The organism is Vibrio cincinnatiensis (assembly GCF_022113815.1).
GTDB classification, from domain to species: domain Bacteria; phylum Pseudomonadota; class Gammaproteobacteria; order Enterobacterales; family Vibrionaceae; genus Vibrio; species Vibrio cincinnatiensis_A.
In genome coordinates this window covers 346028-403698 of record NZ_SGOM01000002.1, presented here as the reverse complement: position 1 = coordinate 403698, position 57671 = coordinate 346028, and the positions used below count along the sequence as shown (strand labels likewise).

Here is a 57671-nt window from a genome sequence, read left to right as displayed (position 1 = left end):
ATCACCGATCAACCACCGCCAAAAGAGATTGAATCTTTCGCCCAAGAAAATGAGGTTACAATTCAAGTTGCCCTTTAAAAGCTACCCATTTTTATTTTATTGATCAATTTACACACAAAATAGTTACTAAATATTCAACTAAACTTAAATTTAGTAACTATTTCATTATATGAAAATTATTTCGGTATAGTATCAATACACCAGCCCACCCTGACAGACCAAGTTTAATGCAAAAGATTCTTCGCCTTATCCAAGAAAATCAGAGCATCACGACTCATCAACATCTTGAGCAGACCTTACTCCAACTAAATAACCTCATTGATCATGAATATTTCTTATTTGGGCTCTCCCTACAAACCAGCTTAACGAAAAGTGAGACCCTCATTACCGACAATTACCCTTCGTGTTGGCGCCAGCAATATGATGAGTCAGAATTCATGCTCATCGATCCTATCGTGACTTATAGCATGAACCATTTTCTTCCTATTCAATGGTCACAAGTGCGAGCTCAAAATCCACATAGTCGTATTATTTTTGAAGAAGCGAAAATCAATGGACTCAAAGAAGGCTTTTCGATCCCTGTTCATGGGCTAAGAGGTGAATTTGGTATGCTTAGCTTTGCCACTTCAGATACCCATCACTACGCACTGAATGCTCAAGCTATTCAAACTTCTCAGTTGATCATTCCATTGCTTTCACAAAATATTGATAATATTACGCGTTGCCACAAAGATGCCCAACCTAAAGCCAAGCTCACCGAACGAGAGCACCAATGCTTAAGCTGGGCTGCAGAGGGGAAAAGTGCTTGGGAAATCGCCCAGATCATCAATACCTCTGAACGTACGGTAAAATTTCATATTGCCAATGCCTGTAAAAAGCTTGGTGCGACGAATCGCTACCAAGCTATCACTAAAGCCATTTTGGGCGGCTATATTCACCCTTACTTATAGCAATTAAGCCCCTACACTTTCTCGGTATTGAGTATTCATTGGAATAGAAAGAGCAACCGAACGCGTTGTTCCTAAGAGATGGACTTGCTTATCTCCTAACCTCTCACAAGGAATACCTAAACGCTGAATCAGCTTTTCTACCCCCGTCGACGTCACTGTTACGTAGTGGTCGATATCATATTTTTGAGCATGGTAATACAGTGATTGGAACATTTTCATGGTCACGTCACTGACGCCTCCCGCAAGTGCAGAATGCTCCTTATCAACCGCAAACCGACTCAATTCATAAATTTGAGGATGCTTGGGCGCTGCGAGTTCTCCCAATAAATCAGGGAAGGTACTTTCCAACATGTAATGAGAGGTGGTCGGTAAAATTCGCCAACAGCCAATTAAATGGCCACTCGCTTCTTTAGCATAAAGATAATGAGCTTGGGGTACATCATACTCGTCACTTTCTAACTCTTCCTTCACGTTAAGATCCCAGTGCAACCGTTGACAAAACACCTTATAACGCAGTTTTAACAACGCAACATAATCCGACTGAGGCAAATGTGTGAATGAATGGCTATAGATGGTAATACTCATGATATTTCTCCTTTGAGTTAATGGAGAAATCACGCTATACAATCCCACCCCATCGGAAACCTGTCCGATCGAACAGTTACATCATGGCTGTGAATACATTATGATTCACCCCGCTGAATTACTAACAATCAGTTGGCAACGTATTAGGTACACACCTCCAATAATTTATTCGTACCGCTCTTCTAGACCCCTCTCACCCAGAGGGGTTTTTTAGTGCCTTTTTAAAATACCGCTCATCTTTATCGCTTGCATCTACCGCATAGTGAGGTATATCTATACTCTCCCCATGATAAAGGAAGCCTCATGAGTTTTAGAAAACGCGACGTCACTTTGCGCTTTTTAGCCGAACCTGGTGATGTCAATTTTGGTGGGAAAGTTCATGGCGGCGCCGTGATGAAATGGATTGATTTAGCAGCCTACGCCTGTGCGGCAGGGTGGAGTGGCAAATACTGTATTACTGCTTATGCCGGCGGCATCCGCTTTGTTGCTCCGATTCATGTGGGAAATTTAGTTGAAGTGAATGCTAAAGTTATCTACACCGGAAAAACATCCATGCATGTTGCCATTGATGTACAGGCCAGTGATCCGACAGCACTTAAAAATCGCTTAACCACACACTGTATTGTCATCATGGTCGCTGTCGATGAGCAAGGGCAACCCACCGCAGTGCCAGAATGGGTTCCAACATCATTGGAAGAGATTGAACTACGTGATTCTGCGATACGACTGATGAATATGCGCATGCAAATTGGCGAAGAGATGGAAGCGCATGTTAAATATCTCAAAGACCTTGACTAGTTATTGCCTCGTGCTACAGCATTCAATCAACACAAAACGGCAAACGCCGTAATGACATGGCTATAAAAATCTTGTCATGGAAGGTTCATGTTTCTTTGCTGTAATACCAAAATAATCATACAGAGAAACATAGGCATGGCCCTAACACTCAAGTCAATCACGTTAAGTGAAGCAACTCTCACCAATGCTAAAGCCGTGGAATACCAGTGGGTGCGTTCACTCTATGTAGAGGGCTACCAAACCCATGATATTAATCACTATATCAAAGCGTGTTTTGGGGGTGATGACACCTTTGCTGATCTCTTCCGGCGAGTGGCACTTCAGCAAGAAAGTGTTTATGTCCTACTCCAGTATGTTGGGTGTGCTCCCTCCAACCGTGAATTTGAGTCAAATACTCACTGGCTATGATCAATTCGATCTGACTCGCATTCTACTTCGCTTCCTCTTTCTTCTTCGCTACTAACAACTATGCTATGCAGGCTTTTCCTTCCTGTGAAGAAGTAAAGGCCTGTGGCGAACATCATCTGTTCTCATCGACATAAAAAAACCTGAGCAATGCTCAGGTTTTGGTTACAAGGAACTGTTAGCCATTTAGCAAGTAAGGAATAGAACTAACAGCCAGCTATGCGTAACGCCAGAAGCTTGTGCACTCTTAACTGATCGGCGGCCAAACCAAAAGTGTTAAGAGAGAACAAAATAGGCGACCTTGTGGGCCGCCTTTATCGTTATTATCCTTTCACTCCGCCAGCGGTAAGTCCTCCGACAAGCCAACGTTGTGCAAGTAAAAATACGGCAGTGATTGGTAATGCTGACAGCACTGCTGCTGCTGCAAAGTCACCCCACAAATAGTTCTGAGGGTAGAGGTATTGCTGCATACCAACCGCAAGTGTGTACGATTCTACATCAGAAAGTAGTAATGATGCCACCGGAACTTCACCTACCACCATGATAAATGACAAGATAAAGACCACCGCTAAAATTGGCACAGACAGTGGCAACAAAACTAATCTAAATGCTTGCCAAGGTGTAGCTCCATCCAGTGCCGCCGCTTCCTCTAAGGAATTATCAATCGTTTCGAAATAACCTTTGATTGTCCATACGTGCAGAGCAATCCCACCAAGATAAGCAAAGATCAAACCACCGTGAGTATTTAGCCCTAAGAATGGAATATATTGTCCAAGTTTATCAAACAGTGCATAGATGGCGACAAGTGCCAGCACTGCTGGGAACATTTGGAAAATCATCATCGCTTTTAAGATGGTATCTTTGCCTTTAAAACGCATACGTGCAAAAGCATACGCTGATGTCGTTGATAGACACACGATAAAGATGGATGAAATCGAAGCCACTTTCACGGAGTTCCATAACCAAGTCAACACAGGGAATGGAGGTGGTGTGACGGTGCCATCCGCATTCGTGACCGCGATGCCTAATGCCAGTTTCCAGTGTTCCAACGATGGTCTTTCTGGAATCAGGCTGCCTGTTGCAAAGTTACCTTCACGGAAAGAGATAGCAATGACCATTAACAATGGGAAAATAATCAATGCTAAGAATGCCCATAACGCGAGATGTGAAGCCCAAACACGGTATTTGAGCGATTTTCCTTGAACCATAGCCATAATCGTCGCTCCTATTTAGTTCTGAGATACTTTGGTAAAGCGTAAGTTGAGTAGCGCTAATGCTCCCACCAGTAAGAAGATTAAGGTTGCAATCGCACTGGCTAGACCAAAGTCCTGACCACCTGCACCTTCAAACGCAATACGGTATGTGTAGCTAACTAACAAGTCGGTATAACCCGCAGGCTCCGATGTACCAATCATATTTGGGCCACCGCCGGTTAATAGCTGAATCATTACAAAGTTATTGAAGTTAAAAGCAAAACTGGCAATTAATAACGGGGTTAATGGCTTAATCATTAACGGCAGAGTAATACGCGTAAAGTTATGTACAAAGTTGGCACCATCAATGGCGGATGCCTCATACAAATCATCTGGAATCGCTTTGAGTAGCCCCATACATAAAATCATCATATAAGGGAAACCAAGCCAAGTATTGACGATAAGTACCATACATTTCGCTAAGAATGGATCAGAGAACCAAGCTGGGCTAAGGCCAAAGATACCTTGCAGTACCATATTGATTTCACCAAAGCTTTGGTTAAACAAACCTTTAAAGATTAGGATTGATATAAACGCAGGAACCGCATAAGGAAGGATCAGCAGCACACGATAAATAGCCCGACCTTTTAATGCTTCCCACTGAACCACACTGGCCAGTACTAAGCCAATAATTAAAGTAAAAGCAACCGATAGTACAGAGAATACAACCGTCCAGATAAAGATGCTAATAAACGGCTCTTTAATGCCATCATCTTTCCATACACGTTCAAAGTTATGTGCACCAATAGAAACGATAAAACCAGGGGAAACACTGTCACCGACAAACTGACCTTGTTCATTAATCGCTTGATAGAAACCCACGTCCATATTCGGACGAAGCAGTTCGCCCGTTCTATTGTTGAGGAGCGTTTCGCCATCCTCTTGCAAGGCATACAATGGTACAACCGCTGCAAATTGACGCAGTCCACTCATGCGGATATCGGCTCCTGATGGGAAATGAAGATCAATTGCCGATAATGCAGCACGATTTCCAACAATCGTCTTAATCGGTTCAGGCTCACCGATGACGCGATCAACAGGCTCAAGGGCCAGCTCAGAAGGAATATCGTCTGATAAAGAAAAGCTTTCTGTGGTATACAAAATATCGCCATCTTTTATAGCAATGCGATATCCATCTTCAGCACGATGCAGTGTGAATGGATAGCTTTCACCACTTTGATAAGATTGGCTAAGCAATACCGTTTGCGCCCTTTCAAGAGAAAGCTGGTTTTTAGCACTGTAGTTCGTGAATGCTAAGTTAACCGTGTAAGCGAGCGGAAATAGGATAAACAGGATCATTCCTGCCACCCCTGGGTAAATATAACGATGAGCGTAAGTTCTCTTACTACCAAAAATATATAAGGCTAAAACAGTGAGAAGCATCGTAAGCAATGCAAACGCAAGCTCACCGCGTGAATACATTAGAATCGTTGCGTAGCCATTCACGATACCTACTGCGCCTAAAATGGCCCATTTAATAAAAGCACCCTTGCTGACTGGTCGTGTCTTGGCTGAAACTGGCATAGCCTTTGTATCTTGAATTGACTGCATATTACAACCTGCTAGCGAATTGAAAACTGGGAAAGTAAGGAGAGGTTACCCTCTCCTCAAAAAAGTAACACTATATTAGTAACTCGTAATGCTTAGCGAGTCATTTGCTTTTCCGCATCCGCAAGAGCTGCGTCTACGGTTTGACGTCCATCAACAACGTTAATGATTGCACTCTTCGCAGCACCCCAGAATGCGTTCATTTGTGGGATGTTTGGCATGATTTCGCCGTTCATTGCGTTATCCATGGTCGCAGCAATACGTTCATCAGAATCAAGCTCACGTTGGAAAGAGTTTAACGCTACAGCACCTAATGGTTTATCGTTATCCACCATACGTAGGCCGTCATTTGTCAACAGGTAGTTCTCAATAAACTCAACCGCAAGATCTCGGTTTGGTGATGCAGTACTGATACCCGCCGTTAGTACACCAACAAATGGCTTAGATGACTTACCATTAAATTTAGGTAGTGTTGTCACACCATAGTTGATACCTGAACGTTCGATGTTATTCCAAGACCAAGGACCATTGATGGTCATCGCCGTGTTGCCTTTGTTGAATTCAGCTTCAGAAACAGAATAGTCCATATCAGCGGAAATCACGCCTTTATCAACTAATCCTTTCACAAAGTTCATGGCGTCTTTTACGCCTTGTTTCGCAATGCCGGCGTCTTTAATGTCATAACCTGCGCCAGTATATTTAAACGCATAACCACCATCTGCCGCCATGATTGGCCAAGTGAAGTACGGTTCTTTCAGGTTCCACATAATGGCTGACTTGCCATCTTTTTTCAGCTTAGCATCAAGCTCAGCCACTTCTTCCCAGCTTTTTGGTGGGTTTGGTACAAGATCTTTGTTGTAAATCAGTGATAGAGACTCAACCGCAACAGGATAGCCGATCACTTTGCCATTATATTTCACAGCATCCCATGCAAAATCGACAATACCTTCTTGAATACGCTGTGAAGGTTTAATTTCTGCTAACAAGCCTGCTTCTGCATAACCACCAAAACGGTCATGAGCCCAAAACACGATATCTGGACCATCACCTGTTGCTGCGGTTTGTGGGAAACGGTCTTGTAGGCCATCAGGGTGAGCCACTGTCACCTTAATACCAGTCTCCGCTTCAAATTTTTTACCCACTTCAGCAAGACCATTGTAACCTTTGTCACCATTGATCCAGATGGTCAGTTGTCCTTCTTGAATAGCAGCGTTTGCACCAAATGAGCCAAGCGCAACCAAAGTACTTAGCGCGACGGTGCTTAGGGCATTTTTCATATTCATATCCTTTTATTTGTGTTGTAGGGCTCACCGAATCGAGGTTATGCCGTATTTCGCCATATATCATCGGTAAAAAACGGAGTGACCTCATCCTCCTCCTCCCTACGCCCTTGGTATTATGACCTATTTTCGTGATCTACATCCTCTACAGTTGGAGATATAGATCACAAAAAAATCTCTGACTGTGATCGAGTTCAACTTCGCCTTACTCAATAATTTGAACTAGATCTAACTTGGTGTTTTTTAAGCACCTCCTCCTCCTCCTTCGCTACTCCCCCTGCAAAAAAAATGATTAGGAGGATGTGATACTGCTTGGCTTTAGGGAAACTAAGCACATCCAAGAGTGGATGGTAAGAACCCTTTCCAGTATTCAAAACGGTACTGGCTTGCATTGCCAAATTGGTTTGCTGTCATAAATTGAGCGTTCGTGGTAATTATTGTACGGGGGAGACGCTCATTCATGCCGGGGGAGGCAAACTGATTCTTGGCTTTGATGGGTGATGCTTTCTACAGACCTTTTGTTTGTGGACATCACCCTTTCTTTTCTTACTCACAAGTTAAAGGTAACCCGGCATAGCCGCTGAATCACAGACATCACCATGAGAGATGATTCACCTTAACAAAAATTCCTGCTGTTATTGCCTGTGACATAATTCATATAATGATGGGCAGTAATCATTAAAAAATCTTGATCGAGGACGAGCTAGATGGCGAATGTCACGTTAAAAAATGTATGTAAAGCTTATGGCGATGTATTAATTTCTAAAAATGTCGATTTGGAAATTAAAGAAGGCGAATTTGTCGTATTCGTCGGCCCATCAGGCTGCGGTAAATCAACATTGCTACGTTGTATTGCTGGCCTTGAAGACATCACATCCGGTGATCTGTATATCGGTGATAAACGGATGAATGATGTTGAACCGTCCAAACGTGGCGTAGGTATGGTGTTCCAATCTTACGCACTTTATCCACACCTTAACTTACATGACAACATGTCTTTTGGCTTAAAACTGGCCAAAGCAAATAAAGAAGAGATCAGTAAGCGTGTTGAACACGCGGCGGATATTTTACAGCTTAGCCATCTGCTGGATCGTCAACCTAAAGCACTTTCTGGGGGGCAACGTCAACGCGTAGCGATTGGTCGAACCTTAGTCTCCCAACCTAATGTTTTCTTGCTTGATGAACCTTTATCAAACCTTGATGCAGCACTCCGTGTGCAGATGCGTTCAGAAATAACCAAACTACAGCGTAAGCTGGGTTGTACAATGATCTACGTTACACACGACCAAGTCGAAGCCATGACCATGGCCGATAAAATCGTGGTTCTCGACGCTGGGTTTGTGTCACAGATAGGCAAACCTCTGGAGCTGTATCACTACCCACAAAACCGTTTTGTGGCCGGATTTATCGGTTCTCCAAAAATGAACTTCATGAGTGTCACGATTGAAGAAGCCGAGAAAGATCAAGTTAAAGTCAAACTGTCTAATGGATTTACGTTCTGGATTCCCGTCGATGGAACTACAGTAGAAAAAGGCTCACGGATGTCATTAGGCGTTCGCCCTGAGCATTTACTGCAAGCCGAAGAGGGTGATGCACAGATTGAAGGCAAGGTCATGATTGTTGAAAAACTTGGCAATGAAACCCAAGTTTATATGAATGTGAAAGGTTCAGATTCAGACATTATCTACCGCCAACCAGACACTTTAGATATTGAAGTTGGTGATACCTTAACCATCGGTCTGCCTGCTCATCGTTGTCACCTATTCCACAGCGATGGCCGTGCTTGCCAACGTCTACATCAAGAAAAAGGCGTCGTTATTTCTCGCTAAGTGTACCATTTCACTCAAATTTCCATCCCCCTCATTCAAGCAGTGTCAGGGGGATGTTTCATGTTCGCCCACAAAAAATACCATAAACAAAATCGGAGACACCGCTCGCCAAACCCCCTCATCCGCAGTAAAGTAAACTCTCCAAAAAAGAAGAATAGAGGCTTTATGAAACACCAATTAGCGCTTAGAGCTTTAGAGCGCGGCGATTTACGCTTTATCCACAATCTCAACAATAACCGTAATATCATGTCCTACTGGTTTGAAGAACCTTATGAATCATTTGATGAACTAGAGGAACTTTATAACAAGCACATTCATGATAACGCTGAACGACGTTTTGTGGTTGAGAATGCCCAAAAAGAATTGATCGGATTAGTCGAATTAATCGAAATTAACTACATTCACCGTAGCGCAGAATTTCAAATTATCATTACCCCAGAGCACCAAGGCAAAGGCTACGCCCGTACCTTGATTAATCGAGCACTCGATTATTCATTTACTATCCTCAACCTACACAAAATCTATCTACATGTTGCCATCGAAAATGAGAAAGCAGTCCATCTATATGAAATGTGTGGTTTTATTGAAGAAGGCCATCTAGTACAAGAGTTCTTTATTAACGGACGTTACCGCGACGTTAAACGGATGTATATCTTGCAAAATGATTATCTCAACGGTCAGGAATAGCCCAATACCTCACAGCTTTAGGTAAACTGTGACTCATACTAATGTGCAATATCCAGCTTATTTTCCGTCACCCCATTCGTTCTAAACCAGCCTGCAATACTGATACGTTCAGCTTGAGTGGGTAATACTTCATGGGGGAATCGTTCTGATAAAAAGACAACTAAACGACCGGAGATGGGGGCAATGGTTTCCACCCATTGATCATTAAGATCATAAAGTGCTAGCGATCCTCCATCCGCTTCACTCCACTGCTCATTAAGGTAAAGCACCGTCGTTAGCTTACGGCTTTCATTGCCTCTAAATGCATCAAGGTGTTTTCTATAAAAATCCCCCGCTTCATATTTGGCAAAATGCGCTTCATATTCAAATAATCCCAAGAAAAATACTTGATTCACTTGCTGACGTATCTGCTCCATTCGTTCTAAATAACCTTGCACAGATAAGCCCATCCCAGGATACAGCCAGTGAATCTTATCACTACGAATATCAACAACATGCTGAGCTTCTTCTTGACGACCAATTCGAGCACGCTGCCAAGCCCTAGGCAGACAAGATTTTAAGTCACGAACCTGATCTGACGTAAGAAAATCTTCCCAAACATACCAGCCTTGCTCAGCAATCGCGTCAAGTAACGAATCTAATGTCATGGTGTTCACTTATTGATGTAAAGGAAGTGGGTTATAGCGGGGTAAGAGGTAATAAACAAATCCAAATGTTAATCAACAAGAGTAATAATTCTTATCGATAAAATACACACATAAAATAACCAATCAATAACATTACATTAACCATACTAAATCCGCTAAAATTGGCGATTTAAGATTGTTCCTCGCCTTAATGATGGATCTACCTATGATTCATATTGTCTCAAATTATATAAACTGGCATGAAATATGCCCTTATAGATGGGAACAAATAGTCGATTTATCTCGCTATGTATGCTTGATAATTGGACGAAGAAGGAAAAAGTATGGGTCATCTCTACAAAATTGAATCTTATAGCGAAGAAGCGGTCAGCTCTATTGCACAATTTATCCGAGCGAAAGGGGGGCGTTGCTGTGTTGCAGGATTTGCTGTAATCACTAATCATCCCTTTAAAGAGCAAGAAGCGTGGCGCTTACTCCCTTTGGTTGGGAAAATTACGGATAACTTAACGGAATGGGATAAAAGTTGTTTTGAAAGTAGCTCAAACCAACGTACTTATTCAACACCTTTTCCATAATAGAGAAGGTAGCCTGCTGTTGGCTACCTTCTCTATTATGCATTGCGAAATGCTATTCGTTACTTTATTGCCAATCCAATATCACTTTACCAGAAGCTCCACTGCGCATAGCATCGAAGCCTTTTTGGAAGTCGTCTACTTTGAAGTGATGGGTGATGATTGGCGTTAAATCTAGGCCAGATTGAATCAAGCTTGCCATCTTGTACCAAGTTTCGAACATTTCACGGCCATAAATGCCTTTGATCACTAATCCTTTAAAAATCACTTGGTTCCAGTCTATCGCCATATCAGAAGGTGGAATGCCTAATAATGCAATACGTCCACCGTGGTTCATGGTTTTGAGCATAGAACGAAACGCATTAGGTACACCCGACATTTCTAGGCCAACATCGAAACCTTCTGCCATGTCTAATTCATCCATGATCGATTCTAAACTCTGCTCCGCGACATTAACCGCACGGGTCACTCCCATTTGACGAGCTAAATCTAAGCGGTATTCGTTCACATCGGTGATGACAACGTGACGAGCTCCAACATGCTTTGCTACTGCAGCGGCCATTATCCCGATAGGGCCAGCTCCAGTGATCAAGACATCTTCCCCGACTAAATCAAATGATAAGGCCGTGTGAACGGCATTACCAAATGGGTCAAAAATGGCCGCCAGATCATCAGAAATATCCGCTGGAATTTTAAAAGCATTAAAAGCAGGAATCACTAAATATTCTGAAAACGCCCCAGTACGATTCACACCGACACCGATCGTATTACGGCATAGATGCGTTCGCCCACCACGGCAATTACGGCAATGTCCACAAGTAATGTGTCCTTCACCAGAAACGCGATCACCGATTGAGAAGCCTCGTACCTCTTGCCCCATCCCAACAACTTCTCCGACATATTCATGCCCAACGACCATCGGCACTGGAATGGTTTTCTGAGACCATTCATCCCAATTATAGATATGTACATCTGTACCACAAATTGCAGTTTTCTTAATTTTGATCAGCAGATCGTTATGACCAAGTTCTGGCATTTCTACCTCGGTCATCCAGATACCTGGCTCTGATGTTAATTTCGAGAGTGCTTTAATTTTCATTGGATTAGCCCCATCTCTTGCCCAACTTCAATAAATACATCAATCGCTTGATCAAGTTGTTCTCGGCTATGGGCCGCTGACATTTGCGTACGAATACGTGCCTGCCCTTTCGGTACCACAGGGAATGAAAAACCAACCACATAAATACCTTTTGCTAATGCTCGCTCAGCAAATTCTGCGGCGACTTTTGCCTCTCCCAACATAATAGGAATAATGGCATGATCAGCCCCTGCTAACGTAAATCCGGCCGCTGCCATACGAGTACGGAAATGCGCGACGTTATCCCACAAATGGGTACGTAATTCACGACTTTCTTGTAAGAGATCAAGTACCTGAAGCGAAGCGGCAACGATCGCAGGAGCAACCGAATTCGAAAACAAATATGGCCGAGAGCGTTGACGTAGCCAATCAATCACCTCCTTTTTACCTGCCGTATAACCGCCCGATGCCCCTCCCATCGCTTTACCCAGCGTGCCGGTAATAATATCAATGCGATCAATCACATTGTGATATTCATGAGTACCGCGACCATTTTCCCCCATAAAACCGACGGCGTGCGAATCATCCACCATGACCAATGCATTGTATTGATCGGCTAAATCACAAATCTCAGGTAAATTGGCCACCACGCCATCCATTGAGAATACGCCATCAGTCACAATCAGCTTGTGGCGGGCTCCCGCTTTATCCGCATCAATCAATCTCTGTTCGAGTTCTTGCATGTTGTTATTGTTATAACGAAAACGCATTGCTTTACACAAACGAACACCATCGATGATCGAAGCATGATTCAGAGCATCAGAAATGATGGCATCTTCTTTCTCTAATAAGGTTTCAAACAGTCCAGTATTGGCATCAAAACAGGAAGTGTAAAGAATGGTGTCTTCTTTACCTAAAAAGGCAGACAGTTTTTGTTCCAACTGTTTATGGATATCTTGTGTTCCACAAATAAAACGGACCGATGCCATACCAAACCCATGCTCATCCATCCCACTCTTTGCAGCCTCAATCAGTTGTGGGTGGTTGGCAAGCCCTAAATAATTGTTGGCACAAAAGTTAAGCACTTCTTCACCGGTAGAAATCCTCACTGCAGCCTGCTGCTGTGACGTAATCACACGTTCAGCTTTATATAATCCTTCCGCTTTTACTTCAGCAAGCTGCTGACGTATCTGCTGATAAAAATCACAAGACATTGCTCTTTCCTTCTTCATCTTCTTGTTCGTTCGCGGTATAAAACCAGTAACGTAAACGGCCCATTTACACTGTAAAACTCGCTACTTCATTAGCTCAGAATGATGGGATCATTAATCAGTGTAATTGAAGTGTAGTCAGAGAATTATCGTGGGTTACGGAAAATCATTTGTGAATTTAAATCACAGATATATTTATTTATCGAATAAAAAAGAAAAGATAAAAAATGAGCCTGAAGCATAAAATAGGTAAAGAAAATAGGAAGAAACGTTATTGATTGATTCACGAATCTCTAAACTGTTTCTTTAATCACAGAATATTTTTTATTTATATTAATAGGGCACTTAGCCATAAATAATTCAAATTAATTATCCTTGGCACAGATCACAAAAGTGAATATTAAAAATGATACACAGAGACTGATTGGTTATTAATCTGCCAAAATAACACTCTTTTGTCGTATTAACCGCATGACTTACGATAAAATACAAAAAGAGATCGCCCATATAATCCTGTTTCTCAACAAAGAAAACGTGGCGACACGCTAAAAGCAAAGCCCCATTGATGAGAAAGATGATTACTCGGTAATACAACTTACCTATCAATGGATTTTCATAAACTCCTATTGGCAATTAATAAGAGTAAGCACAACCATTATGCTTAACACCAAACTCATCAGCCTACTCCCAGACTTAGCCACTTTTATTTTAGTGGTCAATGAAGGCAGTTTTACTGCCGCGGCACATAAACTTGGAGTCACACCATCGGCTTTAAGCAAATTAATTACACGCCTTGAGCTGGCGCTTTCGGTGAAGCTATTTGAAAGAACAACTCGAAAACTCGTGATTACTCAAGCAGGACAACGGGTTTATGATCAATGCTTAGTCATGGTCAATGCGGCTCAACAAGCCTTTGAACTTTCCAATGCGGATCACACCGAACCGGCCGGATCTTTAACCGTTGCTGCACCAGAAGCATTCCTTAACTCCGTATTGCAGCCGTTCGTTATTCCCTTTCTTAAACAATATCCTCAAATCCAACTCAAATTACGGGTTGTAGATGGGGAAATTGATCTGTTCCGCCATAATATAGACGTAGCTTTTAAACTCACCGATAAGCCTGATGAGAATTTAGTACTACGAGAACTGTGTAAAACGAATTTAGTCCTGTGCGCTAGCCCTGCATATATAAAAGAACGGGGCATGCCTCACCACCCGACGGAATTGATTCACCACGATTGCTTATATCTGGCAGAAACTGAACGTGATCATATCTGGGATTTTCTGAAAGAAGATGAATTTCATACCGTGCCCGTTACTGGCCGCTATGCTGTCAATCATTCTCAAATGCGTTTAAATGCGGTAAAAAGCGGTTTAGGGATTGGTATTTTCCATGACTTTGTCGTGCAAGATGCCTTAGCAGAAGGGAAAGTCGTCCAACTGCTGCAAGATTGGACGATTAAAAGTAATTACCACGGTGCCATTGCGATGCAATATGCTCAAACCAAATATATGCCTACTCGATTACGCGTCTTTATTGATTTCATTTTGCAGCATCTCAAACCGAAATTAGAGGCCCGGCCAATGTAGTCAACCATGCCCAAGAGCAACTTGGGCATCAATCGGAATCCCTTAATTATCAATTAACCAAAGAGACGCTGCCAAAGACTTGGCTTTTTCTTCTCATGGTATTCAATGCGCAGTTCATCCACCTCTTTGAGTGTGAGTTTGGCTGCGTCAAACTCACCACTTGCCAACTCATTCGTCGCTTTATTTAGTGTCACTGTCAGCTTATTAAAACCTTCTTGGTAAATATCCGCTCTTTCTGGTGGATATGGTGCCTGTTTGGCTTGAGCAACCAACCAACTCAACTGTGTAATAGGCTCTTGCATCGCCTCGACACTTTGAGCTTCTGCTGCACTCTTAAATTCCAGCTTCATCTGCTGCATCAGCTGTTTCATATCCATATCTGCGGCGAATCCCTGCCCGACAGCAAATAATAATCCGGCACTCAGCAATAAACGTTTTTTCATTGTATGGCTTCCTTTTGTGGTGTTGTTATTATCCTAATATTCTCATTGGGGATGGGGAGAAAATACAATGCTGGCTATCCACCCTACGATATAGATTGATATTCAAAAATCGGCTGACGCCCTCTTAATGCAAGAAACGCCAAAAATTGCTGCGGGCTATGAGTGATCACTCGGAATGGCTCAGCCCCCACTTTATCTAATAACTCACTCGCCAGAGTTAAATTACCCACATCTTGGCAAAAATGAGCATCACTCCCTGTCGTTATCCAGGCTCCGGCCGCTTTCGCAACTTCAGCAATTTGATAGCAGCGTTCGACACTGCCCACTCGGCTGTGCCCTTTTAGAGTGCTGTTATTAATTTCGATTGCGACATTATGCTCCGCCGCACAACCGACCACAGTATCAAAATCAAAATCAAAGTTGGGGTTACCTAAATGCCCTAATGCATCCACTCGGCCACTTTCTATCGTGTTGATGAGTGCTTGAGTATGCTCGGCTTTCGTACTCGGTGAAAAAACAGGCTCATGAAAACTGGCGATAATCCAATCTAAATGTTGATCAACAGAAGGGTGAAGGTCGACCTCGCCTTGCGTATTAAGAATGTTTGATTCAACGCCTCGGATGACTGCAACATTGTGCAAAAAGCGAGGTAAAATTCTCTGATTCGCAAAAAACCAATAATGAGGGGCGCCAGGCATAGACTCAGCGTGATCGGTCGTACAAAACATAGCTAACCCGTTATCATTTGCTGCTTTAGCATTTTCAATCAACGTACTATAGGCATGGCCACTCGCATAAGTATGCGTGTGAGTATCAACAGTAAGCCTCATTTTCCTCTCCTCTGTACAAACAGCGCTCAGTTTACCAGCCGCACCATAAGGTTACCAATACAGGATTACGTTCAAGCAAGTTAAAATCATTGGTATAACCAATGCTTCTTCATTTTTCATAGCCAAAACCGAAACGATTTTGCAGTAAATACTTTGTTAACTCACACAATTTACTAATTTTTTTGCAAGTTACTCATGATGAACAATACTTAATTTACCGCATGGCTAAGGATAAGTTTATGATTAGGCGTTACTACCCGTTGAGCATTCAAATTAGTACCTTATTTTTGGTTCTGGTGACGTTTATTGGTGTCGCCCTTATTGCTATCAGTTATCAGCATTCACAACGTTTGCTAACGACAAGTGCAAAATCAATCAGCCATGAAAATAGCAAAAAATTAGAAAATGCCTTTCAACAAAATAGCGCCCCAATTCTCGCCACTTTAGATTTTCTTGCCTACAGCCGATTTATTGATAACCCAAGCCCAGCAAGCGAAGATGCTCGCTGGTTAGCCTCATTACAATTGGTATTTGAACGAAACCAAGATTTAGTCGCGCTTTATTACGGCAGTGATAATGGCGATTTCACACAGATTCGCCCGCTTTTTACGGAGGAAGCTAAACATCGCTTTCAGGCACCCGATCACGCCATATTGTATGTGAACGATACACATATTGATGGAAGAAGTAAGGTGAGCTTCCTTAATGAAAAACTACAAGTAATTGATTTTAAAGAAACACAGGATAATACTTTTGACCCCCGTATTCGGCCTTGGTATGAAAGCGCTCAGCCAGATGGAAAAATTCGTTTAACTGACCCTTATTTTTTCTATTTTTTACACACTCACGGTATTACGCTTTCTCGTCGCTCCGCCGATGGAACAAAAGTCGTTGGGGCTGACTTTACTTTAGATTCACTCTCTCAGCAGTTATCTCGAATAGGGTTTTCGGATAACACCAAACTGGCTCTCTTCGATCAAAAATTTCGCCTATTGGCACAGCACAATACCACCTTGCATCTAGACGATGATCAAGCCACCATCAACGAAAAGTTGAAAAAAGGCATCTTTGCCTCAGTCGCTCATCGAATAAGCCATCAAACACTGTATGAAACTCTCCAATCAGCAAATCAAGATTGGTCCATCACCCTAACCCCTGTGGCTCTCAACCCTCACACTCATCTCTTTTTAGCAGAAGCGACACCACAAAACGATATTCTTGCCACCCTACTTTCAATGCGAGACAGGCAAGTGTCCGTTGCCTTATTGCTGTTAGGAGTATGCTTTATCATCGTTTGGCTCGTCGCTGAGCGGTTAGCAAGACCACTGACCACTTTGGTCGTGCAAACAGACAATATCTCCCGCTTTGATTTTCAAAAAACACGTTACCCCAAAAGTGCGATCAAAGAAGTGGCCGATTTAACAAAGTCCATCGAATTGATGGAACATACGCTGCATGATTTACTACGTTTATTACGAGATACCGCCTCAAACCAAGACTTTGATGCACTCGCTAAGATCATTACCCACCAAAGTTATCTCGTGACTCGGGCAGAAACCATCTTGCTTTATACTTATTCAAATGAAACTCAGTGCTTCACTACGGCCGCAAACCACGCCATTATTCCATTCAAAATTGACATCAATCGCTTGATCCAAGAAACCCCTTGGTTACTTGCTCAGTTACGTCAAGGCGAAACGGTTCATCTCACTCGTCAAGATAACCTACTGCATGCTTATCGAGAACAACTCTACAATAGTGACATTTATCTATTCCCCCTCCTAAACCAAGCGCGCCAGCTTATTGGTGTACTCAATTTAGGCTATGAACGAGCCATCACAAAAGCTCAAGCAGACAAGCACGCTTTTTTACGAGAAGTACTCAGCTTTGCAGAAATTGCTAAAGATAATATTGATAAAATGCAGCAACAAAAAGAGATGTTGAATGCCTTTATCACTCTTATCGCGTCAGCCATTGATACGAAGTCACCGTATACGGGCGGACACTGCCAGCGAGTGCCAGAGTTAACCCGCCTGCTGGCTGAGGCCACCAGTCAAGACAACCAGTATTTCCCAAACTTTTCTTTATCGTCTAAACAGTGGGAAGAGCTGATGCTCGCCGCTTGGATGCACGATTGCGGTAAAGTCACAACCCCCGAATACGTCGTCGATAAAGCCACCAAACTTGAAACCATTTATGATCGAATCCACGAAATACGGATGCGATTTGAATTATTAAAATGCCAAGCGGAAGCTGATTACTGGCAAGGTATTGCTCAAGGAGGAGACCCCATCGCCTTAGAAACACAGCGAGTTAACGAACAACAGAGCCTCGATGATGATTTTGCTTTTGTCGCACAATGTAACATTGGCTCTGAATGTATGAATGATGAAGCGATCATTCGCTTAAAACAGATCGCTCAGCGCCAATGGAAGCGTACGCTGGATGATCAACTGGGGATTTCATGGTTAGAAGCCAAACGCCATACGGACACCCCCTCTCTCCCCGTCATGGAAAATTTACTGGCCGATAAAGCGGTTCATCAAATTCAATGGGAAAAGGGCCAAGCCCCTCAAGATGTTTGGCCTGAAAAATTTGTGCTACAACCGGGTGCGCTACGATATAACCGGGGTGAGCTATACAACCTATGCATCCGCCGAGGTACGCTCAATGATGAAGAACGTTTTATGATTAATGACCATATTGTCCAAACCATCCTCATGCTCAAGCGCCTCCCCTATCCAGAACATCTCAAACATGTGCCCGATATTGCAGGTGGGCATCATGAGCGTATGGATGGGAAAGGCTATCCTCGAGGCTTAAATGAACAACAATTGTCCATCCCAGCCCGTATCATGGCTATCGCTGATGTTTTTGAAGCCCTGACATCCAGCGATCGGCCTTACAAAAAAGCCAAAACCCTCGCCGAATCCATCGATATTATGACAAACATGGCGACCAGCGGTCATATCGATCCGAAACTCTATTTGATCTTTTTAGAGCAAAAAATCTATCAGCGTTATGCTTCTCAATTCCTCGACACAACGCAGCAGAGTCAAGTGGATATTGATCAACATATTCAACGTGTCAAAACTTATTTACGCGACCTGTTTTAAATAACCGATCCTGCTATTTCTGTTAAAAATCTAAAAAAAATCAATAATAACAACACATTAAAAATATGAAGGACATATGAAAATGCGATAAAGGCGCATCGTAGCCCCCCGTTTTGCTCTCCAGCAATAACTCAAGATTTAATCGATTGCGTTATCAATAGTTGATGTATATCAAATTGTCGTAGACAATACTCTTCAGAGAAACGATAGCCATTTCACTCACGATGTGATCGGGTTATCGGTTTTGGCTATGAACTTAATAGTCAAAAGCTACTTTTTATTTGTGTATTGCGCTGATAGGGTTGGCGCATACTGAATACCTCGTTTTTAAGGGAAAGATGATGGTAATACCTGAAAACAGTTGCATTGTTATTTTTGGTGCATCGGGAGATCTAACCTATCGTAAGTTAGTGCCTGCTTTATATCATTTATATGCAAGCAAACAACTGCCTGAATCCTTTAGTATTTTAGGCGTGAGTCGAACGGAATATAGCGATCAAACTTATCGAGAGAAGTTAAAACGCTCACTGCAAGAGTTAGAAAAAACCGAGCCCGCGATTCTTGATGCTTTCAGTGAACACCTTCACTACCAAGCCATTGACACCTCAAATGTTGATGATTATGCCAAGCTCTCTACTCGCCTTGATCAACTGGCAGAGCAATACCAGCAAACCCAACGTAATACGCTGTTTTATCTTGCAACGCCGCCCAGCCTATACGGTGTTATTCCTAGCTGCTTGGCTGCTCACGGATTAAATAATGAGCAAGATGGCTGGAAACGACTAGTTATCGAAAAACCATTTGGCTATGATTTAAAATCCGCGCAAGCACTGGATATCGAAATCCATCGTCACTTTTCTGAACACCAAATCTACCGAATTGATCACTACTTAGGAAAAGAAACGGTTCAAAACTTACTGGTTTTCCGCTTTGCCAACGGTATGTTTGAACCACTATGGAATCGTAACTTTATTGACTATGTCGAAATTACTGGCGCAGAATTTCTGGGTGTCGAGGAGCGTGGGGGTTATTACGATGGCTCTGGTGCAGTCCGTGATATGTTCCAAAACCATCTGCTCCAAGTGCTGGCGATGATGAGTATGGAACCGCCTGCTGAGATTAACGCCAACTCGATTCGTAATGAAGTCAATAAAGTCTTACAAAGCTTACAGCCGCTTTCTGAACATGATCTTCGAAATAACCTTGTTCTCGGCCAATACACAGAGTCTGAGGTTCGCGGACAATTTCTACCCAGCTATCGTAATGAGCCGGGAGTGGCCGATGATTCACGCACCGAAACGTATGTTGCGCTGAAGATGTTTATCAACAACTGGCGTTGGAATGGTGTCCCGTTCTATGTCCGTTCAGGTAAACGCCTGCCTACCCGCGTCACCGAAGTGGTGATTCATTTCAAACGCACACCACATCCAGTCTTTGGACAAAACGCACCAGAGAATAAACTGATCATCCGGATTCAGCCTGATGAAGGCATTCAGATGAGCTTTGGTTTGAAAGAACCCGGAGCAGGCTTTAAAGCAAAAGAGGTGTCGATGGACTTCCACTACACCTCGCTGGCGGAAAAGAAAATGCTCACCGCTTATGAACGCTTACTACTTGATGCCCTCAATGGTGATGCCACACTATTTGCACGAACCGATGCAGTGGAAGCCTGTTGGAAATTTGTACAACCCATCTTGGACTTTAAACAAGATCCACAATCACTGTATGGTTATGCCTGCGGAACGTGGGGACCAAAAGAAGCTTACGAACTTTTACATCGAGATCGCCGAGAATGGCGTTTCCCATGTAAGAATTTAACCGATACGGATTACTGCGAATTATGATAAAAAATAAGATTTTTCCAACAGCACAAGCGGTTGTGGAATCCTTAGCGAAGGACTTACAAACGTACAGCGAGCAAGGCAAGCCCGTACATATTTCCCTTTCTGGTGGTAGCACACCTAAAATGCTGTTTCAATTACTGGCTTCTCCGCCTTATGCCACTGCCATTCAGTGGCAAAATTTGCATTTTTGGTGGGGAGATGAACGCTGTGTTGCTCCCGATGATGACGAAAGTAACTATGGCGAAGCAAACGCGCTTTTATTTAGCCAAATTGACATTCCCTCTGACAACATCCACCGTATTTTAGGCGAAAATGAACCCCATGCCGAAGCAAAACGTTTTGCCGAAGAAATGACGCAAGTCGTTCCGGTGAAAAAGGGAGTCCCTGTTTTTGACTGGATTCTGCTGGGTGTCGGTGCCGATGGGCATACCGCTTCACTCTTCCCAAATGTCACGGATTACCAAGATGAGCACCTATCACTCGTGGCGTCTCATCCAGAATCGGGGCAGCTTCGTGTTTCTAAAACGGCGAAAGTCCTAGAGGCAGCCAAACGTATTAGTTACCTTGTTCTTGGCTCAGGTAAAACCGAGATCGTCCATGAAATTCACACCACTCCAGCCGCAGACCTTCCTTATCCAGCGGCTAAAATTCAGTCATCTCACGGTGATACGGAGTGGTATTTAGATTTAGACGCAGCAGCAAAAATTGCGTGAAGGAGAGTAAGAAATGAAAGGTGATATCGGTGTTATCGGCCTCGCGGTTATGGGCCAAAACCTCATTCTCAATATGAATGATCACGGCTTTAAAGTTGTCGCACACAACCGTACGGCAGCAAAAGTAGATGAATTCCTTCAAGGCCCAGCAAAAGGGACCAATATTGTCGGAGCCTACTCACTACAAGAATTAGTCGACAAACTGGCCACCCCACGCAAAGTGATGTTGATGGTGCGTGCCGGTGAAGTGGTCGACACCTTTATCGAACAGTTAGTACCTTTGCTCGATAAAGGCGACATCATTATCGATGGTGGCAATACCAACTACCCAGACACTAACCGCCGAGTTGCTGCGTTACGTGAGAAAGGGATTCACTTTATTGGTACTGGTGTCTCTGGTGGTGAAGAAGGCGCACGTTTCGGGCCTTCAATTATGCCAGGTGGCGCTGTTGAAGCTTGGCCCGCAGTAAAACCAATTTTCCAAGCCATTTCGGCCAAAACCGACTCTGGTGAACCTTGTTGTGACTGGGTTGGTAATGATGGTGCAGGTCACTTTGTCAAAATGGTTCACAACGGTATTGAATACGGTGATATGCAACTTATCACCGAAGCCTATCAATTTATGAAAGATGGCCTAGGTATGTCAGCCGATGAAATGCAAGCAGTATTTGCTGACTGGAACAAGACCGAACTTGATAGTTATCTTGTTGAAATTACCGCTGATATTCTCGGCTATAAAGATGAAGATGGCGAAGCATTAGTTGAGAAAATTCTCGATACCGCGGGCCAAAAAGGAACCGGTAAATGGACGGGCATCAATGCGCTGGACATGGGTATTCCTCTGACCTTGATCACGGAATCAGTGTTCTCTCGTTGTCTCTCTGCACTTAAAGATCAACGCGTTGCGGCTGAACAATTGTTTGCGAAAACCATTGCTCCTGTTGAAGGCGATAAAAAAGCATGGGTTGACGCCTTACGCCAAGCGCTATTGGCATCAAAAATCATCTCTTACGCACAAGGTTTTATGCTGATGCGTGAAGCCTCTAATGAAAATGGTTGGGATCTAAACTATGGTAACGTCGCGCTGATGTGGCGCGGCGGTTGTATCATTCGTTCAGCTTTCTTGGGTAACATCCGTGACGCATTTGCCACAAACCCAGACATTGCCTTCTTAGGCTCTGATGTTTATTTCAAAGGTATTTTGGATAACTGCCTTGCGGCATGGCGTAAAGTTGCAGCGAAATCGCTCGAAGTCGGTATTCCAATGCCCTGTACCACTTCTGCGCTGACGTTCTTAGACGGCTATACAACAGCTCGCCTACCTGCAAATTTACTGCAAGCACAACGTGATTATTTTGGTGCTCACACTTATGAACGTATTGACCGCCCTCGCGGCGAGTTTTACCATACGAACTGGACAGGCACTGGCGGTGACACCGCTTCCACAACATATGACGTATAAAAAAGCGTTATAAATATCTTGAGACTCATCCTAGTCTCTACGCCTAAAAAATAAGCATCAAGGAGGATGTTAACTCAGTTAACATCCTCTATTTTTTGCTTTAATTTCACAACTGAGAGAATTAACAATGACCTTCAATAAGTATTTTGTTTTTGTTCCTAAAGCGTTAGAACAAGATGGACAACAAATGAATGAATGGACATCTGACAAGGAAACTCAGCGCCAAGCCATGGTAGAACAGGCGCAGCAACAAGGCGGTTGCTAATTGATTATCCCGTCGTGATTGATATCTTCTTATCGATCATGACGGGAATCTACCCAACCTGAGATTTTTCTCCTATTTAAACACTATCCCTCTTCACTTTTTATACACGTCTAATCGCCCATCTATATCACCCCATGCATCCTCATTTGTTTTCGGTAGGATACTTAAAACATCACATCTGTTCTTATTCGTTCATTTTAAGAGACAATGATGTCCACTCTCTGCTCTATATCCGTATAAACGCACGCTCTATACTCGACTTCAGCACTCACAAAACAGAGAACTGAAGAATCAAGCATGAAAACGGTACACTATATTTTTGACCCGATGTGTGGTTGGTGCTATGGCGCCAGCCCTTTAATTGAATCGCTCAATGCGATGCCAGAACTACGTTTATCGTTACATCCGGGTGGTATGTTAACTCGCCAAACGATAGCAGACCCTTTTCGTCAACATATTTTAAAAGCCGATGAACGGATTGCTCAAATCACAGGGCAATACTTTGGACAAGCGTATCGTGAAAGGTTACATCATCATGAACCATTAATACTAGATTCTTATATAACCGCTCAAGCCATATTGGCTGCCGATACCAGTCAAAATTTGGGTTTTAGTATGCTGAAAAAGATTCAAGAAGCACACTACCAAGACGGAAAAACGGTGGCTGAATCAGCCACATTAGCTCAACTCGCACAAGAGTTAGGCATAAACGCTGATGATTGGTCTCTGGCAATGAAACATGTCGCCACATCATTGGAGGGCACGATTCAACGTACGCGAACTTTAATGGAAGAATGGCAGCTATCGGGCTTTCCTTCGATGATGATCGAGTATACTGATGGCAAACTTCAGTTTGTGCCGCTCAACCATTATTACAATGACACACCGTCGTGGCTCCATTTTTGGGAAACCATCATCAATGAAAGATAAACTATCGATGGCAGATGCCTAAAGTAACAGCCGCGGTATTTCCAGAAAAACAATAGCCCCCAATTGGGGGCTATATCATCATTCAATCGACTTCTGAATTATTGCAGATCAAAGCGATCCGCATTCATCACTTTGCACCAAGCCGTCACAAAGTCTTTAACAAATTTCTCTTTGTTATCATCTTGTGCGTATACTTCCGCGTATGAACGAAGAATAGAGTTCGAACCGAACACTAAATCGACTCGTGTCGCTGTCCATTTCACAGCGCCAGATTGACGTTCGCAGATTTCATACAAGTTACGACCTTTAGGCTTCCAAGTGTAATGCATATCCGTTAAGTTCACGAAAAAGTCGTTGCTCAATACACCGACATTTTCGGTAAAGACACCATGGGATGTTCCACCATAGTTCGTACCTAAGACTCGCATTCCCCCCATCAATACCGTCATTTCAGGTGCAGTCAGACGCATCAATTGAGCGCGATCCAACAACAGTTCTTCAGGGTTAACAACATAGTCTTTCTTCAACCAATTACGGAAACCATCAGATAGGGGTTCAAGAACATCAAACGACTCTACATCCGTCTGTTCCAATGTGGCATCCCCTCGCCCAGGGGCAAACGGCACCTTAACCTCAACGCCAGCCGCTTTGGCCGCCATTTCAACCCCTAAATTTCCTGCAAGTACAATGGTATCGGCCACGCTTATACCAAACGTATTCGCAATATTTTCAAGCACAGTCAGCACTTTAGCTAAACGTTCAGGCTCATTACCTAGCCAGTCTTTCTGTGGGGCTAAACGAATACGTGCACCATTCGCGCCTCCTCGTTTATCCGATCCACGGAAGGTTCGAGCACTGTCCCATGCCGTAGACACCATTTCACTAATAGTCAGGCCACTTGCTGCAATTTTTGCTTTCACCGCCTCAACGTCATAATTCGTTCGCCCCGCAGGGATAGGATCTTGCCAGATCAGATCTTCTTTCGGTACATCAGGGCCAATATAGCGTGCTTTGGGTCCCATATCTCGGTGAGTTAATTTAAACCAAGCACGAGCAAAGACTTCAGAGAAGTATGCTGGGTCTTGATAATAACGCTCGGCAATTTTGCGGTATTCTGGATCCATTTTTAATGCCATATCGGCATCAGTCATAATCGGGTTATAGCGAATGCTTGGATCTTCGACATCAACGGGTTTATCTTCTTCTTTAATATCAATGGGTTCCCACTGCCAAGCGCCAGCCGGACTTTTTTTCAATTCCCAATCATAAGTAAATAACAAGTAGAAGAAACCGTTATCCCACTGTGTTGGATTGGTTGTCCACGCCCCTTCAATACCACTGGTCACCGTATTACGACCAACACCACGTGTTATGTGATTCATCCAGCCTAGACCTTGCTCTTCTAATTCCGCACCTTCAGGATCTGGGCCTAAATTAGCCGCATCGCCATTACCATGGCATTTACCAACTGTGTGGCCACCCGCCGTTAGCGCAACCGTTTCCTCATCATTCATCGCCATACGTTCAAAGGTCACACGCATATCTCTGGCGGTTTTGAGAGGATCCGGGTTACCATCCACGCCTTCAGGGTTCACGTAGATCAACCCCATCATTACGGCAGCGAGAGGATTTTCTAAATCACGAACGCCGGAGTAGCGGCTATTTTTCGCCCCACTTGGCGCAAGCCATTCTTTTTCAGATCCCCAATAAGTATCTTTTTCTGGATGCCAAATATCTTCCCGACCAAAGGCGAAGCCAAAGGTTTTCAACCCCATCGATTCATACGCCATATTTCCCGCAAGGATGATCAAATCCGCCCAGCTAATTTTATTGCCATACTTTTGCTTGATCGGCCAGAGCAAGCGACGGGCTTTATCTAGGTTGGCATTATCAGGCCAGGAGTTAATCGGCGCAAAACGTTGATTCCCTGTCCCTGCTCCCCCGCGACCATCGGCAATACGGTATGTCCCAGCAGAGTGCCATGCCATGCGGATCATCAACCCTCCATAGTGTCCCCAGTCAGCTGGCCACCATTCTTGGCTGGTTGTCATTAACGCTTTAAGATCGTTTTTTAAGGCCTCGACATCCAGTTGTTTTAATTCTTCTCGGTAGTTAAAGCCTGGACCCATTGGGTTTGTTTTTGAATCATGTTGGTGCAAAATGTCCAGATTGAGTGCTTTAGGCCACCAGTCCATATTGGACATATCGGCAGACGTTACACCACCATGCATGACCGGACATTTACCGCCTGAACTCATACCATTCTTTTCCATTTCATTCTCCTTGCTACGCATTACTGCGATTGACAACCGTGTTATGTCACAAGTAAATGTATCCACTGTACCCAAACGATGAGAAACGGTAGGTTAATCACAAGGCGTTCATCTCGACAAACTTTCTGGCAGAGTGAACAAACCGAACCAGTACCATTTCAAGTCAAGAAGGGTATTTAAGATAGCATTTGCATTCTACCTACTAGGCTAGACCATTTATAAATCAAACACTAATACACTATAGCTATTAGTTTAATAGGCTCTGCCCACTATTTAGAACATATCGACATTAAGGATAAGTGAAGGTGAAATTTTTTCAGCTTGCATTCGAGATCAATCGACCTACCTTGATATTAATCAAGGTAGGTGAGTGTTTTACCGCTCATCTTGCTAGTTAAGAAAGTAACGCATCAACACATTCATGCAAAAAATACCTTTCTTTGATTTCATTTATATTTATTATTTTTTTCGACGTTTAATACATTTATACACATTTTTGATGCATTTTCTTTCTCTATTCAATAGCATATACAAGTCGCTATGAGATGATGAATCATCAATATGTGCCAACAAGTAAGAAGACAGGAGTCTATCGGCAGCTAGGGAAAGCGTATATCTCATCAGCCCCCGCCTTGTGTCATAAAACAAGGGTTTCGGGTGCAAGAATATCTCCATTACCTACTGCCTTAACCTCCACTCATTCTCGTAATAACACAATAACAAGAGGGAGAGACCACAAGGGCATCTCTTTCCCTAACAAGGACATCAACAATTTAATCTCACAAGGAAATTATCGTGACTTATATTCATGACACCATAGTCAAATTACAAAAAACGAGCCCAGCACAAGCCGAGTTTTATCAAGCGGTAGAAGAGATATTAGATTCACTACAACCTATCTTGGAAACCAATGAGAAATACAAGAAACACGCAATCATAGAACGTATGGTCGAACCTGAACGACAAATTATGTTCCGTGTGCCTTGGGTTGACGATCAAGGGAACGTACAAGTCAACAAAGGGTATCGAATTGAATTTAACTCCGCCTTGGGGCCATACAAAGGCGGATTACGTTTCCACCCAAGTGTTAATGCAAGTATTATCAAGTTCTTAGGCTTTGAACAAATTTTTAAAAATGCTCTAACGGGCCTTCCCATTGGGGGAGGAAAAGGCGGCGCAAACTTCGATCCGAAGGGAAAATCGGATGGAGAAATCATGCGTTTTTGCCAATCCTTCATTAATGAGCTGTATCGCCATATCGGCCCAACCAGTGACGTTCCGGCTGGAGACATCGGGGTTGGAGCTCGTGAAATTGGCTATATGTTTGGTCAATATAAACGCTTAACCGGCAACTATGACGGTGTATTTACAGGGAAAAGCTTACTGTGGGGTGGTTCTCTGGTCCGTAAAGAAGCCACAGGTTATGGATGTGTTTACTTCGCACAATACATGCTAGAAGATCAAAATCAGTCGTTAGCCGGAAAAACCTGTCTAGTTTCAGGAGCCGGTAACGTTGCTATTTACACCATTGAAAAACTCTATGAGCTTGGGGCTCGTCCTGTCACCTGTTCAGATTCAAGCGGCACCCTCTACCATGAAACGGGTATTAACTTAGCGACTTTAAAAGAGCTAAAAGAAGTACGTAAAGTTCGCCTAGAAGAGTATCTGCAGCATCACCCTGATGCTCGTTATATTCCGGTCAGTGACTACCCCGCAGATGGGCATGCAGTATGGCGCTTTCCTGCTGAGTTGGCTTTCCCATGTGCAACACAAAATGAACTGACAGAACAAGATGCGCAAGCTTTGATTGCCAATGGCATTATCGGTGTATCAGAAGGTGCGAATATGCCTTCTACTCAAGATGCGGTTGAAGTTTTTCTTAATGCAAAAATTTGCTACGGGCCAGGTAAAGCAGCCAATGCTGGAGGCGTTGCAACCAGCCAGTTAGAAATGGCTCAAAATGCCAGTATGCAAACATGGAGTTTTGCAGAAGTGGATGAGAAACTGAAAGTGATCATGAAAAACATCTACCGCAATGCACGCGATACTGCGGCAGAATTCGGTGAACCTCACAACTTAGTTCTTGGAGCAAACATTGCGGGCTTTAGAAAAGTAGCGGATGCAATGATTGAGCAAGGCGTAGTTTAATTCCAGCCGATCAGAATAAGGGGGGGGAATCTCCCCCCTTACTTATCACTTACTGCTTACTATCATCGAGTAGTATAAATATTGTCTTTAATTCAATTACCTGACCCATCTCAATCAATAATAAACCACGCTAATGGTTGCGATGGTATTAAAACTTCCCGTGGTTTCACCTTGGTGGAGAGTGGCCGAAAAATCCATTCCATTTTCAACAGAATAGGCTTTTTTACCGTGACGATACTCTGGGTTAGATTGGGGAATCAAACTTAAATATGCTCCAGAGGCTGTCCCTGAGAAATTTTCTAGCCCCCGCGCACTCATCACAGGCGAAGTCCAATACACTTCTGCGGCTTCTGCGGCTCGACATTTTTCGCCTTCAACACTGGCCGTGGTCATGGAAAATCGCACAGGTTCTGTTGGCAATTGGGAGTCGAGTGCTTTCAGTTGGACTTGATTGGTTGCACTCAACGAATTATTAACGGTGATCTTTTTTTCACACGTAGCAACGGCAACTGTCCCCATAAAGGTGATTAACCCAGATTGCGCGGCATAAATAGTAGGAGAAAACGTTAGTTGAGCCGCAATGACGCCTTGAGCGATATAGGATAGCTTCATAAACATACTCCTTTCAATTTAACGACAAAATTCATACACAAAATAAGTATGGTACAGGCCTCAGCAAATTTCATGCCGCCAGGATTTTGACTCGTACACAGGTTTTATTCTCTACTCAAAACCCATCTACAGCGCTGTTGGCTTGAGTTATACTATCAGGCATCGACTTACGGATAAGGCTGTAGAAACCTATGAATAATCAACCATTAAGTGAACTTATTGGTCATCGAGTGCTGGCAGTCCTGGGAACTTACCCACAAATGACCGCCGTGATGGATGTCTATATTTGTGGCGTTGAAATTATTTCTGATATTCAGTTAAAAGTGTTGCTGCCGAACGGGCATGCGCTCAGTGAGGATCAATGGGTAACGCTGCATTTGGATAATCGGACCGGTGTTTCTGAATATGATGCTGAATTACAAGTCAATCGGCTGTCATTTAAGGGCAGAGTCAGTCGAGTTTCTGAGTATGAAGTCATTATTGAGGCTATTGAATATCAAGTATATTACGGTATTTCTGTAATAAAAGAATACCAGATGAAAGGTTACCAATTTCCGGTTGATCTTCGCCCATCAAATGCGCTCCCCATTTCGCCGCTACACCATGCTCCTCATATTGATGATAAAGAACATGAGAATAAAATTGGCGTATTACTCACCTTTGCAGAACAGCAACCACATACAACCGTGATGGCATTCCTTTCTTCTGTTGAGGACGACATTTTCTTTATTACTTTTCCTAGCACTTTTAAAGGGCAAGTGCTGAGTCGTGATAACCGCTGTTATTTCGCAATTGATAGCCGTGCAACGTTTACCTTTGAGCAGGCAATTGAATGGAATTACAGTATTATTTGTGGTGATGTTTATAGTGTTCCCAAAGACAGCCCACTCTTTTTGCAAATTCAGGAGCTATTTATCACTAAAAACCCTTGGGAAGTCGGTTTTTTTAGTCACCCTGATATTCAGATGTATCACCTTAAAGCTGAACATGTCGTTTGTCCGAAAAGAGCGTCACATTAATGCTGCTGCAGAAAATAAGTCAGGTGAATCACCGTTGATGCGAATCACCTGACTCTCTTCGATAGGTTATCGAGACTCACCCATTCAGAGTGAAACGTTCAGCGTCTGCCCAGTTTGACTACTTTCTAATGCCAGCTCAATCAAAGCAATATTTTGCAGTGCTTGCTCGGCTGGAACAGGGTTTTTACTTCCCAACCGAATCGCATCCGCAATGCCTTTAAAGTAGTGCTGGTACCCGCCACTCTCAGTGACAATTGTCTGCGCTCCTGACTCACTATATCGCTGACCATAAAGGGCTGGATCTTCACTTACCCAACGATCACCGAGAGGCTTTACTCCTTGTTTGAGCTGTGTTTCTTGTGGGTCAAGTCCACACTTTTCGTATTTGGCGAGCGTTCCTAAAATCTTATAACGTAGATTAGGTTCGGGGCTGTATAAGTTGGAATGCAGATGCACTAAATGATTAGGGTAGTGCAAAATGACATTATAATAATCAATCGTTGTCGCCCCCGGACGCATCATTCTACACTGAGCATTGATGGCTTGTGGCAGGCCAAAAAGTACAAGCGCTTGATCCAATAAATGGGGAGCGAGATCAAATAAAATCCCCCCACCATCTTGTGCCTGCTCACGCCAGCGCTGACGAATTTCTGGTCGGTAGCGATCAAAATGTGATTCAAATAAGCGAACCTCTCCTAAACTTCCTTCTTCAATTAATTTTTTGACAGTAAGGAAATCGCCATCCCAACGCCGATTATGGAACACACTTAACACTAGCCCTTTTTCTTGCGCCAAGCTAATTAATGCTTTACCTTCCTCCATTCGAGTAACAAAGGGTTTTTCAACGATCACATGCTTACCATTTTCTAATGCACGCTTTGCCAAAGGAAAATGGACATCATTAGGGGCGGTAATAATAACAAGCTCAGCCTGACTGTGATCCAACAAGGCCTCAGCCTCTTCATACCATTGTGCCTGCGGCCAATCAGTTTCGACCGCAGCTCTCTGGCTAGAGCTTATTGCGCACAGTTCCAGTTCAGGTAAGGCTTGAATAAACGGAAGATGGAAAGTTTTAGCAGAATAGCCGTAACCAATGACGGCGGTTTTTATCGGGGTATAGGTCATTATCCACTCATCTCTTTACACGTATCGACCCTTGTCATCATGCCGAATGGCGGGACTCGGGTAAAGTGTTGTTTAGTCGATGCTCAAAAAAGAAAACCACCATGGGTTATGGTGGTTTTTTGTCATTTAATTACGCGGCGGCGATGTATTGTCGCTGCTGACGCTTTTTTTGCTGTAATTCAACCAGTAAAGCATCCATATCGACCTCAATATTGAAGCGCCGTTTCAGGTTCGCGAGGAAAATCGGGTCTTCACACATGGCTTTTTCAGGTTCATCACTCACTTTTGCTACCGGACGACCATGGCACTCGGTTAACTTAATCACCATCGATAAGGGTTGATAAGCATTACCGGATTCACTTTTCCAGCCCGCTAAATCATTGGTTAGAAAAGTTCCGATTCCAAATGAAATACGAACGCGCCCCGCAAAGTATTCACACAGTGATAGTGCCTGTTCAAAGTTCAGTCCATCCGAAAAAATAAAGAGCTTATTTTTAGGATCAATGCCTAACTTTTTGTAGTGAGCGAGCATCTTATCGCCCCAAGTGAACGGGCAACCAGAATCATGACGAACGCCATCGTACGCTTTGGCAAGGTGCACATTAAAATCACGAATAAAGGCATCAATGGTTAATGTATCGGTTGGGGCAATGGAAAGTTGCCCATCAAACGCTCGGAGCCACTGTTCTAACGCGACTCGTTGTGAATCGCCGACATTAACTAAAGCTTGATGCCCCATAAACCATTCATGTGCAATCGTACCGATAGGAGGAAGGTTAAACTCACGGGCAAAATGGTAATTACTCGTGCCGAGTAACTGTTCAGGTATTTCTTGTTGAAGATAAGCAATCACATCACGCTGAACTTGGCTGGAAAAACGGCGGCGAGTCCCCATTTCTGTCAATGAAAAATTCTCTATGCCACGTTTTTTAAGCTCGACTTTTAAAGCCTGAACTTTTTCTGCCAGTACTTGCAAAGGGAGCTCGGCAGGCACTTGTGCCCATCGGCGGCGGCTACGCACTTCAGAGACGATCGCCATCACCAAGGTTTCATACAAAATGGTATCTCGCCATGCTCCCTGAATCGCAATACGCAACTGGTGCTTTCCATCTTGTTTTATCGTGCCCATCTCAACCTGTCGCTCAGGTTGAAAGTGAAAATACCGCAACGACTGTAAAAAAGAGGCTTTAAGATGAGGTGAGCTTTTCTTTAGGTAAGCAATATCTGCATCAGAAAAACGTAAAGAGGCCAAATGCGCGATCTCCTCACGAACGTCTTCCAAAAGATCACTGATATCTTCATCACTACGTACAATCAGTTCATAGCGCACTTGGACGTCAGGATAAAAGGAATGAATGGCCTGCATCATATTGATTTTATAAGCATCAAGATCCAACAAGCTGCGGATAAGGTGGGGAGAAAACAGGCAAGCGTTCATTATGCCATCCTTCCGTTCAAGATTAACAGAGTTGCATGTTAGTAACATTATGTTGCTAACTTTTCCAGCACAATAAATTAGCCTTACAAGTTTGTCAACTATTGTGACAAACTAACACAGACTCTCTATCCATAAGGTTTATACGTGTATTGTTCTTCGTGACATTACAAAGCCAATCCCAATGGAGGTTACTTTGCTCGTATGCGCATGATAAACATCGTTTGTCACAAACCGTTATTTACATTTGACCCAATCCGACCTCTTGCCTAGAATGAGGTCACTGTTTTTCAGGGATCTCAGCATGATTGTCACCATTGATATGGTTTGTCTGCGCCTCGCGCCGACAGGTATTCAAACATTGTTGGTTAAACGCAGTAACCCTCACCGGCCAGATTGTGGCCAATGGGCCTTACCAGGAGGGCTTGTGTATGACGAAGATATGACAACCAGCGGTGGAGAACCCGCCGATGAAGATTTCGATTCTGCTCGACGACGTATTTGCCGACAAAAAATTCATACCTACCCCAACTTTATTAGCGACCCACTGGTCGATGGTAACCCTAAGCGCGATCCCGATGGCTGGAGCGTTAGCATCTCTCATTATGCGCTGCTTAATCCCTCTAACGTTGAGCAAATTGAGGATTTTGGTATCGATCGGGATCGTGTTAATTGGTTTAGCCTGACGATGTTACTGAATAATGAAATGGAACTGGCTTTTGACCATGTTGCTCAAATTCAGCACGCTTGGAAAAAACTGCGCGCTGCAGTCGAATATACCTCCGTGGTCTTATTTTCTCTGGAAAAAGAATTTCTGGTGGCGGATATCATCGAGGCTTACGCAAAATTTGGGGTAGAAATGAATCGTATGACCGTCAAACGGCGGCTCATTAATACGGGTGTAATTGTCAGCGCCAATAAAATCGCTGCTTCATGCAAAGGAAAAGGCGGAAAACCCGCCACCGTGTACCGCCTTGCTAACCATGAAGTCACTTATTTTCAAACCTGCTTACGCGGATAAAATCAACGGACGATACACATCGGCGTACCAGCAATGGGATCTTGATGAATTTCAGCATCCAATTCAAAGACCTCTGCTAATAACTTCGGGGTCATCACAACTTGGGGAGCCCCCTCAGTGATCACTCGACCTGCTTGCATCACTATCAAATGGTCGCAGTAACGACACGCTTGATTAATATCGTGCAGTACGGCCACAATCGTTTTACCTTGTTGATTGAGCATACGTAGCAGCTTCATGAGTTCTACTTGATGGTTCATATCTAAATACGTGGTCGGTTCATCAAGCAAAATAAAGTCCGTATCCTGAGCCAAAGTTAACGCAAGCCATACACGCTGGCGTTGCCCACCCGATAAATCAATGACGGGCGTTTCAGCAAATGCTTCTACCCCCGTGGCTTGCATGGCTTGTTCAATAATACATTTATCGTGTACCGACAGTTGTCCCCAAAACCCCGTATATGGGCTACGTCCATAAGAGACGACTTCTCGTACACTCACCCCTTCTGGAGGTTGCTGAGACTGAGGTAATAATGCGAGTTGCCGAGCGAAAACTCGGGAGGGTACCTGTTCAACCGCTTTCCCTTCCCAGAAAACGTGCCCACGTTGTGGTTTTAAAATTCGTGATAATGTTTTTAATAACGTGGATTTGCCACACCCATTTGGCCCCAGTAAAGCCGAGATTTTTCCTTCAGGGATCGTCACATCAACGCCGTTAACAATCGGCCCTTTGCCGTATCCAACAACCAGATTTTCGGTGGTTAAATGCATGGATTATTTCATTCTCATTAATAGATACAAAAAATACGGAGCACCAATAATGGCGGTCATGATACCGGCAGGCAGTTCTAATGGCGGAGCAAGTGTTCGGGCTACAAGATCAGCCACAAGCAACAATAACGCCCCAACTAACATGGCAGTGGGTAATAAATATTGATGCTGCCCACCCACAAGCTGACGCGCAAGATGCGGAGCCACTAAACCAAGAAAGCTGATTGGTCCACAAACCGCCACTGCTGCCGAAGTCCAGATTACAGCAACGAATAAAGCGCCAGCTCGTACCCTAATGACAGAAATGCCGAGATTGCTCGCTCGTTCATCACCCAAGGTTAATACATTCAGCGAATGACTGAGCCATAACAGAATAGGAAGCAAAATCCACCATGGCCACAACATCATCCATTGCGACCACCCTCGCCCCCATAAACTGCCGGTTAACCATAAAAGTGCCTGATTGATTTCCAGCGGCTGAGTGAGGATAAGAAAATCGATTGCACTACCATACAACGCAGCTAAGGCAACCCCGGTTATGGCAACTCGGATCGGAGCCGTACGACCGCCACACACCAGAGCAAGGAGCAACGCAGAAGCAATTCCTCCGACTAATGACACGGCAGGTAACCAGTATATGGGCACACTGGGCCAGAGGGTCATTAACGCCACCGCCGCTAAACTGGCTCCATGACTCACGCCCAGAATATCGGGTGACGCTAATGGATTGCGGATCACCCCCTGAATTAATACCCCGGCACTGGCTAACATCGCTCCAACAAGTATGGCGATAAATAGGCGAGGTAAACGGTACTCATGAATCGTGAAATAGTGTTCACTCCCCATAAATAAGCCATCCCAAACTTGATTAATCGTCAGGCTCACAGCGCCAAAGCATAAACTCAAGGCGGCACCAAGCAACAATAATCCAGTGATGAACGCTAACGTTGGGTAAGCACGGTTCATCGCTGTTTCCTCACTAAATACAGAAAATAGGGCGCACCAATCAACGCAAGTACCGCACCCGCTGGAGTTTCTGAGGGAAAAACAACCATGCGGCTGAGAATATCCGCCGCCAAGGCAAGTATTGCCCCCAGTAGCATCACCGTAGGTAATAGAATGCGATGATCATAACCCACTAAAAATCGCGCCATATGGGGGACGATTAATCCAATAAAGGCAATGGCGCCCACCATACTCACGCTTATCCCAACCAAGGTGAGAACAATCAAGCCAACCAGTATTCTCAATAAGGTCAAATTCACGCCTAAACTTTTAACGCGCTCATCGCCCATCACCAAGATATTGAGTTTAGGGGCAAGGAGCATACTGAGCACCAGCGCAGCACTTAGCCCCGGCCAACTCATTTGCCATGTTCCCCAACCAACATGAGCAAATGAACCGGCCAACCACGTCATAACACTGGCCGCTTGCTCTTCAACTAAAATCACACACGCTTTAGTCAAAGCCGAACATAAGGCTGAAATGGCGATTCCTGCCAGCACCAATTGCCCACGCTCTGCCCCCATTTTCCACGCTCCCCCTAGCACCATCACTAAGGTCCAAGCACTCAGCCCTCCTAACATCGCGGCGACTTGGCTTGTCAGTATAAAAGTGCTGGTAAAAATCGTACTGACCAGCGCCATACCCAATGCCGCCCCCGCATTTACGCCAAACAAGCTAGGAGAAGCCAGTGGGTTACGGGTTAGTCCCTGCATAAGGGCCCCTGCACAGCTTAAACTTGCACCGATCAAGATCGCTTCAAGAGCACGTGGTAAGCGAATATCTCGCACAATCAGGTGGGTCACCTGCTGTTCATCCATGTGCCATAACGTACTCAGTGCATCCGTAGCAGAAATCGGCAACGAGGAAAAAGCAAACAAAGCAAGCCAACTGGTAAGCATTAACACCATCAGCAGCAAAATAAATAAACGGGGAATCCTTCTTGGCACAGATAATGGCATTAAGGGTGCACTCGCATCACCAAATCCTCGGCCATATATTCGGCCGCTAAAATCCCCCGACACCGTGCCCACAAATTCCCATCAACGTGAAAAATGTGTTGACTACGGGCGGCGGTGAGCACTCGCCACAATGGCTGAGCTTGCCACTTATTGATAATGCTGCTGTCGGTGTAGTCTCCCACGAATAAATAATCTGGGTTAAGTGCCAGCAGTTGTTCTAAGCTAATTTGTCGTGAGGCATTTTCATTTTTCAACCCTTCTGGCGTACGAAGCCCCAACGCGTGGATCACGCCCCCCGCATACGATTCCACCGAATGAGCATAAAAACCATTCTCTCGGGCTACACCAAATTGCACCGTCTGCTTTTTTAAATCAGACAGCTGTGCCGCATAGTGCTGCATTCGCTGTCGATGCAGCATGAGCCTTTTCTGCATCAGTAATGAACGGCCAATCACTTGGCCGATAATTTGAGCAGAGTTTAGGTTATCTTCATACGTTTCTCGCCGTGAGGGCAGCAACAACGTGGGTGCTATTTTGACTAAATCGGCGTATACCGCTGCATGGCGATCCACATCAGCAATAATTAAATCCGGTTTAAGTGAAGCTATCACTTCTAAACTTGGCTGCGAACGTGTGCCCACCGAAGTCCATTGGCCCAATTGAGAGGATACCGCGGGCAATAAACGCTTAGGATCGTTGTCATCAGCAATGCCAATAGGGCTGACCTCAACCGCCACCAGAGCATCAACAAAAGAAAACTCCAATGCCACAATTCGCTGTGGAACAGAATCCAAAGAAAATGAGCCTTGGCTGTCAGTCACGGTCACCGCAAAAGCCATAAAACTCAGACCCCAGCCCACCACAATCAGGCTTAGTCGTTTCCATAACAATGCATTCATCATTATTTACCTATTTCAGATGTTCGAACCTTAGAAGTCATAGCTTGCGGTAAGATAAATGCGACGCTGCTCGCCTGGGAAATGACCAGTACGGTCAATAAAGCCACTCACCGCGTATTTTTTATCAAATAGGTTTTTTACATTAACTTGGAATAACCACTGCTGCCAGCGTGTCTGCCATGAAGCATCAAAGACCGTATAGGCTTTAACCATTTGACCACTCTGGTTGTATTGCTCACTAACGTGATCAGCACCAAAACCTATCGAAGAATCTATCGCCGTCACATCATATCGAGTCCACAGCCCTAATTGATGATGGGGAGCATTGGCAAAACGGGTTCCGACCGTACCACTGATTCCATCATAGGCTTCCTTCACTCGGGTATCGTTATAGGCATAACTTAAGTTAGCCGCCCAATTTTCCGTTAGATCAGCCAAAATATCGACTTCCACCCCTTGGCTACGTACTTTCCCGTAAGCCACTGAACGGGAATCATCATTCGGGTCGGTTTGTAGGATGTTTTCTTTGTTGATGTGGTAGAGCGCGAGGTTAACGTTCAGTGCATTGTCTAGCCAATAGCTACGGACGCCCGCCTCATACATCAAACTTTCTTCAGGATCAAACGGCCCACCATTTGAACTGGCTTGGTTTGTCGCATCTTGCGGAACAAACCCCGTTGCAACAACCGCATAAGGGTGCCACTGGGCATTAATTTGGTAAGTCGACCCTAAGCGATATGACAGACCAGAGCCAGTATAATCATCACGAGCCCCCGCTTTGAGATCGTCAACTTTGTCTTTATAGCCATCCAAACGTAGCCCCGCTAATAGATTCCAACGTTCCGTAATTTTCCATTGATCTTGAATATAAGCGCCATAGCGCTGTGAACGTGCTTCCGTTTGTTTAGCCAGAGTCAGATTATAGGCTGAAGTATCCGCACCATAGATGGGATTGGTTAAGCTGATGTCTCCCGCATTGGCTCGATAATAAATATAGTCTTCATCAATACGGTAGTAGTCCCCCCCGAGTAGTAATGTATGAGCACCGAGCTCAGCCATCACATTGGCGCTCACCGAACCGGCTTTATTATGGCGAACTTGATCTCGAAACTGACGCTCACTGGTATCTAGCACACCATCGTCATTGGAATCTAATAATCCATTGGGCTCATGATATTTTTGGTTCTCAGTATTCTCATAATAGCGCAGAGTGAGATCACCGCTTAACCAAGCATTAAAGCGTTGTTCGAGACGAAGTTGATAAACCTGCGCCTCTAAATCTTGAAAATCGGATGCTTCGTTAGCATTCCAATCAATATCGGCGAGAAAATTCCCCTTGTCATCCGTTGGAATACCCCGTAAACGCGCCCCTCCATAGTGCTGGATAATATCAGTAAACTGTGCTGTGACGGTGGTACTGTCGGTTATATCCCAAGCATAACCAAGGTCGATAATTCTATTACGAACATCCATGTTATCACGAGAAGGGTTCTCATGATCTTGGTAAATGGCGATTCGATAACGCTGGCTCTGATCCTCTGTCGCTGGGCCAGAAAGTTCAAGGCTTCCACTTACAAAATCTTGATTTCCTGCAGTGATGGAAATCTTGTTTTGAGTGTAAACGGTCGGCTTTTTCGTCACATAGTTAATCACACCGCCCGGTTCGCCACTTCCCATCACCGCCGATGAAGGCCCTTTTAGCACTTCAACCTGTTCTATATTAAATAGCTGAGGAATAGCAAAACCATTAAAAGGATCACCGCGAACCCCATCATACAAAATGTGATCTTGACGAAAACCACGGAAGGTCACCCCAGAATACGAATACTGGCTGACGCCACTGATAGAACGGTACAAATCGGTTATCTGCCGAGCCCCTTGATCTTGAATAAGCGGCTGGGGCAGAACTTGGATAGATTGAGGTGTTTCATCAATCGCTGTCGGTATTTTGGTCGCTAAGCTGCTCTCTTGCGCTCGATAAAGGGATAACGCTCGGCCATAAACGACAAGGCTTTCGGTTTCGTCAAAACTCTGTGCTTGTGAAGTATCATCAGCCGCAACCGTTGGTGATATTAACCCAAACACGACGGCGTAAAAAAGGGGCGAAGAATTGGTGTGAAATGTCATTATTTTTCTTGTATTGAGTGTGTTTGCAACGAATTCGAGAATCTAACTGAGTTTAATTCTCATTACAAACATTTTGTTACTCTTTTTTACTCTCCAAGAGGGAATGGGTTCGGTAGACAAAACACACAAGCCCTTTTACTTGTCATAAAAGCATGATTAGATAACCACTTCGAGCCATTTGTAGGACATATCATGCCTGTCATTATTCTTCATGGACTTTACATGCACAGTATTGTTATGCATCCCTTGCGCCAGCAACTGGCTAAATTGGGCTATCAGGCAACCGCACTTAGCTACAATACGGTGTCCATTAATGAGGACAAACTGTTCCTCCAAATTGATGCCGCGCTGGATCCCAAACAAACCAATGTGCTGGTTGGGCATAGCCTAGGCGGCTTGATGATCAAACGCTATTTGGCTGCTCGCCACCCAAATACCCAACACATTTCTCATGTGATCACCATAGGTTCCCCTTTGCAGGGAGCCTCGATTGTAAGCAAAATTGAGCAATTAGGGCTGGGCGTCATTCTTGGAAACGCCACTCTGTATGGCTTGAAAAAACATCACGACACATGGGCTTTTCCACAAAAATTGGGCAGTATTGCGGGCACCATTCCCATCGGGATGCGCACATTATTAATGGGGAATCAGAGCGAGTCAGATGGAACCGTGACCGTTGAAGAGACAAAAATTGCTGGGATGACCGATCATCTGGAAACACGAACCACACATACCAGTATGTTATACAACCGCTATATCGCCAAACAAATCGACCACTTCATTCGCTATGACCAATTTGAACATGAAAAAACCTGAATCAGTATCAAGAGCAAACTACCGATTCAGGTCAAGAAAACCATGAAAAATTGAAACCATTAAACAGTAAATGCACCAATATAGTGCTTTAAGTGTTCAGTTTGTTGCTGAACAAGGTGATAGGTCTGTGTGGTTTCACTAGCAATATGTTCAATATTAAGTGAAGACCCTTCAATCGTGTGGACGCTCTCACTCACATGCATTGATAACTGTTGCTGCGTTTGGGCCAATTGAGCAATTTGTCCATCAAGTTTTGCAATGGCCTGAGCCGCTCCCACAATTTGGTGATAAGCTGCCCCCGCATCTTTGACTTGCTGTAAGCTCTCTCCTATCTGAGTTTGACACTGGTTCATAAAGCCCTGCGCATCCGAAGCTTGAGTTTGCAGGTTTTCAATCACTTCACCGATTTCTTCAATCGACTGTTGAGTCTGCTGGGCTAATTCACGAACTTGATCGGCCACGACAGCAAACCCTCGTCCGGCTTCACCCGCTCTGGCCGCCTCGATCGCGGCATTTAATGCCAATAAGTTGGTCTGTTTGGTAATGTTGCCAATCACCTCAGAAATGAGGCTAATGTCTGAGCTGCGTTGATATAACCCATTAATCACTTGTCCGGTTTTATCCAGTAATTGTGATAAGTATTCTGTCCGCTCAATAGAATACACAATACTTTGCTCACCCAACTGCGCTTGTTGTTGAGTTTCCTCACTCTTGTACGATGCCTCATGTGTCACTTGATCAATATGCTGAGTATTGTCCAATAAATTGGCTGCAGACGATACTATCTGCTGGATTTCGTATTTTTGTTCATCGACACTTTGTTGAGTGTGTGCCACCTTAGCTGCCAACTCTTCCGAGGCAAGGTCTAACGAATGGACACTTTCTTTCACGGAAAGGATCAACGTCGTTAAATTCTCTTGCATCTGGATAAATGCTTGAGCGGCTTCACCAAATTCATCGTGCTGAAACTGTGTCAGCGATAGACGTGACTCAAGTTGTCCCTGCCCAACAATGGACATATGTGCTTTTAATCGAGCCAGTGGTCTCAATACCCGTTTTGCCGTCAAATATCCACTCGCAAGTAGAGCAAGCACAACTAACGTGGCAGCCCCAGTCGATCCACGGATCACCCGCTCAATTTGCGCTTGTTTCTCATTTTTCATGTCAGTCGCATCTTGTTGTAGTTGATGCTGAAATTGTGTCAGCCCTTCCACAATGTTATTAAAGGGTGCCAACATTGGGCCCAGCATTTGTCGGCGTGCCTCTTCCATCTGGCCCTGATCAATGAGATCGGTATAATGTTGCTGCATCACATGATAATTCTCTATCTGACGCTCAAAATCATACACAGCCGCTTGAATATCAGGCAAATCCGCTAACCGCTCCATACGTTGCAAGGCCTGTTTGACCGCTTGATCATTAAACTCAATGGTTTGCATAATGGTACGATGCTCATCGGCATCATCAGTTAGGCCATAATCCAGAGCAAAACGGCGGTAAGTGACCGTGTAATAACGCAGATCAGAAATTGCCGTCAGTAATTGAACATTACGATCGACCACCGTACCAAACTGCTGCTGGACACGGATTAAATTGAGTATGAGGAAAAAGCTTAACCCAACAATCGCAAGAACCGCCAACGCGGCATTGGCTCGTACCAGTCGAGTAATGGAAAGTGAACGCATAACACGGTGCCCTATTTATCAATGCTAGAGGACACAGTATAAAAGAGAGTGATGTATTCGAGGGCTCGATTGTTCCTATTTCTTTGATAGATAAAACCGTCAATATTTGATTGTGGTCGTTATTGTGGTCGTTCTTCCATCAAAAGCGCTTTACCATGAAGCAAGCAGTCCGAGACTTTACGCCTCGCTGATTTCACTAAATTCGCCAAGGTTTGACGAGAGACACCCATCACCATCGCCGCCTCTTGCTGCTGCATCCCTTGATAATCAACCAAACGCAGCGCTTCAAACTCATCCGCTTGAATGGAAACCGCTTCTAACTGAGCCATCGGAATGCCATTGGGTTTAAAACAACTTTGAGCAGGAAAGCCACAAATCTGTCTCGGAATTTTTGGACGAGCCATAACCTTCTCTTCTTACAAGGAAAATAGGAACAGACGCTATTGTGGCATCTTGGTTCGAAAAGGCAACTCAACGTCTATGTATGAATTTACTTATACAACAAAATAAAGTGATCTAAATCACAACTATTTACTTAGCTTGCTAACTATATTATATTGCTTAGCACGCTAACTAATGGTGAAAACATGATGAACCAAGATCTGAATCGTTTAAGAGACCTCTCTTTGGCTGAGAAACTGTCACGCGTTTCTCGTTTATGGAAGATGGTTGCTGATCGTGAGTTAGAGCCATTAGGCTTAACTCATCCTCGCTGGACTGCTCTTTGGAAATTGCAACGTTTAGGTGATAACGTCAGCCAAAAACAGCTGGCTGAAGCATTAGAAATTGAATTAGCTTCGCTGATGCGCACACTCAATCAATTGGAAGAACAAGCGCTCATCACTCGTCACTGTTGCACCAGCGATAAACGAGCCCGCATTGTAACGCTCACGGATAATGGCCGAGCCCTCTTAACTCAGATGGAAAATCGCATAATGCAGATCCGTCGTCAGCTACTGAGCCAAATTGATGATGATGAACTCAACAAGATGAATCAGCTACTGGATCAAATTGCTCATAACGCGCTCAATACCCTTCATTCCCATTAATTTATCTTCTCGTTTGTTAAGGACGTGGTTATTTATGACACCCGATCAGAAATTTGCGCGCTGGATAAAATATTCCTGCACTGCATTTATTGCCCTTTTTGCCTATTTTCTTATTGCTGACCTCGCCATGCCTTTAACCCCACAGGCCATGGTGACACGAGTGGTCACCAAAGTTGCTCCTCAAGTCAGTGGACAAATCAGCCAGCTTTATGTCACCAATAATCAGATTGTTCATAAAGGTGACTTACTCTTCGAACTTGATGCCGCTCCTTATCAGTTAGCAGTCGAACAGGCCCAGCTTAATTTACAGCAAGTAATACAAAATAATGCTCAATTGGATGCGGCTATTTTAGCTGCTCAAGCAGATTTGCAAGCCAGCCAAATTATTGCCGAACAAAAAAAGCGGGAATTTACTCGTTTAAATACCCTTTTCTTGCGTAATGGTACCTCACAACAATTGCGTGATGATGCACAAAGTAACGCAATTGCAGCCAAAGCGAACCTAGCGGCCGCTCAAGCTCACCTAAAAGAATTACAAGTTAACCGCGGTGAAGCGGATGACACAAACGTCAGTGTGCGATCCGCACAAAATCAGCTCAACAAAGCTCTTTTAAATTTATCCTATACACGAGTTGTCGCTGAACACGACGGGGTGATTACTAACTTACAAATCGAAACCGGAACGTATGCAAATGCCGGAAATCCACTGGTCGCCTTGGTAGGAAACCGTATGGATGTCATCGCTGATTTTCGTGAAAAAAGCTTGCGTAACCGTACACCGAATCATCCCGCTTTGATTGCTTTTGATAGCCAACCCGGTCAGGTATTTACGGCCAATATTCGTAACATTGATGCAGGAGTCAGTGCTGGGCAATTTGATGCCAATGGACAACTCGCTAACCCAACCGAATCAAACCGCTGGGTGCGGGATGCGCAGCGATTACGTCTACACCTCTCACTGGATCAAAATACCCTTCCAACGCTTCCCGCAGGGGCAAAAGCGACCGTTCAACTTCTGCCTGACAATGCTTTCTTTGCTTGGTTAGCCCGAGCTCAGATCCATTTCCTTAGCACCCTACATTATATTTACTAGTGAGTATAACGATGAAGCTTTGGCACCACCCTCTCTCTAGTAATGACATTCGACAATGTTTGCGTATTGCGACGGGCGCAACCATAGGTTTTACGCTTAACAAATGGTTTGGCTGGAATTATGGTGTATTTTTCACTGTAACACCGATGCTACTGCTGGGAATGGTCCCGGTGATGAATGGACATGCGGCCCGCCAGTTGCTCGCTGCTGCCGTCGTCTGTGGATTAGAAGTCGGTATTTTAGGTGGGCTTTTTGCCCACCACTTTGTCCTGATGACATTGATTGCATTTGGTCTATTCCTCTATAAATTTGCCTGTATGTCAAAAGGATACCTATTTTTATTTGGAGCCAACAGCGTACTCAGCTTAAGCATTATGTTGCATTTTGCCAGCTACCCAACAACCGATTTAAATGACCTGATTTTTAGTAACTTACATGCCAACATATTGTCTGTCATTATTGCCTATTTAATGACCTATTTTATTCCTAACACCGAGCCTCGCCAAACGGTAGCCGCTCCTAGCATGGATAAACCGTCACACCGCACTCGCCACGAAGCTTTACTTGGCGCAAGTATTGCCACCTTGTCATTCATCGTGTTCCAAGTATTTGACTTAAGTGATTCAATGTCAGCTCAATCCACAACCTTACTGCTGCTGTTCCCCATGCATTGGAATGGCGCACTCGGTTATGCGCGTAAACGAGCGATGGGAACCTTGCTGGGAGTCAGTTTTGGCTTATTTGGACAGGTGATTTTATATGATTGGTCAGATCTATTAGTCCTCGTTATTCCCATGTTATGGATTGGCTGCCTCTGGTTTAGTCATCTGCACGTGAAAGAGTCGAGTGGTTCAGGCGTAGGTTTTGGCGGCTTAACCACACTCGGAATTTTATTTGGTCAATATTTAGCTCCCAATGGTGACTTTGTTTTCAGTGCGTTATATCGAGTCAGTAGCATTTTGTTTGCCATCGTGATCACGCTAATGATGACCTACCTCATTCACCGCATACTCAATACTTTTTCTGCGACGCGGTTTGGGTAAATTTTCTTAACAAAACAACACAAAACTAAAACAAATCAGACATTTCCAACCTGCCTCACAGTCATGTTTGCCAATAATCATTACACTCTGAACAATTTTTTTAACTATCGGAGTACCAATAATGAATCGAATGTGGGTAGGCTTTTGTCTACTATTGATTCCTCAACTCGCTTTTGCAACAACCATAACCACGGATTCCCCGTTACCCCTTACCTCGTCGACCATCGGCTATGCATCATTGATCCTATTTTGTTTCGCTTATGCACTGGTGATGTTGGAGGAGTATTTACATCTGCGTAAATCAAAACCTGTGCTGCTTGCCGCAGGTTTAATTTGGGCAATGATTGGTTATGTTTATCAACAACACGGCAACATGGATATTGCTCGTGCCGCACTGGAACATAACTTACTCGAGTATGCTGAGCTTTTGCTTTTCTTGCTGGTTGCTATGACTTATATCAGTGCCATGGAAGAACGGCGTCTCTTTGATGCTCTCCAAGCATGGATGGTTGGTAAAGGGTTTAATTTTAAAACTTTATTCTGGCTTACCGGTATACTCGCTTTTTTCATCTCCCCTATCGCCGATAACCTGACAACCGCTTTATTGATGTGTGCTGTAGTACTCAAAGTTGGCGGTAACAACATTAAGTTTGTCAATTTAGCCTGTATTAACATTGTTCTTGCTGCTAACGCAGGCGGGGCCTTCAGTCCATTTGGGGATATTACGACCCTAATGGTCTGGCAAGCGGGCCACGTGACCTTTATGCAGTTTATGGATCTCTTCATCCCGTCGGTGGTTAACTACATTATCCCAGCGGTGATCATGTCGTGGTTCCTTCCCACCGAAAAACCTGATGCACTTTATGAAGAAGTGGAGTTAAAACGAGGTGCTCGCCGTATTGTTGCTCTGTTTATTTTCACTGTCGCAACGGCGGTAGCCTTCCACGCATTATTCCACTTCCCACCAGTAATCGGCATGATGATGGGGTTAGGGTATTTACAATTCTTTGGCTACTTCCTAAGGAAAACTTTAGCCGGTTCCTTAGCGAAAAAAGCAGCGATTGCGATGGCCAAGAAGGATGAAGCGGCGTTAAAACGTCTGGGTTCTGTGGTTCCTTTTGATGTTTTCCGTCGAATTTCCCATGCAGAATGGGATACTTTGCTCTTCTTCTATGGCGTGGTCATGTGTGTGGGTGGTTTAAGTTTGCTAGGCTACCTCGGTCTGGTATCTGAAGTGATGTATACCCAATGGAACCCCATTTGGGCGAACGTTGCATTAGGTGGTATTTCAGCCATTGTGGATAACATTCCGGTCATGTTTGCCGTGTTGAGTATGGACCCATCCATGTCATTAGGTAACTGGCTACTGATTACTTTAACTGCCGGGGTTGGCGGTAGCTTACTCTCTATCGGCTCAGCCGCTGGTGTAGCATTAATGGGGGCTGCTCATGGTAAATATACCTTTATCGGCCACCTGAAATGGACGCCGGTTATCATGCTCGGTTACATTGCCAGCATTGCGGTGCACTTGCTGATCAACCAAGCCTTATTTACTTAATTCGCTCAACCTCCCTTCAGGCTCTCTTTACCCATCCGTAAGAGAGCCTTTATTCTTGCTCGGCATTTTGTGGTAAAGCATCAATCCGAACCCAAATATTACTCAATTGGTATTTAGCGCAAGCACTACAAGTCAGAACTTCTCCCCCACCGTGAATTCTCATCACTAGATCATCTCGCTTCTCTTTCGAGTTATTACGAATTTGGATATGGAGAAGATTGTCTTTTACCGTGTAACGACGCTGCCACTCTAAACTGGCCTCTTCCGATTGAAAAAATACCGTTCCGTCTTTAAAGCGTAAAATGTACGGGGTGTACTGGTTATCGTAAGCCCCTTCAAAAGCGAACGTCTCTTTGTTTGCCATGCGCTCCAAATCATCCTGCGTACATCCGATCAGGAGAGAGAACAACGAAACTACCGCTGTTTGCATTGGCTTATTTCGCATCAAACTTATCCTTATTCCATATGCTTTCGTTCCAGCTCAAGTAGATAGGCTTTTCGTTCTATTCCACCCGCATACCCAGTTAACGTTCCATTTTTACCAATCACTCGATGACAGGGAACAATAATAGAAATGGGATTCTTACTATTCGCCATGCCTACCGCTCTGGCTGCTTTTGGCTGCCCTACAGCCTGAGCTAACTGACCATAACTCCATGTTTCGCCATAAGGGATAGAACGCAATATTTGCCATATTTTTTGCTGAAACTCAGACCCTTTCGCGGAGAGAGGTAAGTCAAATTCCTTTCGCTTACCGGAAAAATATTCACCTAACTGGTTGATTGTCTGTACAAGTATAGGACACGACTCCGTATATTCGCCAAGTTCTAACGGCATGGTGTTTTCCGTTGTAAACCAAGCACCGGATAGCCCCTCAAGATTCGATTGCAATATCATCTTTCCTAGTGGACTATAATAGTGTGTGTATTGATGCATAAAATCATGCCTTTATCTAATTTGAGTTACTTAATACATGTAATAAGAGTACGACACCCTATGCATTGAGGCCAATACATAGCGTATTTTTTATAATAGGGCATGACAAGATATTCAGAATTTTCGAACAGGAATATCAATTTTACATACTTATCGGTCTAGTAAGAGTTCTCTAAACTCGCTACATAAATCAAAAGCACAATGAAATCTTATTTCATATTATCGAACATTAAGGAATTGTTATGAAAACGCTAATTAATAAACTTATCCAAACAGGAACCAGCTACGCTCCATTGGCTTTACGTATTCCTGTCGGCATAATTTTAATGGCTCACGGCGCACAAAAATTGTTTGGCTGGTTTGGTGGTTACGGATTAGAAGGAACCGGTCAATGGATGGCATCTATCGGCCTAGAACCCGGTGTATTTATGGCGTTCCTTGCTGGAAGTGGTGAGTTTTTTGGTGGCCTATTCTTACTTATCGGTCTATTGACTCGACCCGCCGCACTGGTCACCGCTTTCACGATGATCGTGGCTATTTTTACCGTTCATATTGATAACGGTTTATTTATGGCAAATAACGGCTATGAATTTGGTTTAGCCTTATTGGCCGCAACCGTTTCTTTACTGATTTCTGGTGCAGGTAACATGAGTATTGACCGTCTTATCAGCCGCCAATAAACGTATATTGATAAAAGCCCATTGGTGTCAAATCAATGGGCTTTTTGCTCTCTGCATTTCAGACAATACCGTTTTTTTAACGAACGCATTAATGGGTTAAGAAAGAGAGGCTCCCCTGCAAAATCAATAAGTTGACTATGTCGATAAAAAACGCACCAACAATAGGCACCACCATAAATGCTTGCGGTGAAGGACCAAAACGATTGACTACTGATCCCATATTCATTACTGCCGTCGGGGTCGCTCCCAACCCAAACCCACAATGGCCACTGGTGATCACCGCAGCATCATAGCTACTGCCCATCACCCGGAAGGTGACATAATAAGAGAAAAGCGCTAACACGAGTGACTGAATCGTTAATATCACTAAGAAAGGAATCGCTAAATCAAAAATATTCCAAAGCTTTAAGCTCATTAAAGCCATCGCAAGAAACAGCGCTAATGACACGGTTCCTAAGATGTCTACCGTTTCCATATCGATTTTGCGAACTTTGGTGACTTCCATCGCATTGGTTATCGCAACCCCAATAAATAGGGCATAAACAAAATCGGGAATCATCAACCAACTGATGTCAAAATGACGAACCCATTGTCCTAAATAGTGAGCCCCTGTCACGCAAAGGAGAATAATCGATAAACTTTCAATCACCTTTTTTGACGTGACTCGATCTTCCTCATGTTCATTATAGGTAACCAACTCAGGAAAACGCTGATGCGTTTGGTGACTTCGGCCATATTGAGATTCTAAGTGACGCTTCTCAATCAAATGCTTCGCAATAGGGCTGCCGATAATCCCACCAATAATTAAGCCAAATGTCGCCGAAGCCATCGCCACTTCTAAGACATTATTCAGTCCATAAGTATTTTGAAACGTCTGCGCCCACGCAGCCCCTGTACCATGTCCGCCTGAAAGCGTGATAGAACCAGCAATTAATCCCATCAAAGGATCAAGACCCAGCAGGGCAGCAAGAGATACCCCGACCACATTTTGGATCACAATATAAACGGAGGCGACAATCAGAAATAAAAATACCTTAATACCACCCTTGACTAATTGGGTGTAATTGGCCGCTAAACCTACGGTTGAAAAAAACATCAACATAAATGTGTTTTGCAACGGGAGGTCAAAAACCCAATCGATCCCGTTTAAGTGCATGATGGTAATCAAACAGGCAACGATTAACCCACCAACAATGGGTTCGGGAATATTAAATTGTTTTAAAATGGGCAATTTATTGTTGACGAACTGACCTAAAAAAAGGACACCAATTGCGACTAAAAATGACTCCTGTGGGCCAATAGAAATAACCTGATTCATAACACCTCTGTCCTACTTTTTCTCATGATTTGAGAACATCATTCAAACCATGATTGGGTATAGAGGTCAGGTTGCCTAGAGAAGGATGACATTTCTAGAGGCGAGAAAAGCAATTTTCTCACCTAATAAGAATAAAGGGCAAATTAATTACTCGGGATTCTCACTTGCTGATAAAAATAAAAAGGAGCGTATTCGCTCCTTTTTGAGGATAAGTCGATCACTTGAAATTTCAGACCTACAGGTAAAAATTTCACAACACAATGTGTGGTTAACCGATTATCGTAATGTATCCTTGTAAAATAATCAGGTTCACAATATCGATAAAGAAAGCACCGACAATAGGCACCACCATAAACGCTTGCGGTGAAGGACCAAAACGGTTGACGATCGACCCCATATTCATCACAGCCGTTGGCGTTGCGCCTAAACCAAAACCACAATGTCCTCCCGCAATCACCGCTGCATCGTAGTTACGGCCCATCACTTTAAAGGTGACATAGTAAGTAAAAAAGGCCAGCATCACCGACTGCACCGCTAATATGAGTAAAAATGGAATCGCCAAATCAAAAATATTCCACAATTTTAAACTCATTAATGCCATCGCAAGAAAGAGTGCTAAAGAAACCGTACCCAACATGTCTACGGTTTCTGCATCAACTTTACGCACTTTTGTCACTTCTAACAGGTTGGTGATCAGCACGCCAATAAACAGAGCATACACAAAATCAGGAATCATCAGCCACGGAATATGAAAAGTACTGACCCATTGCTCGGTATACTTTGCTCCCGTCACACAGATCAGCAGAAAAAACAGGTTCTCAATCACTGTTTTAGCGGTCACACTGTCTTCTTCATTCTCGTTATAAGTCACCACTTCAGGAAAGCGCTCATGCGTTCTTGAACCTCGACCATATTCTGACTCAAAGTTATGTTTATCGACCAAACGTTGAGCCACTGGGCTACCAATGATGCCGCCAATAATAAGCCCGAATGTTGCCGACGCCATGGCGATTTCTAACACATTATCTAGCCCATACACATCGTGAAATGTTTGTGACCATGCTGCGCCAGTTCCATGACCACCAGACAACGTAATAGAGCCAGCAATAAGGCCCATCAGTGGATCCAACCCTAATGCACTGGCTAAAGAGATGCCGATAGCATTTTGAATGATGATATAAAATGAGGCGACCGCTAAAAAGATGAAAACTTTAGCGCCCCCTTTAATCAATTGAGTGTAGTTTGCAGCCAACCCCACTGTCGCAAAGAACATCAACATAAAAATGCTCTGCAACGGAAGCTCAAAGGCCAAATCGATACCATTGAAGTGCAAAATGGTGATGATACAAGCGATAATTAAGCCACCGACAATAGGCTCTGGGATATTAAACTTGTTTAAAATTGGTAGCCGAGCATTCACGAAATGCCCAAGAAAAAGAACACTGATGGCCACCAAAAAGGACTCCAGTGCCCCGATAGAAATCAAATGATTCATATAACCTCATCGTTTTTATTCTCGTCATCCTCCGTGATGATTGAGGGTTAATTGAGTAATTTGTTCACGGTTATCGCTGACTAAAAATAAAGTACTCTATACGTGACTGATGCGCCTGAGGCTAAATTAAAGGGGCTACTAAGCGATGTTTTAGTACGCGACATTTCCCCAAAAATGTAAAAGAGCACCTTCAAGTGAAGAATGGGGCTCCTTTTGCTATGAGTACGCACGATACGGTCATGTCTGCACCTATCAATTAGGCTCCTTTTTTACAACACACATCACCTTTGGCCTTGAACAAAGTTTTCCGTTACCACAAAAAAAGAGAGCGCTGAAAATAGCGCTCTACCCCTAAGATTTACTTGTCTCCATTGTAGTGAAACCACTCTGACTCACGGAAAAAATAACGAGCCGAACCTAGGGAAACACTCAAGTTCTCAATAGAGGTTATTGTCATAACGAAAACCGATTGTAGCATATTAACTGACATTTACGTTAATTATGTTATTTTCGTCTAATTATTAACCAGACAATCAGTCTGTTATCTGGCTTAATCTGACCTCGCAACTACGGTGTCATCTCATGGCTTAGCGGTGCGACCACCTCAACAGGAATGCCATTTTGAGCCAAAATTACCGCACGAGCTCTTGCCTCAGATTGATTAAATTCATTCAACCACCACGTTAATTCGATGGGTAAATCCAATATTTTCTTACTCCCATCACTACGAGTTAACGGCTCATGCGCTTCAATAAAGACGCTACGATCAGCCTCTAAGGTGACTTTAATCGGTTCATTAATGACTCGAACTTTCATGCCTCGATCTGCTTGTTGAAATAACCACTCAATATCTTCGGGTTCCATACGAATACATCCGGCACTCACTCGCATACCAATGCCAAAATCCTTGTTCGTACCATGAATCAAATACTCGCCTGAACCATACGCCAAACGCATTGCGTATTCTCCAAGTGGGTTATTCGGCCCAGCAGGCACAACCGTCGGCAATTCTACGCCTCGCTGCAAATATTCCTGCCGAATGGATTGAGGTGGCGTCCACGTTGGGTTGGGTCGCTTCTGGCTGATGTAGGTTTCCATTTCGGGAGTATCTCGGCCAATTCGACCAATTCCTACCGGAAAAATGTGAACTTGACGCAGTTCCGGTTGAAAGTAATACAGCCTCAGTTCTGCCAAATTAATGACAATACCTTCGTATGGCACGTTCGGTAGGATAATTTGTGAGGGAATGGTTAACACGCTATCTTCTGGAGGAAGAAAAGGATCGATGCCTTTATTGGCCGCCATGAGAGCTAAGAATCCCACATCATATTGCTGAGCAATCCCCGCTAAGGTTTCTCCTTTGTTGACCATATGGTATTGCATCTGCCCCACCAAACGACTGCCTTCTTTAGGAAACTCATACACCGCAGCCTGCCCAACCGTTGCATAACTCCACCACATCACCAAAAGTATCCACCAATTACGCAATGCGATTCTCCCTCTCTTTGGCTTCTTTATATAAACGCAAGGTTACTTCTCTTTGGGCTTTATGATCAACCATCGGCGAGGGATATAACAAAGAGTTCACCGCAGGTGACTTCCACGGCGTATGAAGATAGACGAGGGGAACCTTAGCCAATTCAGGGACCCATTGGCGAATAAATTGCCCAGTTGGGTCGAATTTTTCGCCTTGAGTGATCGGGTTAAAAATACGAAAATAAGGCTGACCATCACATCCCGTTGATGCACACCACTGCCAACCGCCATTATTGGCGGCATAGTCTCCATCAATCAAATGGCGCATAAAATACGCTTCCCCCCAGCGCCAATCAATATGCAGATCTTTAGTTAAAAAACTTGCCACTATCATTCTCAAACGGTTGTGCATCCAACCAGTCTGTTTGAGTTGACGCATGGCTGCATCAATAATAGGAAACCCCGTTTGCCCTTCACACCAACGTTCAAATGCCGCACGATCATTCTGCCAAGCAAGTTTTGCTCCCCAAGAGTGAAAATCTTTTCCTTTAGAAAGCTTAGCTTCAAATGCCACTAAGTGCTGATAAAACTCTCGCCAGATGAATTCGCTTAACCACACCTCAGCCCCTAAAGACAGTACACCTTCCTGTGATAGAGCATAGAGCCGAGCAAGGCATTGGCGAGCAGAAAGGGCACCAATGGCGAGGTAGGCAGAAAGACGGCTCGTGCTTTCTTGCGCAGGATAATCACGCAATTGATGATAGTTCTCTACGCTATGTTGGCAAAATTGGCGAAGTTGCTGGCGGATGGAATCAAAATCTGCTGCCCATGCCTCGCTCGTCAAACGCGGGTAAGTAAAAGGCTGCGCTTCGCTCCACAAATAATGACGAAAGGACTCTGGCACTGTCATTTTTTGCGCAACAGGCGTGGTTAAAATAGTGGGTGGGGTAAACTGAGTGAGCCATGCACGTTTAAACGGCGTAAAAACTTTAAAGTACTCACCTTGCTTGGTCAGCACTTGGCCCGGTGGAATCACACACTTATCGTCCAATGCGAGCCAATCTATCGCTTGCTCCGTCAGCCGTTGCTGCGCCAAACCATCCCGTTGTTGCTCATTATATTCATACTCACGATTGACTAAGACTTGGTCAACACCTAGCCCTTGAGACAAGATTGCCACGGCATGAGCCGCTTGGCTAAAATCCCCACATTCCATATACAGCAGCGGCACATTTAACTCAGCCAATTCTTGTTGTAATGCACATAAGCGTCGATAGATCAAATCCGCCTGAATAGGAGCAAGATTCTGTTGCTGCCACTGGTTTGGCGTTGCAATATACAGTGCATACACGGGCTGAGTGCTGGTAATAGCATAGCGTAAAGCCGTATTATCCACTGCCCGTAAATCTCGTCGCAACCAGACCAGTTTCATTGACTCACTTCCTGTTTGACTAGCGTTGCCAACACCTCTGAGAAATAGATAGGCTCAGAAAATTGAGGTTTAAGCTCCGATAGCGCCTTACGTTGGTTATCCGGTAAATTACGATAAGAAAATAGTGCCAATATCGAGTAACGGGTATTTCCCTCATGGCCGACAAGCCCGCTAATATCTTCCACCTCTTCAAGAAAAGTCACGTTATATCCTTTCTCAGCCCAGCCAACAGCCCATAACCAAGCCAGCACATTGCCACAATGCTCAAAACTGATACATAAACCGTTTCCTTTATGGGCGGCTTTATTTTCTGCCTCAAGAATGCTCGATAACTTACTTAACATCACACTGTTAAATAGCCCTTTTTGCAAAGAACGGAGTGGCCCTTTCACCTTTTCAAGTGCATCAATAACGGGAAGAACCAATTGTTTTTCTACAATATCTAAAGGATATTCTTTCATTACGGTCGCAAGTACATTTGCCGCTTTCCCTCTGTTCAACTGCGCGAGAGCATCGAGTAACAGCTGACACTCTTGTAATTCTGTTGCCGCCTCAAATGACAGTTCAGCCCCGGCAGGTTCACTGATCGGTAATAACGGGCCTACTTTTCCAATGGAAACCCCTTTTAACAACCAACTTTGTATTTGACGAATCGTACGAATATCTTGCTCGCTGTATAAACGGTGCCCCTTTTCGGTACGCTGAGGCTGTATTAAGTTATAACGACGCTGCCAAGCACGTAACGTAACCGGTTTTACCCCAGTCATCTCCGACACTTCACGAATAGCGTAACGATGTTCTTCACAATCCATAACGTAATTTCAACTCCTGAGGATGAGGATTCAGATAACTTTGCTGGCTAAGATACGCATCAGGATACATAGACAGATAATGTTTGATTAAGGTTAAAGGCGCTAAGAGTGGTAATATTCCTTGCCGATATTCATCAATCACTTGAGCCAACTCGGCTTTCTGCAGCGAAGTGAGTGAACGTTTAAAATAGCCTTGCACATGCATAAGTACATTGGTTTGATTTTTTCGACTGGCTCGAAAGGTTAACGCCTGCATAAGCCCTAACCGATATTCTTGAATGAAGGCATCAACCTCATAGTGAGCCACCTTCGAAACTAACCGGCCAAGATACTGATAAGAAAGAGGATGATGAGCCATGAGTGTCAACTTATAGCGCGAATGAAAGTCCACCACCTTACCCGCCGTTGGGTGGCTTCCTAAGCTGTGATAAAAATCATGCAAACAAAATACGCGAGTGATGAAGTTCTCCCGCAAAATCGGATCATTCAGTCGCCCATCTTCTTCTATTGGTAGCCATGGCATACGTTTTATCAATTGCTCGGTATACAAACCAACCCCATTTTTCTCCGCACCATGCTCACGGTACACTTTGACTCGTTCCATTCCACACGTTGGAGACTTGGCACAAACGATGTAGCCACAGAGCGCTTGAGAGGCAAGTTGATCGATTTTTTGCTGCGAATATTGTAATAAAGCCTCGGTGTGATCACGGCTCGCATCTTTTGTTTCCACTAAAGCAATACGCTGCTCATCCGCTACTAAACGAATAGTGGGACGTGGAACGGGCAATCCCATGCCCACTTCCGGACAAACCGGTACAAAATCAAAAAATGAGGCTAACTCTTGGGTGACAAAATGGCTGACTTTGTGTCCCGCATCAAAACGTACTCGCTCACCAAGTACACAGGCACTGATGCCCACACGAATGAGGTTAGATGTCATATTGCCCCCTTACGATCCAAGAGTAAGTAACGAAACCATACAAGTAGGTTGTACATAAAATTTTCTTGTACAATGTATAGCACACGCTTTAAAAGTTATACAGATTTATTTATTGTATAACACAATTCCTTTTCCATGACTCAATACGCTGCAGTGATAAAAATGGCTAAGCGAATCGGTTGCGTTACCAGTTCCAACACATATAGTTATCAATAGAATGAAATAATCACCACTAGCTATATTTTGTGACCTATATCTCACGAGCCATTGGTATTGCTCGCTACTATTGCTTCAACCGATTTTTATTCGTCAACATGATTAGTTATTATGTTGACCTTTCAACTTTTGGAGAACAACGCATGCCGACCCCACATATTAATGCACAGCCAGGTGCTTTTGCTGACACGGTGCTCATGCCTGGCGATCCTTTACGCGCAAAGTTTATTGCTGAAACTTACTTAGAAGAGGTCACTCAAGTTTGTGATGTTCGCAATATGTTCGGATACACAGGGTTATATAAAGGCAAGAGGGTCTCGGTAATGGGGCATGGGATGGGCATTCCATCATGCAGCATTTATGTCCATGAACTGATTGCTGAATATGGCGTAAAAAATATCATTCGAATTGGTAGCTGTGGCGCAATTCGTGATGATGTGAAACTAATGGATGTGGTCATAGGAATGGGAGCTTCTACCGATTCCAAAGTAAACCGTATCCGCTTTAACGGCCATGATTTTGCTGCAATTGCCGATTACGATCTGCTTGAAACCGCAGTAAATCAAGCGAGAGCGCACAAAGTCGCCGTTAAAGTCGGTAATGTTTTTTCCGCTGATTTATTCTATACCCCAGAGCCTGAAATTTTTGAAAAGATGAAGGGCCTTGGTATTTTAGGTGTTGATATGGAAGCGGCAGGTATTTATGGAGTAGCAGCTGATCTCGGTGCCCGTGCGCTGACCATTCTGACGGTTTCGGATCACATCCTACGTGGCGAGAAACTCAGCTCAGAAGATCGCCAGAAATCATTCCATGAAATGATGCAAATCGCACTGGATACTGCCATCAACATCGATTTTTAATTTTATACCCCGAGGGGGCGATCGTGCCGAATGACCAATTACCGCTGGCGGCTGAAGGTTTACAACTCAACTTTTGTAAAACATTGGCGTGTAACAACTTTGGCTTGAGCGACGCAAAACATTATGTTTTGCAGCATGCGAACCCGAAACGTCCAACGATGGTTTGTCGTGAATGTGGCGCTTTCCCCCCCTTACTTAATAACAACGACGTACTGAATGAGCTCCGGCGCCTTCGTCAATTACATAGCGATGGGTTACCCGCATGTCGTAATACTGACTGTACTCATTTCGGCTTATCCGTTCACACGCATAAACAGCTTTATCATGCCTTTGGTTACAGTGGCGATCGTCAACGTTATCGCTGTAAAGCTTGCCAGTCGACATTTGTTGATAAATGGTCAGGGGCAAACCATAAACTCTCATTGCAAGAAAGCCTATTAGGGCTACTGTTTACTGGATATTCGGTTCGAGAGATCTGCCGAAAACTCAAGATCAACCCAAAAACGTTTTATGACCATGTTGAGCATATTGCCAGCCGTTGCCGCCGTAAATTAGCCATGATTGATGCTCGTTGGGTAAATCATGCTCACTCGTATCAACTTGCTTCCCACTTTACCCCTTTGCAACCGCTCAGTAATAATGGGGCTTTATGGATAGCGACTGGTGATGCCAAAACTGGCTATATTTTATGCCAACATGTTAACTATTCCGCGCATGAAGAGGCGCAACGTACCGGTGATCATGATCCTTATCAACTCCCAGCTCGCTTTGTTCCTCAAGATTACTCTTCTGAATCAAATTTACCGATGCCGACTCCCTCTTCTTTATTG

General features: G+C 44.0%; 53 protein-coding genes (2 of these 53 running past the window's edge). 25 read left to right on the top strand and 28 right to left on the bottom strand.

Annotation, left to right across the window (positions count from 1 at the left end; all coding sequences use genetic code 11):
- Both EXA13_RS04730 and EXA13_RS04725 read left to right on the top strand, forming a co-directional pair.
- On the top strand, window positions 1-78 hold the 3' end of the coding sequence (locus EXA13_RS04730; protein ID WP_238132132.1) for a DeoR/GlpR family transcriptional regulator. 687 nt of this gene lie to the left of the window's left edge; 78 of the gene's 765 nt are visible here — the last part of the coding sequence; its start codon lies off the left edge, out of view; its stop codon occupies window positions 76-78.
- A gap of 149 nt (window positions 79-227) precedes the next feature.
- Complete coding sequence (locus EXA13_RS04725) at window positions 228-950, top strand: LuxR family transcriptional regulator (protein WP_238132131.1); 723 nt, start codon at window positions 228-230, stop codon at window positions 948-950.
- 3 nt (window positions 951-953) lie between these two features.
- Here the strand turns inward: EXA13_RS04725 and EXA13_RS04720 are convergent, their stop codons facing one another.
- Window positions 954-1535 (bottom strand): acyl-homoserine-lactone synthase, encoded by a 582-nt coding sequence (locus EXA13_RS04720; RefSeq protein WP_238132130.1) that lies wholly within the window; start codon window positions 1533-1535, stop codon window positions 954-956.
- 303 nt (window positions 1536-1838) lie between these two features.
- Here EXA13_RS04720 and EXA13_RS04715 point away from each other — a divergent pair, with 303 nt between their 5' ends.
- Together EXA13_RS04715 and EXA13_RS04710 are read left to right on the top strand one after the other, a co-directional pair.
- A complete protein-coding gene (locus tag EXA13_RS04715) occupies window positions 1839-2333 on the top strand; it encodes an acyl-CoA thioesterase (protein ID WP_238132129.1) in 495 nt (164 codons plus the stop codon).
- 135 nt (window positions 2334-2468) lie between these two features.
- Complete coding sequence (locus EXA13_RS04710; RefSeq protein ID WP_238132128.1) at window positions 2469-2741, top strand: hypothetical protein; 273 nt, start codon at window positions 2469-2471, stop codon at window positions 2739-2741.
- Between the two features lie 320 nt (window positions 2742-3061).
- Here the strand turns inward: EXA13_RS04710 and malG are convergent, their stop codons facing one another.
- The 3 genes from malG to malE all read right to left on the bottom strand — a co-directional run bounded on the left by malG (window position 3062) and on the right by malE (window position 6816).
- On the bottom strand, window positions 3062-3952 hold the full coding sequence (gene malG, locus EXA13_RS04705; protein WP_161428242.1) for a maltose ABC transporter permease MalG: 891 nt from the start codon (window positions 3950-3952) through the stop codon (window positions 3062-3064).
- A gap of 15 nt (window positions 3953-3967) precedes the next feature.
- On the bottom strand, window positions 3968-5542 hold the full coding sequence (gene malF / locus EXA13_RS04700) for a maltose ABC transporter permease MalF (RefSeq protein WP_238132127.1): 1575 nt from the start codon (window positions 5540-5542) through the stop codon (window positions 3968-3970).
- A 92-nt stretch (window positions 5543-5634) separates the two neighbouring features.
- Window positions 5635-6816: a maltose/maltodextrin ABC transporter substrate-binding protein MalE gene (gene malE, locus EXA13_RS04695; protein ID WP_238132126.1), complete on the bottom strand. Its 1182-nt coding sequence runs from the start codon at window positions 6814-6816 to the stop codon at window positions 5635-5637.
- Window positions 6817-7526: 710 nt separating this feature from the next.
- Between malE and malK the strand changes: the two genes are divergently transcribed.
- Complete coding sequence (gene malK, locus EXA13_RS04690; protein WP_238132125.1) at window positions 7527-8648, top strand: maltose/maltodextrin ABC transporter ATP-binding protein MalK; 1122 nt, start codon at window positions 7527-7529, stop codon at window positions 8646-8648.
- A 165-nt stretch (window positions 8649-8813) separates the two neighbouring features.
- The gene (gene speG, locus EXA13_RS04685) at window positions 8814-9335 is read left to right on the top strand and encodes a spermidine N1-acetyltransferase (RefSeq protein ID WP_238132124.1); all 522 of its coding nucleotides are present in this window, start codon (window positions 8814-8816) and stop codon (window positions 9333-9335) included.
- 38 nt (window positions 9336-9373) lie between these two features.
- Here the strand turns inward: speG and EXA13_RS04680 are convergent, their stop codons facing one another.
- Window positions 9374-9982, bottom strand: a complete 609-nt coding sequence (locus EXA13_RS04680; protein WP_238132123.1) for a 2OG-Fe(II) oxygenase — start codon at window positions 9980-9982, stop codon at window positions 9374-9376.
- 323 nt (window positions 9983-10305) lie between these two features.
- Here EXA13_RS04680 and EXA13_RS04675 point away from each other — a divergent pair, with 323 nt between their 5' ends.
- Window positions 10306-10557, top strand: a complete 252-nt coding sequence (locus EXA13_RS04675; RefSeq protein WP_238132122.1) for a hypothetical protein — start codon at window positions 10306-10308, stop codon at window positions 10555-10557.
- Window positions 10558-10621: 64 nt separating this feature from the next.
- On the opposite strand, the gene tdh is transcribed toward EXA13_RS04675, so the two are convergent.
- Window positions 10622-11653, bottom strand: coding sequence for an L-threonine 3-dehydrogenase (tdh, locus tag EXA13_RS04670; RefSeq protein WP_238132121.1), 1032 nt, complete (start codon window positions 11651-11653; stop codon window positions 10622-10624).
- Entirely contained in the window at window positions 11650-12846 is a 1197-nt protein-coding gene (locus EXA13_RS04665; protein WP_238132120.1) for a glycine C-acetyltransferase, read from the bottom strand. Before EXA13_RS04665 ends, tdh begins: the two co-directional genes overlap by 4 nt.
- 654 nt (window positions 12847-13500) lie before the next feature.
- On the opposite strand from EXA13_RS04665, the gene EXA13_RS04660 reads away from it, so the two are divergent.
- Window positions 13501-14433 carry a LysR family transcriptional regulator gene (locus EXA13_RS04660; RefSeq protein ID WP_238132119.1) on the top strand — a complete coding sequence of 311 codons (933 nt, stop codon included), beginning with the start codon at window positions 13501-13503 and terminating at the stop codon, window positions 14431-14433.
- 53 nt (window positions 14434-14486) lie between these two features.
- On the opposite strand, the gene EXA13_RS04655 is transcribed toward EXA13_RS04660, so the two are convergent.
- Both EXA13_RS04655 and EXA13_RS04650 read right to left on the bottom strand, forming a co-directional pair.
- On the bottom strand, window positions 14487-14876 hold the full coding sequence (locus EXA13_RS04655) for a cytochrome b562 (RefSeq protein WP_238132118.1): 390 nt from the start codon (window positions 14874-14876) through the stop codon (window positions 14487-14489).
- Between the two features lie 83 nt (window positions 14877-14959).
- On the bottom strand, window positions 14960-15706 hold the full coding sequence (locus EXA13_RS04650; RefSeq protein WP_238132117.1) for a phosphatase: 747 nt from the start codon (window positions 15704-15706) through the stop codon (window positions 14960-14962).
- Between the two features lie 239 nt (window positions 15707-15945).
- Here EXA13_RS04650 and EXA13_RS04645 point away from each other — a divergent pair, with 239 nt between their 5' ends.
- From EXA13_RS04645 to EXA13_RS04620, 6 genes are all read left to right on the top strand, one after another.
- The gene (locus EXA13_RS04645; RefSeq protein WP_238132116.1) at window positions 15946-18822 is read left to right on the top strand and encodes an HD domain-containing phosphohydrolase; all 2877 of its coding nucleotides are present in this window, start codon (window positions 15946-15948) and stop codon (window positions 18820-18822) included.
- Window positions 18823-19163: 341 nt separating this feature from the next.
- Window positions 19164-20666 (top strand): glucose-6-phosphate dehydrogenase, encoded by a 1503-nt coding sequence (gene zwf, locus EXA13_RS04640; RefSeq protein WP_238132194.1) that lies wholly within the window; start codon window positions 19164-19166, stop codon window positions 20664-20666.
- Complete coding sequence (pgl, locus tag EXA13_RS04635; RefSeq protein ID WP_238132115.1) at window positions 20663-21379, top strand: 6-phosphogluconolactonase; 717 nt, start codon at window positions 20663-20665, stop codon at window positions 21377-21379. The genes zwf and pgl overlap by 4 nt, the downstream gene beginning before the upstream one ends.
- 13 nt (window positions 21380-21392) lie before the next feature.
- Window positions 21393-22841, top strand: a complete 1449-nt coding sequence (gnd, locus tag EXA13_RS04630; RefSeq protein WP_238132114.1) for a decarboxylating NADP(+)-dependent phosphogluconate dehydrogenase — start codon at window positions 21393-21395, stop codon at window positions 22839-22841.
- A 127-nt stretch (window positions 22842-22968) separates the two neighbouring features.
- Window positions 22969-23106 (top strand): hypothetical protein, encoded by a 138-nt coding sequence (locus tag EXA13_RS04625; protein WP_167514861.1) that lies wholly within the window; start codon window positions 22969-22971, stop codon window positions 23104-23106.
- A gap of 297 nt (window positions 23107-23403) precedes the next feature.
- The gene (locus EXA13_RS04620; RefSeq protein WP_238132113.1) at window positions 23404-24036 is read left to right on the top strand and encodes a DsbA family protein; all 633 of its coding nucleotides are present in this window, start codon (window positions 23404-23406) and stop codon (window positions 24034-24036) included.
- A 98-nt stretch (window positions 24037-24134) separates the two neighbouring features.
- On the opposite strand, the gene katG is transcribed toward EXA13_RS04620, so the two are convergent.
- Window positions 24135-26309 (bottom strand): catalase/peroxidase HPI, encoded by a 2175-nt coding sequence (katG, locus tag EXA13_RS04615; RefSeq protein ID WP_238132112.1) that lies wholly within the window; start codon window positions 26307-26309, stop codon window positions 24135-24137.
- 795 nt (window positions 26310-27104) lie between these two features.
- Between katG and gdhA the strand changes: the two genes are divergently transcribed.
- Window positions 27105-28457 (top strand): NADP-specific glutamate dehydrogenase, encoded by a 1353-nt coding sequence (gene gdhA, locus EXA13_RS04610; RefSeq protein ID WP_238132111.1) that lies wholly within the window; start codon window positions 27105-27107, stop codon window positions 28455-28457.
- Window positions 28458-28571: 114 nt separating this feature from the next.
- On the opposite strand, the gene EXA13_RS04605 is transcribed toward gdhA, so the two are convergent.
- Window positions 28572-29069, bottom strand: coding sequence for a hypothetical protein (locus EXA13_RS04605; protein WP_238132110.1), 498 nt, complete (start codon window positions 29067-29069; stop codon window positions 28572-28574).
- Between the two features lie 191 nt (window positions 29070-29260).
- On the opposite strand from EXA13_RS04605, the gene EXA13_RS04600 reads away from it, so the two are divergent.
- Complete coding sequence (locus EXA13_RS04600; RefSeq protein ID WP_238096689.1) at window positions 29261-30088, top strand: hypothetical protein; 828 nt, start codon at window positions 29261-29263, stop codon at window positions 30086-30088.
- Between the two features lie 84 nt (window positions 30089-30172).
- On the opposite strand, the gene EXA13_RS04595 is transcribed toward EXA13_RS04600, so the two are convergent.
- Window positions 30173-31213, bottom strand: a complete 1041-nt coding sequence (locus tag EXA13_RS04595; RefSeq protein ID WP_238116286.1) for an oxidoreductase — start codon at window positions 31211-31213, stop codon at window positions 30173-30175.
- A gap of 130 nt (window positions 31214-31343) precedes the next feature.
- Window positions 31344-32651: a nicotinate phosphoribosyltransferase gene (gene pncB, locus EXA13_RS04590; RefSeq protein WP_238132109.1), complete on the bottom strand. Its 1308-nt coding sequence runs from the start codon at window positions 32649-32651 to the stop codon at window positions 31344-31346.
- A gap of 301 nt (window positions 32652-32952) precedes the next feature.
- On the opposite strand from pncB, the gene EXA13_RS04585 reads away from it, so the two are divergent.
- Window positions 32953-33669, top strand: coding sequence for an NUDIX hydrolase (locus tag EXA13_RS04585; protein ID WP_238132108.1), 717 nt, complete (start codon window positions 32953-32955; stop codon window positions 33667-33669).
- Between the two features lie 2 nt (window positions 33670-33671).
- On the opposite strand, the gene fecE is transcribed toward EXA13_RS04585, so the two are convergent.
- From fecE to EXA13_RS04560, 5 genes are read right to left on the bottom strand one after another with little or no spacing between them, the layout of a single operon-like run.
- Window positions 33672-34439 (bottom strand): Fe(3+) dicitrate ABC transporter ATP-binding protein FecE, encoded by a 768-nt coding sequence (gene fecE, locus EXA13_RS04580; protein WP_238132107.1) that lies wholly within the window; start codon window positions 34437-34439, stop codon window positions 33672-33674.
- Between the two features lie 3 nt (window positions 34440-34442).
- The gene (fecD, locus tag EXA13_RS04575) at window positions 34443-35405 is read right to left on the bottom strand and encodes a Fe(3+) dicitrate ABC transporter permease subunit FecD (RefSeq protein ID WP_238132106.1); all 963 of its coding nucleotides are present in this window, start codon (window positions 35403-35405) and stop codon (window positions 34443-34445) included.
- A complete protein-coding gene (locus EXA13_RS04570) occupies window positions 35402-36403 on the bottom strand; it encodes an iron chelate uptake ABC transporter family permease subunit (RefSeq protein WP_238132105.1) in 1002 nt (333 codons plus the stop codon). The genes fecD and EXA13_RS04570 overlap by 4 nt, the downstream gene beginning before the upstream one ends.
- Window positions 36403-37305: a Fe(3+) dicitrate ABC transporter substrate-binding protein gene (locus tag EXA13_RS04565; protein WP_275949654.1), complete on the bottom strand. Its 903-nt coding sequence runs from the start codon at window positions 37303-37305 to the stop codon at window positions 36403-36405. Before EXA13_RS04565 ends, EXA13_RS04570 begins: the two co-directional genes overlap by 1 nt.
- Before the next feature lie 27 nt (window positions 37306-37332).
- Window positions 37333-39429 (bottom strand): TonB-dependent siderophore receptor, encoded by a 2097-nt coding sequence (locus EXA13_RS04560; protein WP_238132104.1) that lies wholly within the window; start codon window positions 39427-39429, stop codon window positions 37333-37335.
- 192 nt (window positions 39430-39621) lie between these two features.
- On the opposite strand from EXA13_RS04560, the gene EXA13_RS04555 reads away from it, so the two are divergent.
- Complete coding sequence (locus EXA13_RS04555) at window positions 39622-40245, top strand: alpha/beta fold hydrolase (protein ID WP_238132103.1); 624 nt, start codon at window positions 39622-39624, stop codon at window positions 40243-40245.
- Between the two features lie 59 nt (window positions 40246-40304).
- Here EXA13_RS04555 and EXA13_RS04550 read toward each other — a convergent pair whose 3' ends face one another.
- Window positions 40305-41930 carry a methyl-accepting chemotaxis protein gene (locus EXA13_RS04550; RefSeq protein WP_238132102.1) on the bottom strand — a complete coding sequence of 542 codons (1626 nt, stop codon included), beginning with the start codon at window positions 41928-41930 and terminating at the stop codon, window positions 40305-40307.
- A gap of 119 nt (window positions 41931-42049) precedes the next feature.
- Complete coding sequence (locus tag EXA13_RS04545; RefSeq protein ID WP_238132101.1) at window positions 42050-42334, bottom strand: DUF134 domain-containing protein; 285 nt, start codon at window positions 42332-42334, stop codon at window positions 42050-42052.
- A 186-nt stretch (window positions 42335-42520) separates the two neighbouring features.
- Between EXA13_RS04545 and slyA the strand changes: the two genes are divergently transcribed.
- From slyA to nhaD, 4 genes are all read left to right on the top strand, one after another.
- Entirely contained in the window at window positions 42521-42979 is a 459-nt protein-coding gene (gene slyA / locus EXA13_RS04540) for a transcriptional regulator SlyA (protein ID WP_238132192.1), read from the top strand.
- A gap of 34 nt (window positions 42980-43013) precedes the next feature.
- A complete protein-coding gene (locus EXA13_RS04535) occupies window positions 43014-44072 on the top strand; it encodes an HlyD family secretion protein (protein ID WP_238132100.1) in 1059 nt (352 codons plus the stop codon).
- A gap of 11 nt (window positions 44073-44083) precedes the next feature.
- The gene (locus tag EXA13_RS04530; protein WP_238132099.1) at window positions 44084-45115 is read left to right on the top strand and encodes a DUF2955 domain-containing protein; all 1032 of its coding nucleotides are present in this window, start codon (window positions 44084-44086) and stop codon (window positions 45113-45115) included.
- Window positions 45116-45236: 121 nt separating this feature from the next.
- Entirely contained in the window at window positions 45237-46673 is a 1437-nt protein-coding gene (gene nhaD, locus EXA13_RS04525) for a sodium:proton antiporter NhaD (RefSeq protein WP_238132098.1), read from the top strand.
- Window positions 46674-46722: 49 nt separating this feature from the next.
- On the opposite strand, the gene EXA13_RS04520 is transcribed toward nhaD, so the two are convergent.
- Both EXA13_RS04520 and EXA13_RS04515 read right to left on the bottom strand, forming a co-directional pair.
- Window positions 46723-47118 carry a hypothetical protein gene (locus tag EXA13_RS04520; RefSeq protein ID WP_238132097.1) on the bottom strand — a complete coding sequence of 132 codons (396 nt, stop codon included), beginning with the start codon at window positions 47116-47118 and terminating at the stop codon, window positions 46723-46725.
- Between the two features lie 11 nt (window positions 47119-47129).
- Window positions 47130-47609 carry a methylated-DNA--[protein]-cysteine S-methyltransferase gene (locus EXA13_RS04515; protein WP_238132096.1) on the bottom strand — a complete coding sequence of 160 codons (480 nt, stop codon included), beginning with the start codon at window positions 47607-47609 and terminating at the stop codon, window positions 47130-47132.
- 242 nt (window positions 47610-47851) lie between these two features.
- Between EXA13_RS04515 and EXA13_RS04510 the strand changes: the two genes are divergently transcribed.
- A complete protein-coding gene (locus EXA13_RS04510; protein WP_238132095.1) occupies window positions 47852-48289 on the top strand; it encodes a DoxX family protein in 438 nt (145 codons plus the stop codon).
- A gap of 88 nt (window positions 48290-48377) precedes the next feature.
- On the opposite strand, the gene gltS (EXA13_RS04505) is transcribed toward EXA13_RS04510, so the two are convergent.
- The 6 genes from gltS (EXA13_RS04505) to EXA13_RS04480 form a co-directional block, all read right to left on the bottom strand.
- Window positions 48378-49607, bottom strand: a complete 1230-nt coding sequence (gene gltS, locus EXA13_RS04505; protein WP_238132094.1) for a sodium/glutamate symporter — start codon at window positions 49605-49607, stop codon at window positions 48378-48380.
- Between the two features lie 268 nt (window positions 49608-49875).
- Window positions 49876-51102, bottom strand: coding sequence for a sodium/glutamate symporter (gene gltS / locus EXA13_RS04500; RefSeq protein WP_238132093.1), 1227 nt, complete (start codon window positions 51100-51102; stop codon window positions 49876-49878).
- Between the two features lie 567 nt (window positions 51103-51669).
- On the bottom strand, window positions 51670-52563 hold the full coding sequence (locus EXA13_RS04495; protein ID WP_238132191.1) for a L,D-transpeptidase family protein: 894 nt from the start codon (window positions 52561-52563) through the stop codon (window positions 51670-51672).
- A 19-nt stretch (window positions 52564-52582) separates the two neighbouring features.
- Complete coding sequence (gene phrB, locus EXA13_RS04490) at window positions 52583-54010, bottom strand: deoxyribodipyrimidine photo-lyase (protein WP_238132092.1); 1428 nt, start codon at window positions 54008-54010, stop codon at window positions 52583-52585.
- Window positions 54007-54822 (bottom strand): MerR family transcriptional regulator, encoded by an 816-nt coding sequence (locus EXA13_RS04485; RefSeq protein WP_238132091.1) that lies wholly within the window; start codon window positions 54820-54822, stop codon window positions 54007-54009. Before EXA13_RS04485 ends, phrB begins: the two co-directional genes overlap by 4 nt.
- Window positions 54812-55765 carry a YbgA family protein gene (locus EXA13_RS04480; protein WP_238132090.1) on the bottom strand — a complete coding sequence of 318 codons (954 nt, stop codon included), beginning with the start codon at window positions 55763-55765 and terminating at the stop codon, window positions 54812-54814. Before EXA13_RS04480 ends, EXA13_RS04485 begins: the two co-directional genes overlap by 11 nt.
- A gap of 359 nt (window positions 55766-56124) precedes the next feature.
- Here EXA13_RS04480 and deoD point away from each other — a divergent pair, with 359 nt between their 5' ends.
- Together deoD and EXA13_RS04470 are read left to right on the top strand one after the other, a co-directional pair.
- Window positions 56125-56841, top strand: a complete 717-nt coding sequence (gene deoD, locus EXA13_RS04475) for a purine-nucleoside phosphorylase (RefSeq protein ID WP_238132089.1) — start codon at window positions 56125-56127, stop codon at window positions 56839-56841.
- A 23-nt stretch (window positions 56842-56864) separates the two neighbouring features.
- Window positions 56865-57671: the 5' portion of a lactate dehydrogenase gene (locus tag EXA13_RS04470; RefSeq protein ID WP_238132088.1), read on the top strand. 663 nt of this gene lie beyond the right edge of the window; 807 of the gene's 1470 nt are visible here — the first part of the coding sequence; it begins with the start codon at window positions 56865-56867; its stop codon lies beyond the right edge, outside the window.

Bases quoted from the DNA above. Each gene is read 5' to 3' on its own strand.
- EXA13_RS04725 (WP_238132131.1), top strand. From the start codon at position 228: ATGCAAAAGATTCTTCGCCTTATCCAAGAAAATCAGAGCATCACGACT.
- EXA13_RS04495 (WP_238132191.1), bottom strand. From the start codon at position 52,563: ATGTGGTGGAGTTATGCAACGGTTGGGCAGGCTGCGGTGTATGAGTTT.
- EXA13_RS04620 (WP_238132113.1), top strand. From the start codon at position 23,404: ATGAAAACGGTACACTATATTTTTGACCCGATGTGTGGTTGGTGCTAT.
- speG (WP_238132124.1), top strand. From the start codon at position 8,814: ATGAAACACCAATTAGCGCTTAGAGCTTTAGAGCGCGGCGATTTACGC.
- EXA13_RS04680 (WP_238132123.1), bottom strand. From the start codon at position 9,982: ATGACATTAGATTCGTTACTTGACGCGATTGCTGAGCAAGGCTGGTAT.
- malE (WP_238132126.1), bottom strand. From the start codon at position 6,816: ATGAAAAATGCCCTAAGCACCGTCGCGCTAAGTACTTTGGTTGCGCTT.
- EXA13_RS04550 (WP_238132102.1), bottom strand. From the start codon at position 41,930: ATGCGTTCACTTTCCATTACTCGACTGGTACGAGCCAATGCCGCGTTG.
- EXA13_RS04655 (WP_238132118.1), bottom strand. From the start codon at position 14,876: ATGAAAAAACGTTTATTGCTGAGTGCCGGATTATTATTTGCTGTCGGG.
- EXA13_RS04665 (WP_238132120.1), bottom strand. From the start codon at position 12,846: ATGTCTTGTGATTTTTATCAGCAGATACGTCAGCAGCTTGCTGAAGTA.
- fecD (WP_238132106.1), bottom strand. From the start codon at position 35,405: ATGAACCGTGCTTACCCAACGTTAGCGTTCATCACTGGATTATTGTTG.
- EXA13_RS04555 (WP_238132103.1), top strand. From the start codon at position 39,622: ATGCCTGTCATTATTCTTCATGGACTTTACATGCACAGTATTGTTATG.
- malG (WP_161428242.1), bottom strand. From the start codon at position 3,952: ATGGCTATGGTTCAAGGAAAATCGCTCAAATACCGTGTTTGGGCTTCA.
- EXA13_RS04560 (WP_238132104.1), bottom strand. From the start codon at position 39,429: ATGACATTTCACACCAATTCTTCGCCCCTTTTTTACGCCGTCGTGTTT.
- EXA13_RS04485 (WP_238132091.1), bottom strand. From the start codon at position 54,822: ATGGATTGTGAAGAACATCGTTACGCTATTCGTGAAGTGTCGGAGATG.
- EXA13_RS04480 (WP_238132090.1), bottom strand. From the start codon at position 55,765: ATGACATCTAACCTCATTCGTGTGGGCATCAGTGCCTGTGTACTTGGT.
- EXA13_RS04625 (WP_167514861.1), top strand. From the start codon at position 22,969: ATGACCTTCAATAAGTATTTTGTTTTTGTTCCTAAAGCGTTAGAACAA.
- EXA13_RS04545 (WP_238132101.1), bottom strand. From the start codon at position 42,334: ATGGCTCGTCCAAAAATTCCGAGACAGATTTGTGGCTTTCCTGCTCAA.
- malF (WP_238132127.1), bottom strand. From the start codon at position 5,542: ATGCAGTCAATTCAAGATACAAAGGCTATGCCAGTTTCAGCCAAGACA.
- deoD (WP_238132089.1), top strand. From the start codon at position 56,125: ATGCCGACCCCACATATTAATGCACAGCCAGGTGCTTTTGCTGACACG.
- EXA13_RS04715 (WP_238132129.1), top strand. From the start codon at position 1,839: ATGAGTTTTAGAAAACGCGACGTCACTTTGCGCTTTTTAGCCGAACCT.
- slyA (WP_238132192.1), top strand. From the start codon at position 42,521: ATGAACCAAGATCTGAATCGTTTAAGAGACCTCTCTTTGGCTGAGAAA.
- phrB (WP_238132092.1), bottom strand. From the start codon at position 54,010: ATGAAACTGGTCTGGTTGCGACGAGATTTACGGGCAGTGGATAATACG.
- EXA13_RS04570 (WP_238132105.1), bottom strand. From the start codon at position 36,403: ATGCCATTATCTGTGCCAAGAAGGATTCCCCGTTTATTTATTTTGCTG.
- gltS (WP_238132094.1), bottom strand. From the start codon at position 49,607: ATGAATCAGGTTATTTCTATTGGCCCACAGGAGTCATTTTTAGTCGCA.
- EXA13_RS04605 (WP_238132110.1), bottom strand. From the start codon at position 29,069: ATGAAGCTATCCTATATCGCTCAAGGCGTCATTGCGGCTCAACTAACG.
- nhaD (WP_238132098.1), top strand. From the start codon at position 45,237: ATGAATCGAATGTGGGTAGGCTTTTGTCTACTATTGATTCCTCAACTC.
- EXA13_RS04675 (WP_238132122.1), top strand. From the start codon at position 10,306: ATGGGTCATCTCTACAAAATTGAATCTTATAGCGAAGAAGCGGTCAGC.
- malK (WP_238132125.1), top strand. From the start codon at position 7,527: ATGGCGAATGTCACGTTAAAAAATGTATGTAAAGCTTATGGCGATGTA.
- tdh (WP_238132121.1), bottom strand. From the start codon at position 11,653: ATGAAAATTAAAGCACTCTCGAAATTAACATCAGAGCCAGGTATCTGG.
- EXA13_RS04520 (WP_238132097.1), bottom strand. From the start codon at position 47,118: ATGCGAAATAAGCCAATGCAAACAGCGGTAGTTTCGTTGTTCTCTCTC.
- EXA13_RS04515 (WP_238132096.1), bottom strand. From the start codon at position 47,609: ATGCATCAATACACACACTATTATAGTCCACTAGGAAAGATGATATTG.
- EXA13_RS04645 (WP_238132116.1), top strand. From the start codon at position 15,946: ATGATTAGGCGTTACTACCCGTTGAGCATTCAAATTAGTACCTTATTT.
- pgl (WP_238132115.1), top strand. From the start codon at position 20,663: ATGATAAAAAATAAGATTTTTCCAACAGCACAAGCGGTTGTGGAATCC.
- EXA13_RS04595 (WP_238116286.1), bottom strand. From the start codon at position 31,213: ATGACCTATACCCCGATAAAAACCGCCGTCATTGGTTACGGCTATTCT.
- gnd (WP_238132114.1), top strand. From the start codon at position 21,393: ATGAAAGGTGATATCGGTGTTATCGGCCTCGCGGTTATGGGCCAAAAC.
- katG (WP_238132112.1), bottom strand. From the start codon at position 26,309: ATGGAAAAGAATGGTATGAGTTCAGGCGGTAAATGTCCGGTCATGCAT.
- EXA13_RS04720 (WP_238132130.1), bottom strand. From the start codon at position 1,535: ATGAGTATTACCATCTATAGCCATTCATTCACACATTTGCCTCAGTCG.
- EXA13_RS04660 (WP_238132119.1), top strand. From the start codon at position 13,501: ATGCTTAACACCAAACTCATCAGCCTACTCCCAGACTTAGCCACTTTT.
- fecE (WP_238132107.1), bottom strand. From the start codon at position 34,439: ATGCATTTAACCACCGAAAATCTGGTTGTTGGATACGGCAAAGGGCCG.
- EXA13_RS04535 (WP_238132100.1), top strand. From the start codon at position 43,014: ATGACACCCGATCAGAAATTTGCGCGCTGGATAAAATATTCCTGCACT.
- EXA13_RS04600 (WP_238096689.1), top strand. From the start codon at position 29,261: ATGAATAATCAACCATTAAGTGAACTTATTGGTCATCGAGTGCTGGCA.
- pncB (WP_238132109.1), bottom strand. From the start codon at position 32,651: ATGAACGCTTGCCTGTTTTCTCCCCACCTTATCCGCAGCTTGTTGGAT.
- zwf (WP_238132194.1), top strand. From the start codon at position 19,164: ATGGTAATACCTGAAAACAGTTGCATTGTTATTTTTGGTGCATCGGGA.
- EXA13_RS04710 (WP_238132128.1), top strand. From the start codon at position 2,469: ATGGCCCTAACACTCAAGTCAATCACGTTAAGTGAAGCAACTCTCACC.
- gltS (WP_238132093.1), bottom strand. From the start codon at position 51,102: ATGAATCATTTGATTTCTATCGGGGCACTGGAGTCCTTTTTGGTGGCC.
- EXA13_RS04530 (WP_238132099.1), top strand. From the start codon at position 44,084: ATGAAGCTTTGGCACCACCCTCTCTCTAGTAATGACATTCGACAATGT.
- EXA13_RS04565 (WP_275949654.1), bottom strand. From the start codon at position 37,305: ATGATGAATGCATTGTTATGGAAACGACTAAGCCTGATTGTGGTGGGC.
- EXA13_RS04650 (WP_238132117.1), bottom strand. From the start codon at position 15,706: ATGAGGCTTACTGTTGATACTCACACGCATACTTATGCGAGTGGCCAT.
- EXA13_RS04510 (WP_238132095.1), top strand. From the start codon at position 47,852: ATGAAAACGCTAATTAATAAACTTATCCAAACAGGAACCAGCTACGCT.
- EXA13_RS04585 (WP_238132108.1), top strand. From the start codon at position 32,953: ATGATTGTCACCATTGATATGGTTTGTCTGCGCCTCGCGCCGACAGGT.